Here is a 57,047-nt window from a genome sequence, read left to right on the forward strand (position 1 = left end):
GTCTCGCGCGCCACGTCGTAGACGCGCGCGGTCAGGGTCTTTTTCAGGTAGTCGTGGGAAGCCATGCGGATGGCGCGGTGCGCTGTATGAGACGGGAAAGGGTCAATGATAGCGCCAACGGTGCCCGCTCTGGCCTTTCCGGGCGTTCCGCCCAGGCCGTGCGGCGCGCCTCGTGCGAGCGTTTCGTCCGCCTGCGACCGAAATCAACCCGACCGTCCGGTCGGCAAATAAGCCGCCTGCGAAATACCCGCCGATTCACTCCAAAAACGCCCGAACCCCCGTCGTCATCCCCATTTCCGCCGTCAACGCATGGCGGAATCATGCGGTAGAATTCCGTTTTGGAATAAGGATCGGAAGATGCACTGGCAGCCTCGGAGCGCCCACTTGATGCCCGTCTCGCGCGAATCTCGTCCCGCGGCGGAGCGTCATGTCCGTCACGCACGATCGTGTAGCTGCCTCTGAGCGCCGCGAAGCGACCGACGTGAGTAGACCGCCGGCCGTGCTCGCTCCCCCAGAAGATTTCCAGACATTGCGCCCCACGCGCATCGTCAGCCGGCGCCTCGCGACGAGCGCGCCCGGTTGACCTACCGAGTCGTCCAAAACATGAACGCACCTCAAGTTTTCGATCCGCACGGCGCCGCCGCTGCGGTGGCTGCCGATCCCGAAGCGCGTCTGCGCGAAATTCCCTATAACTACACGTCGTTCTCCGACCGCGAAATCGTCATCCGTCTGCTCGGCAACGACGCGTGGGACGCGCTCGCCGAATTGCGCACCGAGCGCCGCACCGGCCGCTCGGCACGGATGCTGTACGAAGTGCTCGGCGACATCTGGGTCGTGCGCCGCAATCCGTATCTGCAGGACGATCTGCTCGACAATCCGAAGCGCCGCGCGATGCTGATCGAGGCGCTCAATCACCGGCTCGCCGAAATCGAAAAGCGCCGCCGCGCCGATCTGCGCGAACACGGCGACGAAGCCGGCATCGGGCGCGCCGCGCGCGTCGAAAAGCTCGTGCAGGCCGCGCGCCGCGCGATCGACGAATTCGCGAGCGAATTCCAGAAGACCTACGATCTACGCCGTCGCGCGATCCGCGTGCTCGGCAAGGTCACGGAAAAGGACAACATCAAGTTCGACGGTCTGTCGCGTGTCGCGCACGTGACCGACGCGACCGACTGGCGCGTCGAGTATCCGTTCGTCGTGCTGACGCCGGATACCGAGTTCGAGATCGCCGGCCTGATCAAGGCCTGCTTCGAGTTGGGACTCACCGTGATCCCGCGTGGCGGCGGCACCGGCTACACGGGCGGCGCGGTGCCGCTCACGCCGTTCTCGGCCGTCATCAATACCGAGAAGCTCGAACAGCTCGGCGCGGTCGAGATGACCGAACTGCCGGGCGTCGATCGCAAGGTCGCGACGATCTTCTCCGGCGCGGGCGTCGTCACGCGCCGTGTGACCGAGGCGGCCGAGCAGGCTGGCTTCGTGTTCGCGGTCGACCCGACTTCGCTCGACGCGTCCTGCGTCGGCGGCAACATCGCGATGAACGCGGGCGGCAAGAAGGCGGTGCTGTGGGGCACCGCGCTTGACAACCTCGCGTGGTGGCGGATGGTCGACCCGGAAGGGAACTGGCTCGAAGTCACGCGCCTCGACCACAACCTCGGCAAGATTCACGACATCGAAGTCGCGCGCTTCGAGCTCAAGTGGTTCGACGGCAACTACGCGCCGGGCGAGAAGCTGCTGCGCCACGAATCGCTGGACATCAAGGGCCGCGTGTTCCGCAAGGAAGGCCTCGGCAAGGACGTCACCGACAAGTTCCTCGCCGGTCTGCCGGGCGTGCAGAAGGAAGGCTGCGACGGGCTTATCACGTCCGCGCGCTGGGTGCTGCACAAGATGCCCGCGCATACCCGCACCGTGTGTCTGGAATTCTTCGGCCAGGCGCGCGAGGCGATTCCGAGCATCGTCGAAATCAAGGACTACCTGTTCGAAACGTCGCGCCAGGGCGGCGCGATTCTCGCGGGCCTCGAGCATCTGGACGAGCGCTATCTGCGCGCGGTCGGCTACGCGACCAAGAGCAAGCGCAACGCGTTTCCGAAGATGGTGCTGATCGGCGACATCGTCGGTAACGATGCCGACGCGGTCGCGCAGGCCACCTCGGAAGTGGTGCGCATGGCCAACGGCAAGAGCGGCGAAGGCTTCGTCGCGGTCAGCGCCGAGGCGCGCAAGCGCTTCTGGCTCGACCGCAGCCGCACCGCCGCGATCGCGAAGCACACCAACGCGTTCAAGATCAACGAAGACGTCGTGATTCCGCTCGATCGCATGGGCGAGTACACGGACGGCATCGAGCGCATCAACATCGAGCTGTCGATCAAGAACAAGCTGCAACTGGTCGACGCGCTCGAAGCGTTCTTCAAGGCAGGCAAGCTGCCGCTCGGCAAGAGCGACGACGCCAACGAAATCCCGAGCGCCGAACTGCTCGAAGACCGCGTGCAGCAGGCGCTCGATCTGCTCGTGCGCGTGCGCGCGCGCTGGGAATTCCTGCGCGACAGGCTCGACCTGTCGCTGCGCGAGGCGCAGCATTACCTGGTCGGTCTCGGCTACGAATCGCTCGCCGAGAAGTTCGCCGACCGCGTCGACGCGCAGCCGGACGCCACCGTGTTCCATCTCGCGCAGGACCGCACGCTGCGCGTGTCCTGGAAGCAGGAAATCCGCGCCGAATTGCGGCAGATCTTCAACGGCGGCGAATTCAAGCCGATCCTCGACGAAGCCCAGGCGATCCACAAGCAGGTGCTGCGCGGCCGCGTATTCGTCGCGCTGCATATGCACGCGGGCGACGGCAACGTGCACACGAACCTGCCGGTCAACTCCGACAACTACGAGATGCTGCAGGACGCGCACACGGCGGTCGCGCGCATCATGAAGCTCGCGCGTTCGCTCGACGGCGTGATCTCCGGCGAGCACGGCATCGGCATCACGAAGCTCGAATTCCTGACCGACGACGAGATCGGCGAATTCCGCAAGTACAAGCAGCGCGTCGATCCGCACGGCCGCTTCAACGCGGGCAAGCTGCTCGAAGGCGCGGACCTGCGCAATGCGTACACGCCGAGCTTCGGCCTGATGGGCTACGAATCGCTGATCATGCAGCAGTCCGATATCGGCGCGATTTCCGAATCGATCAAGGACTGCCTGCGCTGCGGCAAGTGCAAGCCGGTCTGCGCGACCCACGTGCCGCGCGCGAACCTGCTGTACAGCCCGCGCAACAAGATTCTCGCCACGTCCCTGCTGGTCGAGGCGTTCCTGTACGAGGAACAGACGCGCCGCGGCGTGTCGATCAAGCACTGGGACGAATTCAACGACGTCGCCGATCACTGCACCGTCTGCCACAAGTGCGTGACGCCGTGCCCGGTGAAGATCGACTTCGGCGACGTGACGATGAACATGCGCAACCTGCTGCGCAAGATGGGCAAGAAGAAGTTCAATCCGGGCAACGCGGCCGGCATGTTCTTCCTGAACGCGACCAACCCGCAGACCATCAACCTCGCGCGCACCGCGATGATGGGCGTCGGCTACAAGGCGCAGCGGCTCGGCAACGAGGTGCTGAAGAAGTTCGCGAAGAAGCAGACCGCGCATCCGCCGGCCACCGTCGGCAAGCCGGTGGTCACGCAGCAGGTGATCCACTTCATGAACAAGAAGATGCCGGGCAACCTGCCGAAGAAGACCGCGCGCGCGTTGCTCGACATCGAGGACAACAAGATCGTCCCGATCATCCGCAATCCGAAGACGACCACGTCCGATACGGAAGCGGTGTTCTACTTCCCCGGCTGCGGCTCCGAGCGGCTGTTTTCGCAGGTCGGTCTCGCGACCCAGGCGATGCTGTGGGAAGCGGGCGTGCAGACCGTGCTGCCGCCGGGCTACCTGTGCTGCGGCTATCCGCAGCGCGGCTCGGGCCAGTACGACAAGGCCGAGCAGATCGTCACCGACAACCGGGTGCTGTTCCACCGCGTCGCGAATACGCTGAACTATCTCGACATCAAGACCGTGGTGGTGTCGTGCGGCACCTGCTACGACCAGCTCGCCGGTTATGAATTCGACAAGATCTTCCCCGGTTGCCGGATCATCGACATTCATGAGTACCTGCTCGAGAAGGGCATCAAGCTCGACGGCGTGAACGGCGTGCGCTACATGTACCACGACCCGTGCCATTCGCCGATCAAGACGATCGACCCGGTCAAGCTCGTCAATCAGTTGATGGGCTCGGAACACGACGGCTACAAGATCGAGAAGAACGATCGCTGCTGCGGCGAATCGGGCACGCTCGCGGTTACGCGTCCCGATGTGTCGACGCAGGTGCGCTTCCGCAAGGAAGAGGAAATCCGCAAGGGTGCGGCGAAGCTGCGCGGTATCCCGCTCGTGGCCGAAGCGGGCGCGAACGCGATCAATCCGGCCAATGCATCGGCCGGCGCCGCGGGCGCGCCGAACGGTTCCGTGCTGAAAGCCGGCGACGGTCCGCAGCCGACTCACGCAAACGCGGGCGCGACCGACGTGAAGATCCTGACGAGCTGCCCGTCCTGCCTGCAAGGGCTGTCGCGCTACAACGAGGATGCGAACACCGAGGCGGATTACATCGTCGTCGAGATGGCACGCCACGTGCTGGGTGAGAACTGGATGGCGGACTACGTTCAACGGGCGAACAATGGCGGAATCGAGCGCGTGCTGGTTTAATGGCACGACCGACGATTTTTGCCGAGGACGACGATGGACTGCGTTTTTTGCCGTGAAGACGGCGGCGATGTGCTGTGGCAGGACGACTCCCTGCGGGTCGTCCTCGCCGACGAACACGATTACCCGGGCTTTTGCCGGGTGATCTGGAACGCGCACGTCGCCGAGTTTTCGGATCTCTCCACCGGCGAGCGTGATCGCGTGATGAAGGCCGTGTACGCGGTCGAGCGCGCGATCCGGCGCGTGCTGCAGCCGGCCAAGGTCAACCTGGCGAGCTTGGGCAACCAGGTGCCGCACGTGCATTGGCACGTGATTCCGCGTTATTCGAACGACGCTCATTTTCCCCTGCCGATCTGGGCGCCGCGCCAGCGCACGGTGTCCGAAGCGATGCTGTCGTCGCGCCGCGCGCAGGCAACGCTGCTGCGCGAAGCGGTGCGGCAGGAAATCGGGCAGGCTCTGGGCTGAGGGCCCTGATCTGCCGCTGCGCGCCGGGCTCCCAACGGGGCGAAAATGATGGCGCCCCGGCGTTATCTTATGAGGCCAACATGAGCGGATTGACTCCCGAGACTCCGGTGCCGACCGGCGTGGTCGTGCATTCGAAGTCGCGCGTGCTCGAATTGCAATACGCAAACGGCGAATCGTATCGCCTGCCGTTCGAGTTGCTGCGCGTGTATTCGCCGTCGGCGGAAGTGCAGGGCCACGGGCCCGGCCAGGAAACCTTGCAGACCGGCAAGCGCGACGTGACGATCACGATGATCGAAGGCGTCGGCAATTACGCGCTGCAGCCGACTTTCTCCGACGGGCATTCGACCGGTATCTATTCGTGGGACCTGCTGTACGACATGGCGGTGCGCCAGGATGAGCTCTGGCGCGCGTATCTCGCCAGACTGGCCGCGGCCGGCATCGACCGCGACACGCCGATGGTGCCTGCCGCCGCTGCGCACGGCCACTGTCACTGATACGATTCGCCCCCCGAACGCCGCTCGAGCGGCGCAACCATTCAAGAACACGCGAAAGGAACGAGCGCGATGAGCAAAACCCACTTCGGCTTTCAATCGGTCGACGAACAGGACAAGGCGCAGAAGGTGGCGGGTGTGTTCCACTCGGTGGCCGCCAACTACGACTTGATGAACGACCTGATGTCGGGCGGATTGCACCGGGCGTGGAAGCTGTTCACGATCGCCCAGGCCAACGTGCGGCCGGGCTACAAGGTGCTCGACATCGCGGGCGGCACGGGCGACCTGTCGAAAGCGTTCGCGAAACAGGCGGGCGAGACGGGCGAAGTCTGGCATACCGACATCAACGAATCGATGCTGCGCGTGGGCCGTGACCGGCTGCTCGACAAAGGGATCATCACGCCGACGCTGTTGTGCGACGCCGAGAAAATCCCGTTTCCGGACAACTACTTCGACGTGGTGACGGTCGCTTTCGGCCTGCGCAACATGACGCACAAGGACCTCGCGCTCGCGGAAATGCGCCGCGTGCTGAAGCCGGCCGGCCGCCTGCTCGTGCTGGAATTCTCGAAGGTGTGGGATCCGCTGAAGAAAGTCTACGACCTGTATTCGTTCAAGGTGTTGCCGTGGCTTGGCGAACGCTTCGCAAAAGACGCGGATAGCTACCAGTATCTGGCGGAATCGATCCGCATGCATCCGGATCAGGAAACTTTAAAAACAATGATGGAACAAGCCGGCCTCGACGGCGTCAAATATTACAATTTGTCAGCTGGCGTGGTAGCTTTACATGTGGGGACCAAATACTAGGGACCCTAACCCATCGATTTTTAAAGGAAAGTTCGAAATGTCCGATTCAGGTTTGTTATCTGCTCGTAAGGTTAAAGGGTTGCTGGCGAGAAGAATCGGACTGATCGCAATGGTCGGTCTGCTGATGGCCGGCACGCTTGCTTCTCTCGACGCCGAAGCCCGCCGCATGGGCGGTGGCCGCAGTTTCGGCCGTCAGTCGAATAGCCTGCAGCAGCAACGCCAGGCACCGCCGCCGTCGCAACCGGCGCAGAACAATCAGACGATGCAGCAGCAACGGGCACAGCCGGCGCCCACGCCGGCCGCGCCGGCCACTGCGCCGAACCGCAACCGCTGGCTCGGGCCGATCGCGGGTCTCGCGGCCGGTCTCGGCATCGCTGCATTGTTGTCGCACTTCGGTCTCGGCGAAGCGTTCGCCGGCATGTTCGCCAATGTGATCGTGATCGCGTTGATCGCGATGGTCGTGATCTGGCTGATCCGCCGCTTCACCGGCCGCAAGCGCGATGCGACGCAGCCCGCGTATGCCGGCACGGCGCCGTCGCTGAACACGAACAGCACCGGTTACACGCAGGAGCCGCGCTACAGCGCGCCGCCCACCGGCTCGTACCTCGAACCGCAAGGCAATCCGTTGACCACGCCGTCTGTCGGCGCGGCGCCGTCGGTGCCGGCCGGCTTCGATTCGGAAGCGTTCCTGCGCAACGCGAAGGTGTACTTCGTGCGCCTGCAGGCCGCGTGGGACGTCGGCAACGTCGAGGACATCCGCGAATTCACGACGCCGGAGATGTTCGCCGAAGTGCGCGTCGATCTGGCGTCGCGCGGCACCCAGCCGAACCAGACCGACGTGGTGCAGTTGAACGCCGAGCTGCTCGGGGTCGAGGAGCGCGCGAACGAATACTTCGCGAGCGTGCGCTTCTCCGGCCTGATCCGCGAGGAGCCGGGCGCGGCGGCCGAGCCGTTCGTCGAGGTCTGGAATCTGTCGAAGGCGAACCGTCCGGGCGAAGGCTGGTTGCTCGCCGGTATCCAGCAGGTCGAGCAGCACTGACTTGCTGAAGCGCCGCGCGAGGCTTGTCCCGGAAAGCCCGCGCGACGCTGATTTTGCACATCGCATAGGCCGTTCGGCAGAGGGGGCCGCGAAGCGAACGGACGTTACAATAGGAGCCCGCGCAAGCACCTTGCTCGCGCGGGTTTTTTCTTGCCACTTTCGATGACCCTCGCCGCCAAGCCCTTCGCTGCTGCCGTCAATCATCTGCTCGCCCGCGAATCGTGGGCACGTGAGCGCCTCGCCCCCTATGCGGGCAAGACCGCCCGTCTGTCATGTCCACCGGTTGTCCTCGCGCTGCTCGTGCAGCCGGACGGCTATCTCGGCACGATCGGCGAAGCCGACGCGCATCAGTTCGACGTGACGATTGCGGTGCCGTCCGATGCGCTGCCGGCTTTCATGCAAGGCGGCCAGGCCGTCGTGATGAAGCACGTGAAGATCGAGGGCGACGCCGAGTTCGCGACCGTGATCGCGAAGCTCGCCGAGCATTTGCGCTGGGAGCCGGAGGAAGATCTCGCGAAGCTGATCGGCGACGGGCCCGCCTGGCGCATCGCATCGGTCGTGCGCTCGGTCGGCGAGCACGTGCAGCGCACCGGCCGCAATCTGCTCGACACCGCGGCCGAGTATCTGCTCGATGAGAATCCGCAACTGGTGCGCCGCACCGCGCTCGCGGACTTCAATGCCGAACTGGCCCGTGCGCGTGATTCGCTGGCGCGCGTCGAGAAGCGCATCGAACGTCTTGAACAGAAGGTCGAAGCCCGCGGCGCGCATGCGCCGGGCGGCGCCGCTACGTCGCGCGGCACGCGCTAGTCACCGGGTCCAGTCATGCGTTTTCTGCGTTTTCTCAAGATATTTTTCACGGTCATCCGCTTCGGCCTCGACGAAATGATGCTGAGCCGTATCAACGACCGGCGCGTGCGTCTGCTGTTGCGTATCACCACGCTCGGCCGCAAGTTCGATGCGCCGCCGGGCGTCCGTCTGCGCCTCGCGCTCGAAAGCCTCGGGCCGATCTTCGTCAAGTTCGGCCAGGTATTGTCGACGCGGCGTGATCTGCTGCCGGTCGACATCGCCAACGAACTCGCGAAGCTGCAGGACCAGGTGCCGCCGTTCGATTCGGCGGTCGCGATCGCGCTCGTCGAGAAGTCGCTCGGCGCGCCGGTCGATGTGCTGTTCGACGATTTCGAGCGGGTGCCGGTCGCGAGTGCGTCGATCGCGCAGGTGCACTTCGCGAAGGTGAAGGCCGGTCAGCACGCGGGTAAGGCCGTGGCGGTGAAAGTGTTGCGCCCGAACATGCTGCCGGTGATCGATTCCGACCTCGCGCTGCTGCGCGACATCGCCGTGTGGGCCGAGCGCCTGTGGGCCGACGGCAAGCGCCTGAAGCCGCGCGAGGTGGTCGCCGAATTCGACAAATACCTGCACGACGAACTCGACCTGATGCGCGAGGCCGCCAACGGCAGCCAGTTGCGGCGCAACTTCCAGGGGCTCGATCTGCTGCTCGTGCCGGAGATGTACTGGGAGTTCTGCACGCCCACGGTGCTGGTGATGGAGCGCATGGTCGGCGTGCCGATCAGCCAGGTCGATACGCTGCGCGCGGCCGGCGTCGATATTCCGAAGCTCGCGCGTGAGGGCGTCGAAATTTTCTTCACCCAGGTGTTCCGCGACGGCTTTTTCCACGCCGACATGCATCCGGGCAACATCCAGGTGAGCCTCGATCCGGCGCACTTCGGCCGCTATATCGCGCTCGACTTCGGCATCATCGGCGCGCTGTCAGACTTCGACAAAAACTACCTCGCGCAGAACTTCCTCGCGTTCTTCAAGCGCGACTATCATCGCGTCGCGACGCTGCATCTGGAGTCGGGGTGGGTGCCGCCGACCACGCGCGTCGAGGAGCTCGAAAGCGCGATCCGCGCGGTTTGCGAGCCCTATTTCGACCGCGCGCTGAAGGATATTTCGCTCGGCCAGGTGCTGATGCGCCTGTTCTCGACGTCGCGCCGCTTCAACGTCGAAATCCAGCCGCAGCTCGTGCTGCTGCAAAAGACCATGCTGAACGTGGAAGGTCTCGGCCGTTCGCTCGATCCGGAGCTGGATCTGTGGAAGACCGCGAAGCCTTACCTCGAGCGCTGGATGAACGAGCAGATCGGCCTGCGCGGCTGGTACGAGCGCCTGAAGATCGAGGCGCCGCAGTGGAGCAAGACGCTGCCGCAGTTGCCGCGTCTCATCCATTACGCGCTCGCCGAGCGCCATCATTCGGGCGGCGGCGCGAACGACGATGTGATCCGCCAGATTCTGCTCGAGCAGAAGCGCACCAACCGTCTGCTGCAAGGCCTGCTGCTGTTCGGCGTGGCGGTCGGCGTCGGCGCGGTGCTCGCGCGGGCGTTTCTGGTGCTTGCTTATGGCGGCTGAGTGCCAACCTGTACGAGGCAATCGATGAGCGATCCGACCCAACCCTCCGCGCCCGATTTCGCGACCCGTGACCCCAACTCGCCCGAGTTCTGGGACGAACGCTTCGAGCGTCACTTCATGCCGTGGGATCAGGCGGGTGTACCGGCTGCGTTTCATGCGTTCGCCGAACGACACCGCGGCGCGGCGGTGCTGATTCCGGGCTGCGGCAGCGCATACGAAGCGGTGTGGCTCGCGCGGCAGGGCAATCCGGTCCGCGCGATCGACTTCTCGCCGGCCGCCGTCGCGGCGGCGCGCGAGCAGCTCGGCCCGCAGCACGCGCAACTGGTCGAGCAGGCGGATTTCTTCACGTATGAGCCGCCCTTCACGCCGGCGTGGATTTATGAGCGCGCGTTTTTCTGCGCGCTGCCGCCGGCGCGGCGCGCCGACTATGTGCAACGGATGGCCGAATTGCTGCCGCCCGGCGCGGTGCTCGCGGGCTTCTTTTTTTTCGGCGCGACGCCGAAGGGGCCGCCGTTCGGTATCGAGCGTGGCGAACTCGACGCGCTCCTCACGCCGTACTTCGATCTGATCGAAGACGAAGCGGTGGCCGATTCGATCGCTGTCTTCACCGGGCGTGAGCGCTGGCTCATCTGGCGGCGTCGCGCGTAACGGCGCCGTCATGTCACGGCGCACCGCGCCACGCCGGCCGGCCTTGACAGTTTCATGGGCCGTCCCCATTTGACGCGATGGCGGTCGCGTCGCGCGTCCGCTTCCCCGAAATCCGGGGAACGGCCATCGTTTGCGGCTATAATTCAAGGCTTTGCAAGCGTTTACACGATTTCAGCAGGGAATTTGGAGTAGGGAAAAGATCATGCCGATCTACGCTTATCGTTGCGGGTCATGCGGTTTCGGGAAGGACGTGCTCCAGAAGATGAGCGACCCCCAGTTGACGCAGTGTCCCGCGTGCGGAAAAGACACCTTTAGCAAGCAGGTCACCGCGGCCGGCTTCCAGTTGAAAGGCTCCGGCTGGTACGTGACCGATTTTCGTGGCAACAGCGGCACGAGCGCCCCGGCCACGCCGGAAGCGAAATCCGAGGCGGCTCCGGCCGCGGCGCCAGCGGCTCCGGCCACGCCGGCGGCCACATCCGCCGCCCCGGCCGCCCCGGCGGGTACGAGCGGCTCCGGCAGCGCCTAGTGGGACTGCCGCCCTCGCGGGCGGCGTATCTACCGCGCGTCGGGCTTCGGCCCGCGCGGCTTTCTGGCGGTACACATGACGACGAAAAAAACGACGCTCAAATCGGTGTTCCTGACCGGCCTGCTGGTGCTGGTGCCTCTGGCCATCACACTGTGGGTGCTCGGTCTGATCATCGGCACGATGGACCAGACGCTATTGCTGCTGCCCACCTCTTGGCAGCCGGAACGCGCGATCGGCTATCGCCTGCCCGGTCTCGGCGCGGTGCTCACGCTCGCGTTCATCTTTGTCGTCGGACTGTTGACGCAGAACTTCGTTGGGCAGAAGCTCGTGAAGTGGTGGGAACTGCTGGTCGCGCACATCCCGGTGGTCGGCCCGCTTTACACGAGCGTCAAACAGGTATCCGACACGCTGCTGTCGAGCAGCGGTAACGCATTCCGCAAGGCGCTGCTGATCGAATATCCGCGCCGCGGTTCCTATACGATCGCGTTTCTGACCGGCGTTCCGGGTGGCGACGTGGTCAACCACCTGAAAGAAGACTACGTCAGCGTCTACGTGCCGACGACGCCGAACCCCACGTCCGGCTTCTTCCTGATGGTGCCGAAAAGCGAAGTGATCGAGCTCGACATGACAGTCGACGCTGCGCTCAAGTACATCGTCTCGATGGGCGTCGTGGCGCCGTCCGCGCCACCGCCGGCGCCGGTGCGCCGCACGACCGTCGAGCCTCCGCTGTAATGCCGGCGCGCAACGCTTCATGCAGGATCATCTGCGGCGCGCCGTTCAACCAATGCAAAACGAAAGTCAAACATCATGTCGATGAGATCTGAATACTGCGGTCTGGTGACCGAAGAACTGCTGGGCCAATCCGTCTCGCTGTGCGGCTGGGTAAGCCGCCGCCGCGACCACGGCGGCGTCATCTTCATCGACCTGCGTGATCGCGAAGGGCTCGTTCAGGTCGTCTGCGACCCGGACCGCGCGGAGATGTTCAAGGCCGCCGAAGGCGTGCGCAACGAGTTCTGCCTGCAGATCAAGGGTGTCGTGCGCAACCGCCCGGAAGGCACGACCAATGCCGCGCTGAAGAGCGGCAAGATCGAAGTGCTGTGCCACGAGCTGATCGTGCTGAACGCGTCGATCACGCCGCCGTTCCAGCTCGACGACGACAACCTGTCGGAAACCACGCGCCTCACGCACCGCGTGCTCGACCTGCGCCGCCCGCAGATGCAGCACAACCTGCGTCTGCGCTATCGCGTCGCGATCGAAGTGCGCAAGTATCTCGACGAGCAGGGCTTCATCGACATCGAAACGCCGATGCTCACGAAGAGCACGCCGGAAGGCGCGCGCGACTATCTCGTGCCGTCGCGCACGAACCCGGGTCAGTTCTTCGCGCTGCCGCAGTCGCCGCAGTTGTTCAAGCAACTGCTGATGGTCGCGAACTTCGACCGCTACTACCAGATCGTCAAGTGCTTCCGCGACGAAGACCTGCGCGCTGACCGTCAGCCGGAATTCACCCAGATCGACTGCGAAACCTCGTTCCTGTCGGAGCAGGAAATCCGCGATCTGTTCGAGGCGATGATCCGTCACGTGTTCCGCACGACGATCGGCGTCGAGCTCGACGCGAAATTCCCGGTCATGGAATACGCGGAAGCGATGCGCCGCTTCGGTTCGGACAAGCCGGACCTGCGCGTGAAGCTCGAATTCACCGAGCTCACGGACGCGGTGCGCGACGTTGACTTCAAGGTGTTCAGCACACCGGCCAACACGAAGGACGGCCGTGTCGCGGCGCTGCGCGTGCCGAAGGGCGGTGAGCTGTCGCGCGGCGACATCGACAGCTACACGGAATTCGTGCGCATCTACGGCGCGAAGGGTCTCGCGTGGATCAAGGTCAACGAAGTCGCGAAGGGCCGCGACGGTCTGCAAAGCCCGATCGTGAAGAACCTCCACGACGAGGCGCTGAAGGCGATCATCGAGCGCACCGGCGCGCAAGACGGCGACATCATCTTCTTCGCGGCGGATCGCGCGAAGGTCGTGAACGACAGCCTGGGCGCGCTGCGTCTGAAGATCGGTCATTCGGAATTCGGCAAGGCCAACGGTCTGGTCGAGTCCGGCTGGAAGCCGCTGTGGGTGATCGACTTCCCGATGTTCGAATACGACGAGGAAGACAACCGCTACGTCGCCGCGCATCACCCGTTCACGAGCCCGAAGGACGAGCATCTCGAGCACCTGGAGACGGATCCGGCGCGCTGCCTCGCGAAGGCCTACGACATGGTGCTGAACGGCTGGGAAATCGGCGGCGGCTCGGTGCGTATCCACCGTGAGGAAGTGCAGAGCAAGGTGTTCCGCGCGCTCAAGATCAACGCGGAAGAAGCGCAGGCCAAGTTCGGCTTCCTGCTCGACGCGCTGCAATATGGCGCGCCGCCGCATGGCGGTATCGCGTTCGGTCTGGACCGCATCGTCACGATGATGGCCGGCGCCGACTCGATCCGCGACGTGATCGCGTTCCCGAAGACGCAGCGCGCGCAGTGTCTGCTCACGCAGGCGCCGAGCGAAGTGGACGAGCGCCAGTTGCGCGAGCTGCACATCCGTCTGCGCACGCCGGAACCGAAGGCGTAAAGCCGCGGCCACGAACCCGGCGGCGACAGGACAGTCGCAAAGCGGCCACAAACCGGCCACAGCCGGCCGCAAAAATCCGCGCAAGCGAAGCGAAAAGGCGCTGAGGTGAACTTCACCCCAGCGCCTTTTTCATTTTTTGCGTTACAGTGAAGCCACTGCTTTCCAGACCCTTTCGACCGTCATCCGACATGTACCGCGCGCGCGTCGCGCCCAGTTCTTACGCCATGCCGAAACCGCCGAAAATTCCGCAGTCCGTGCTCGTCGTCATCCACACGCCCGCGCTCGACGTGCTGTTGCTCGAACGCGCCGATCATGCAGGGTTCTGGCAGTCGGTGACGGGCTCGAAAGACCGGCTCGACGAACCGCTCGCCGAAACGGCGATACGCGAAGTCGGCGAGGAAACCGGCATCATGATCGGCGGCGCGCTGGTGCCGCAAAGCGCGCTGTTCGATTGGCAATATTCGATCGAATACGAGATCTACCCGGAATACCGCCATCGCTATGAAGCAGGCGTGATCCACAACACCGAGCACTGGTTCAGCCTGCAGGTGTCCGAGCGGATCGACGTGACGCTCGCGCCGCGCGAGCACACCGCCTATCTATGGCTGCCGTATGAAGAAGCGGCGTCGCGCTGCTTTTCGTCGTCGAATGCCGACGCGATCCTGCAGTTGCCGCGCCGGCTCGGCGCGCGCGCGACCAATCCGTCCCCCGATTTTCAGCCCGATCCACGGACCGGCCGGCAGGCCGGGGAGCGTGGCCAGTGAGCGGAGGTGGCGCGGGTCGTTTCGCGCGGCTGCGGCACACGCTGCTCGGCCGCCGTTACTGGCAGCGCTACCGCTTCACCAGCAACAACGAGGTCAGGCTGCTGCGCTCCGGCAATGAATTTTTCGATGCGCTGATCGGACGTATCGACGCCGCGGGGCACAGCGTCGCTCTCGAAACCTATATCTTCTGCGACGACGAAGCCGGCCAGGCGGTCAGCGACGCGTTGCTGCGCGCGGCCGCGCGCGGCGTCGAGGTGCGCGTGATTACCGACGGCATCGGCACCGCGCGCCTGAAGATGTTCGAGCAATGGCCGCCCGGCGGCATCGAGCACCGAATCTACAACCCGCATCTGTTCGGCCGCTTCGGCTTTTCGCGCACGCACCGCAAGCTTGCGGTGATCGACGATCAGTACGCGTATTGCGGCGGCATCAACATCGTCGACGATTACGAGAACAACGGCGAGAAGCTGCCGTACCGGCGCTGGGACTTCGCGGTCGAGCTGCGCGGACCGGTGGTCGCCGACGTGCGCGACGCGTTCAAGGTGCAGTGGCACCGGATTCGCGTCGGGCATCGGCCGCTCGAATCGATGAAGCCCGACCTCGGGCCGCGCGACGCCGCGTCGCTCGGCAGCCTGCGGCGGCGCCGGCGGCGCCGCAACGAGGAGCTGTGGGCGGGCGGCGAGCCGTGCGTCGCGTTCGTCGCGCGCGACAACATCATCAACCGCCGCGCGATCGAAAAGGCGTATCTGGCCGCGATCGGCCAGGCGCGCCACGAAATCCTGCTCGCCAATCCGTACTTCATGCCGGGGCGCAAGCTTCGCCGAGCGCTGGTGTTCGCGGCGCGGCGCGGGGTGACCGTGAAGCTGATCATCGGGCGCAAGGAGTTCAAGGCGCTCGATTACGCGGTGCCGTTTCTCTATCACGCGCTGCTGCGCGCGGGCGTGCAGATCGCCGAGTACGAGAAGACGCTGTTGCACGGCAAGGTCGCGGTGGTCGATTCGACCTGGGGCACCGTCGGCTCGTCGAATCTTGATGCGCTCAGCCTGATGCTCAACAACGAAGCGAACGTGGTGATCGTGAACGACCCGTCGATTGCCGGGCTGCGCGAGGCGATCCTCGGCGCGTTCGCGGACGCGCGCCCGATCGACGAGGCACACTACGAATCGCGCCCGGCCCGTGTGCGCGCGATCAGCTGGATCGCGTACACGAGCTACCGCGTCGCAATGAAGCTGCTGACGGTGGGCGGCTACGACTAGCTTCCATCAGAGCCCGCGCTTGCTGCATCATGTCGGCCAGCCGCGGCAAGCGGAGACGATCGGCAACCATCGATTCAAGACAAACGCCTCTAAAAATAAGATTGATCTGATTGTCGAAAGCCGCGAAATTGGAAACAGGTTAGAAACCGGTTTCTAATAAAGTCCTTGTTTCGCGGACGGCCGCACTCAATAATAGTACGGCCGTTCGATTTTAATTCTGGCCACATTAGAACGGTAAAACAGCTATGCGAAAAGGCGAACAAACGCGAGCCGCGATTCTCGATGCAGCACTCGATCTGGCAAGCCGTGACGGACTGGAAGGTCTGACCATCGGCCTGCTCGCCGAGCGCATGCAGATGAGCAAAAGCGGCGTGTTCGCGCATTTCGGGTCGCGCGAGGATCTGCAGGTCGAGGTCGTGCGTGAATATCACCGCCGTTTCGAAGACGAGGTGTTCTACCCGAGCCTGCGCGAGCCGCGCGGTCTGCCGCGCTTGCGCGCGATGATTTCCCGCTGGATCGAGAAACGCATCCAGGAAGTCACGACCGGCTGCATCTACATCAGCGGCGCCGTCGAATACGACGACCGCGCGGACAGCCCGGTGCGCGAGCAACTGGTGTCGAGCGTAACGATGTGGCGTGCGGCGCTCACGCGCGCGATTTCGCAGGCGATGGGAGAAGGGCATCTGCGCGCCGATACCGATCCGCAGCTGATGCTGTTCGAACTGTATAGCGTCACGCTCGGCCTGCATCATGACGCGCGCTTCCTGCATCTGCCGGATGCGGTGCGTCTCACGTGGGCCGCGCTGGAAAAACTGATTGATTCGTATCAGAGCGAAAGCCGTTAGCGGCGTCGCCGGCATTCACCGGAAACGCGCGGCGCAGAAAGTCCGTTCACGGACTCAGCCAACGGCCTGGCTTCTAGTCAAACTTGGAGAGAGTCATGGGACAGTACGCCGCGCCGTTGCGCGACATGCAATTCGTGTTGCACGAACTGCTCAACGTCGAAGCCGAACTCCGGCAAATGCCGAAGCACGCGGATCTCGACACCGACACGATCAACGCGGTGCTCGAGGAAGCCGGCAAGTTCTGCTCCGAAGTGCTGTTCCCGCTCAACCACAGCGGCGACCAGGAAGGCTGCACGTACGCCGGCGACGGCGTCGTGACCACGCCGAAGGGCTTCAGGGAAGCCTATAAGCAATACGTCGAAGCCGGCTGGCCGGCGCTCGGCTGCGACCCGGAATACGGCGGCCAGGGGCTGCCCGCGTTCGTCAACAACGCGCTCTATGAAATGCTGAATTCGGCGAATCAGGCATGGACGATGTATCCGGGCCTGTCGCACGGCGCGTACGAATGCCTGCACGCGCACGGCACGCCCGAATTGCAGCAGCGCTATCTGCCGAAGCTGGTCGCGGGCGTCTGGACCGGCACGATGTGCCTGACCGAGCCGCATTGCGGCACCGATCTCGGCATCCTGCGCACCAAGGCCGAGCCGAACGGCGACGGCTCGTACGCGATCAGCGGCACGAAGATCTTCATCTCGAGCGGCGAACACGATCTGGCGGAGAACATCGTTCACCTCGTGCTCGCGCGTCTGCCGGACGCGCCGAAAGGCACCAAGGGCATTTCGCTGTTCATCGTGCCGAAGTTCATCCCGAACGAAGCGGGCGAGCCCGGCGAGCGCAACGGCGTGAAGTGCGGGTCGATCGAACACAAGATGGGCATCCACGGCAACGCGACCTGCGTGATCAATCTCGACAACGCGAAGGGCTGGCTCGTCGGCGAGCCGAACAAGGGTCTCAACGCGATGTTCGTGATGATGAACGCAGCGCGTCTCGGTGTCGGCATGCAGAGCCTGGGCCTCACCGAAGTCGCGTATCAGAACTCGCTGACGTACGCGAAAGAGCGTCTGCAGATGCGTTCGCTGACCGGCCCGAAGGCGCCGGAAAAGGCCGCCGATCCGATCATCGTGCATCCGGACGTGCGCCGCATGCTGCTCACGCAGAAGGCCTACGCCGAAGCCGGCCGCGCATTCTCGTACTGGGCCGCGCTGCATATCGACAAGGAGCTGTCGCACGCGGACGAAGCCGAGCGCAAGGAAGCGGCCGACCTCGTCGCGCTGCTCACGCCGATCCTGAAGGCGTTTCTGTCGGACAACGCATTCGAAGGCACCAATCACGCGATGCAGATTTACGGCGGCCACGGTTTCATCGCCGAATGGGGCATGGAGCAGTACGTGCGCGACGCGCGCATCAACATGATCTACGAAGGCACCAACGGCATTCAGGCGCTCGACCTGCTCGGCCGCAAGGTGCTCGGCGACATGGGCGCGAAGATGAAGAAGTTCGGCAAGCTGGTCGCCGAATTCGTCGAAGCCGAAGGCATCAAGCCGGAAATGCAGGAGTTCGTGAACCCGCTCGCCGACATCGGCGAAAAGGTGCAGAAGCTGACGATGGAAATCGGCATGAAGGCGATGCAGAACCCGGACGAAGTCGGCGCCGCGGCCGTGCCGTATCTGCGCACGGTCGGCCATCTGGTGTTCTCGTACTTCTGGGCGCGCATGGCGCGTATCGCGCTGGACAAGGAGGCCTCGGGCGATCCGTTCTACAAGGCGAAGCTCGCCACCGCGCGCTTCTACTTCGCGAAGCTGCTGCCCGAAACGGCGATGACGATCCGCCAGGCGCGTGCCGGCTCGAAGCCGATGATGGACGTGGAAGAAGCGTTGTTCTGACGCTCGCAGATCGGGCGAGGCGCCCGCGCGCAGCGAATCCGCGCTGTCTCGCTCCAGACCACATACACCGCGCGAAGCACGAACGAAACTTCGCGCCACCGCATAACTCCCCGGAGAAACGACGTGAGCAATCTGATCATTCGCAAGGTAGCCGTGCTCGGCGCCGGCGTGATGGGCGCGCAGATCGCCGCGCACCTGATCAACGCCAAGGTGCCCGTGCTGCTGTTCGACCTGCCCGCAAAGGAAGGCCCGAAAAACGGGATCGCGCTGAAGGCGATCGAGAATCTGAAGAAGCTGTCGCCGGCGCCGTTCGGCGTGAAGGACGACGCGCAATACCTTCAGCCCGCGAATTACGACGACGACATCGCGAAACTCGCCGAATGTGACCTCGTGATCGAAGCGATCGCCGAGCGGATGGACTGGAAGCACGACCTGTACAGCAAGGTCGCGCCGCATATCGCGCCGCACGCGATCTTCGCGACCAACACGTCGGGTCTGTCGATCACCGCGCTGTCCGAAGGTTTCGCGGACGACCTGAAGGCGCGCTTCTGCGGCGTGCACTTTTTCAATCCGCCGCGCTACATGCATCTGGTCGAACTGATTCCGACCGCGGCGACGCGTCCGGAAATTCTCGACCAGCTCGAAACGTTCCTGACGAGCGTGGTCGGCAAGGGCGTCGTGCGCGCGAAAGATACGCCGAACTTCATCGCGAACCGCGTCGGCATTTTCTCGATCCTCGCGGTAATCACCGAAGCCGCGAAGTTCGGTCTGCGTTTCGACGAAGTGGACGATCTGACCGGTTCGCGCCTCAGCCGCGCGAAGTCGGCGACGTTCCGCACCGCCGACGTCGTCGGTCTCGACACGATGGCGCACGTGATCAAGACGATGCAGGACACGTTGCCCGACGATCCGTTTTTCCCGGTCTACGAAACGCCGGCCGTGCTCGCCGAACTGGTGAAGAAGGGCGCGCTCGGCCAGAAGACCGGCGGCGGTTTCTACAGGAAGGAAGGCAAGGCGATCAAGGTGCTCGATCCGAACACGGGCGAGTATGTCGACGGCGGCGCGAAGGCGGACGAAATCGTCGGCCGCATCCTGAAGCGGCCGCCCGCCGAGCGGCTGAAGCTGCTGCGCGAAACGCAGCACCCGCAGGCGCAGTTCCTGTGGGCGATCTTCCGCGACGTCTATCACTACATCGCCGTGCATCTGGAATCGATCGCCGACAACGCGCGCGACGTCGATCTCGCGATCCGCTGGGGCTTCGGCTGGAACGAAGGCCCGTTCGAAGGCTGGCAGACGGCCGGCTGGAAGCAGGTCGCCGAGTGGGTGCGGGAGGATATCGCGGCGGGCAAGGGGCTGGCCGACGTGCCGCTGCCGTCGTGGGTGACGGAAGGCGCGGTCGCCGACAAGGGCGGCGTGCATACCGATGAAGGCTCGTGGTCGCCGGCCACGAAGCGCTTCGTGCCGCGCTCGTCGCTCGACGTGTACCGCAAGCAGGTGTTCCGCGCGCCGCTCGCCGGCGAAACCGGCGCTGATCCGAAGACCTACGGCAAGACGCTATTCGAGACCGACGCGGTGCGCGCGTGGGTCGACGACCGCGCGGGCGAGGACGACGTGCTGATCGTGTCGTTCAAGAGCAAGATGAACACGATCGGACCGGCGGTGATCGACGGTCTGACGCAGGCAATCGAGCTGGCGGAGAAGGACTACAAGGGGCTGGTGGTATGGCAGCCGACCTCGCTGAAGCTCGGTACGCCGGGCGGTCCGTTCTCGGCGGGCGCGAACCTCGAAGAGGCGATGCCGGCGTTCATGATGGGCGGCGCGAAAGGCATCGAGCCGTTCGTGAAGAAGTTCCAGCAAGGCATGCTGCGCGTGAAGTACGCGAACGTGCCGGTAATTTCCGCGGTCTCGGGCATCGCGCTCGGTGGCGGCTGCGAGCTCGCGCTGCATAGCGCGAAGCGCGTCGCGCACGTCGAGAGCTATATGGGTCTCGTCGAAGTCGGCGTGGGTCTCGTGCCGGCGGGCGGCGGCCTCAAGGAGGCGGCGCTGCGCGCGGCGGAAGCCGCGACCCAGGTCGGCGCGACCAGCGATCTGCTGAAGTTCGTGCAGAAGTCGTTCGAAAACGCGGCGATGGCGAAGGTGTCGGCCTCCGCGCTCGATGCGCGCGCGATGGGTTATCTGAAGCCGTCGGACACGATCGTCTTCAACGTGTTCGAACTGCTCGACATCGCGAAGAAGGAAGCGCGCGCGCTCGCGGCTGCGGGTTATCGTCCGCCGCTGCGTGCGGTGCAGGTGCCGGTGGCGGGCCGCTCGGCGATCTCGACGATCAAGGCGTCGCTCGTCAACATGCGCGACGGCCGCTTTATCAGCGAGCACGATTTCCTGATCGCGAGCCGCATCGCGGAAGCGGTGTGCGGCGGCGACGTCGAAGCGGGCAGCCTCGTCGACGAAGAATGGCTGCTGCAACTCGAACGTCGCGCGTTCGTCGAGCTGCTCGGCACGCAGAAGACGCAGGAACGGATCATGGGCATGCTGCAAACCGGCAAGCCGGTACGCAACTAAGCGGCGACTTTAGAGGAACACGAAATGGCAAAGCAATTGCAGGACGCATATATCGTCGCCGCGAGCCGTACGCCGATCGGCAAGGCGCCGCGCGGCATGTTCAGGAACACGCGCCCGGACGAGCTGCTGGTTCACGCGATCAGATCGGCCGTCGCGCAGGTGCCGGGTCTCGACACCAGCGTGATCGAAGACGCGATCGTCGGTTGCGCGATTCCGGAAGCGGAGCAGGGCCTGAACGTCGCGCGCATCGGCGCGCTGCTCGCCGGCCTGCCGAACACGGTCGGCGGCGTCACGGTGAACCGCTTCTGCGCGTCGGGTCTGACCGCGCTCGCGATGGCCGCGGACCGTATCCGCGTCGGCGAATCGGACGCGATGATCGCGGGCGGCTGCGAATCGATGAGCATGGTGCCGATGATGGGCAACAAGCCGTCGCTGTCGCCGCATATCTTCGATCGCAACGAGGACATCGGCATCGCGTACGGCATGGGCCTGACCGCCGAGAAGGTCGCCGAGCGCTGGAAGATCAGCCGCGAAGCGCAGGACGCGTTCTCGGTCGAATCGCACCGCCGCGCGATCGCCGCGCAACAGGCCGGCGAATTCAACGACGAAATCGCCGCGTACACGCTCACCGAGCGCTTCCCCGATCTCGCCACCGGCGAAGTCAGCGTGAAGACGCGCGAGGTGTCGCTCGACGAAGGTCCGCGCGCGGACACGTCGATGGAAGGGCTAGCGAAGCTGCGCGCGGTGTTCGCGAACAAGGGCTCGGTGACGGCCGGCAACAGCTCGCAGACCTCGGACGGCGCGGGCGCGCTGATCGTCGTGTCGGAAAAGATCCTCAAGCAGTTCAATCTGACGCCGCTCGCGCGCTTCGTCAGCTTCGCGGTGCGCGGCGTGCCGCCGGAAATCATGGGCATCGGCCCGAAGGAAGCGATTCCGGCCGCGCTGAAGGCCGCGGGCCTGAAGCAGGACGACCTCGACTGGATCGAGCTGAACGAGGCATTCGCCGCGCAGTCGCTCGCGGTGATCCAGGACCTCGGCCTCGATACCGCGAAGATCAACCCGCTCGGCGGCGCGATCGCGCTCGGCCATCCACTCGGCGCGACCGGCGCGATCCGCGCGGCGACCGTCGTGCACGGGCTGCGCCGCCGCAACTACAGGTACGGGATGGTGACGATGTGCGTCGGCACCGGCATGGGCGCGGCGGGCATCATCGAGCGGCTGTAAGCCGCTGATAGCGATCCACTAAGACCACGCAACGGTTCGCGAGCCGCCCGGCTTGCGAACCGTTTTTACATTCGGCAGGAGCGAAAGGAGATGAACGGGATGACGACGGATATTCTGGTCGAGCGCGCCGACGCGGTGCTGACGATCGCCTTCAACCGGCCCGGCAGGAAGAACGCGATCACGGCCGCGATGTATCAGACGATGGCCGACGCGCTCGTCGACGCGCAGCGCGACACGTCGGTGCGCGCAATCCTGATTCGCGGCAGCGCGGGCATTTTCAGCGCCGGCAACGATCTCGAGGACTTCATGAAGACGCCGCCGGTCGGCGAGAACGCGCCGGTGTTCCAGTTCCTGCGCGCGATCAGCTCGGCGGAGAAGCCGCTCGTGGCGGCAGTCGCGGGCCCGGCGGTGGGCGTCGGCACGACGCTGCTACTGCATTGCGATCTGGTCTATGCGGCCGACACCGCGAGCTTTTCGCTGCCGTTCACGCAGCTCGGGCTGTGCCCGGAAGCGGCGTCGAGCCTGCTGCTGCAGCGCGTGGCCGGCTATCAGGCGGCGGCCGAAAAGCTGCTGCTCGGCGAGGCGTTCGACGCGGCCGAGGCGCACCGGATGGGCTTCGTGAATCGCGTGCTGCCGGCGGGCGAGGTCGATGCGTTCGCGGCTTCGCAGGCCGCGAAGCTGGCGGCATTGCCGGCATCGTCGTTGCGTGTGACGAAGAGTCTGATGAAGCGCGCGAGCCAGCAGGAGCTGCAAACGCAGATAGCCGAGGAAGCCGTGCACTTCGGCAAGATGCTGCTCGCGCCGGAAGCGGCCGAGGCGTTCAAGGCGTTCTTCGAGAAGCGCAAGCCGGATTTCCGCTCCTTCCCGTAGCCGATTACGGGTCGCGGCGCGGCTTCTGCACCGGCTTGCGCTTTTGACGCTGCGGGGCTCTTATCCGCGTTCTTCGATCGAATCGACGCGATCGGTATAGAACGCGAGGTGATCGCGGATCGGCTCGACCGCGGGATGGGGCGATTCGTAAGTCCAGATCGCGTTAGTGGCGCGCTCGCCGCCCGCCGGAATCGAAAAATACGCGGCGTCGCCCTTGTATGGGCAGTACGTCGCATGGTCCGTGCGTTCGAGCTGCGTCATGTCGACGTCCTTTCTCGGGACGTAGAACACGGGCGGATAGTGCGCTTCGCGCAGCGTCAGCGCGTCGCGGGTGTCGGCGACGATGCGGCCCGCGACCGTGACCACGACGCGCGAGGGATTGCGCTCGATCGTGATCGGATGATCGGGACCGGGAATCTTCACGCTTCGCGTCGTGTTCGGGACGTTGCTGGTGGACATGGTGTGGCTCCTTGAATCAAACGGTTTCATTGGCCGACGAGTCGGCGGACTCGTCGGTGTGTGCGTCGTCGTAGGCGCGAAAGTCGATGTATGCGCGCTCGTCGCCGCCCCAGAACGCGTCGCGCCGATACGGCGTGAGCGGCAAGTTGCGGCGCAACCGCTCGGGCAGATCCGGGTTCGACGAAAACCAGCGGCCGAATGCGACCAGATCGGCATCGCCGCGTTGCAGGATCTGTTCGGCGCCCGCGCGGTCGAAACCGCCGGCCGCGATGATCGGTCCGCCGAACACCTGCCGCAGGAACGACGACGCGACGGGCGCCTCGCCTTCGACGAGCGTTTCCGTGCCCATCACGCGCGGTTCGATCACATGCAGATAAGCGAGACCGTATGCATCGAGCCGCTCGGCGAAATAGCCGAAGGTCGCCTTGGGATCGCTGTCGGAGATCGCGCCCCAGCGGCCGCTCGGCGATACGCGCACGCCGACGCGATCCGCGCCCCAGACGGACGCCAACGCGTCCACCAGTTCCAGCGAAAAGCGCGCGCGTTTTTCGATCGTACCGCCATAGGCATCGGTGCGTTTGTTCGTGCCGTCCTGCAGGAACGTGTCCGCGAGATAGCCGTTTGCGTTGTGCAGTTCGACGCCGTCGAATCCGGCGGCTTTGGCGCGTTGCGCGGCGCGCCGGAACGACTCGACGATTGCCGGAATCTCGTCGATCCCGAGCGCGCGATGCGGCGAGTTCGGCACCCAGCCGTTGTGCGTGAATACCGTGGTTTCGTACGGCACGACAGAAGGTGCGACGGGCGCGTTGCCCCCGCTCAGATCGATATGCGACTGACGCCCGTCGTGCGCGATCTGCATGAAAATGCGCGCGCCTTTTGCGTGAACGGCGTCGGTGATCTTCTTCCAGGCTTCGGCATGCGCGTCCGTGTAGATGCCCGGCGCGCCGAGGTAGCCGCGGCTGTCATAGGAAGGATGCGCGCTTTCCGTAATCAGCAGGCCGCCTCGCGATGCGCGCTGGCGGTAATACTCGACCATCATCGCGCTCGGACTGTCATCGGAGTCGGCGCGCAGGCGCGTCATCGGCGCGTGCACGACGCGGTGCGACAGTTGCAGCGGGCCAATCTTCGCTGGCGAGAACAGTTTGAGATTCGTGTCGGTCATCTGGAAGCCTTTGTCGGTTGATACCGGCCGGATGCGGCGCGGCCGTGCGGTGCTCGTCAGCGCTTCGGCCGTCGCTCAGCAATAGCAGGCAGGTATGGCGATGAACTTGCGCGGCCGGTTTGCGCGCCGCGCGATGTGACTGCTGGCAGGTAATCTAGCCGTCGCTTGCGCAAAGAAAAAAGACTTTGTAGGCTTGCTGGCATGCCTTGGAGGCATGGCGCTCCGCCCGTGCGCAAGCGGGCAGGAATGGAGCAAACGGGAGACAGCATGGAGTTACGCCACCTGCGCTATTTCGTTGCCGTCGCGGAAACGGGCAGCCTCACCGTCGCCGCCGGGCAGCGGCTGTACACGTCGCAGCCGTCGCTTAGCAGGCAGATCCGCGATCTCGAGGACGAAGTTCGGGCGGAGCTCTTCACCCGCAGCGCGCGCGGCGTCGAGCTGACGCCGTCCGGCAAGGCATTCCTCGACCACGCGCGGCTGGCGCTCGCCCAGGTCGATGCCGCGATCGAGGCGGCGCGGCGCGCCGCGCGGCCCGCCAAACAGGTCTTCGCGCTCGGCTTCCTGACCGGTCAGGAAATGACGTGGCTGCCGCGCGCCATGCAGGTGCTGCGCGACGAGTTGCCGAATATCGACGTGACGGTGTCGAGCGGCTACTCCCCCGATCTCGCCGACGCCGTGGCGCGAGGCAAGCTCGACCTTGCCTTCGTGCGCACGGAGCCGGGGCTGGATCTCGACTACCGCGTCGTCCATCGCGAGAAACTGATCGTGCTGATGCCGAGCGATCATCGGCTGACGGCAAAAGCGGCGATCCGTCCGTCGGATTTGCAGGGCGAGCCGTTTGTCATGGCGTCGAACAAGGCGCGCGTGCTGCACGATGTGATCGCGCAATATCTGCACGAGAACGGGCTCGATCTGAAGCCCGAGCATGGCGTCGACAACCTTGCGATGGCGATGTCGCTCGTCGCTTCGACGCGCGGGCTGTCGCTGATGCCGGAGTACGCGAACAACCTGCTGCCGTGGTCGGTGGTGAGCCGGCCCCTCGAAGGCGAGGCGCCGACCGTCGATCTCGCGATCGGCTATAGCCGTTCGAATGCGTCGCCGGTGCTGAAGCTGTTTCTGTCGAGAACGGATGAACTCGTTGCCGCGAGTTGAACTGACACGTGCCGGCGCAATGGGTATTTATGTGTTTTTAGCGCCGTCGCTTGATGGATTGCGCGATGCCGTCGCTCAGGACCGCGGCTGCCACGTGTCGTAATCCACGTAGCTCGATTCGCGGCAGAAGCTCACGAGCCGCACGCCCGCCTCGCGCGCAATCGCAATCGCGAGCGACGACGGCGCCGAGATCGTCGCGACCATCGGCACGTCGACACGCGCGGCCTTGCGCACCAGCTCGTAGCTCGCGCGGCTCGACAGAAACACGAAACCGTCGCGCGTATCGGCGCGAGCGAGCACGAGCTGGCCGATCAGCTTGTCGAGCGCGTTGTGGCGGCCGACATCCTCGAACGCATAGCGGATCGCGCCTGCCGCATCGCACCATGCGGCCGCGTGCAGCCCGCCCGTGAGCCGCGTGAGCGCCTGATGTTCGGGCAGCGCGCGCGCGGCGCGCGCGATCGCATCGGGCGCGAGACGTTGCAGAAAACCGGTGTCGGGCACCCGTTGCGGCTTCAGATCGAGCAGATCGATGCTTTCGATTCCGCACACGCCGCAGCCGGTGCGCCCGGCGAGCGCGCGGCGTTTCTCCTTCAACGCGGCGAACGCCTGCTGCACGACCTGCAGATGCACTTCGGCATGCGGCAGCTCGCCGTGGTCGTGCGATTCGACCTCGATATCCTGGATGTCGCTGCCGCGCTCGACGATACCCTCCGAAATCGCGAAGCCGACCGCGAACGCTTCGAGATCGCGCGGCGTGCACATCATCACCGCGTGCGAAATGCCGTTGAAGACGAGCGCGACCGGCCACTCCTGGCCGACGTGATCCGTGACGGTTTCGACCGTCGCGCCGCGATGGCGGCGCACCTCGCGCGGCACCGCGCCGGGTTGTTCGCCGGTGTCGCGGGCGACGGCGAGGGGGTTCGTCCGGGCCGCCGCCTCTTTACCGCCGCGCCCGTTTTCCTGTCCGTTCAAGCTGTTTCACTCCTGTACATACAAGCGCGTATAAGCGCCCGCGCGCGCCTGCGGCGCGCGAATAAGGTTCTAAAATACCTCAAGCGACGTCCACACGCTGTCCGTTACCGGGAAGGAGCACTGTCATGGGACTCAGCGAAGCACCGCTTCTGTTCGACTTCGAAGTCGCGTCTTCGGAGAATTTCACCTATATCCCGATGGCGGTGCGCTTCAATCTCGACCGTTTCGGCCTGCGTATTTCACTCGACCAATGGCAGCAACTGCCGCTCGAAGACCGCAAGCTGCTCGCACGTTTCCCGGTCGACGAAGACAGGCAGATCGAGCCGAATTTCGATCACGCGCTGTTCGAAATGCTGCGCACTCACGCGAACGTCGAGCCGGAGTGGTTCACGCCGGAGGAGGCGCCCGCCTGGCGCCGCACCGACAGTGTGCCCGAAGGTGTCGCGCATCAGGCGGGACTCGCGGGTCTCGCCGCGCCGAGCGTCGCGCGCTGGGCCGCGCTCGATCCTTTCAGGCGCTACGTGCTCGCCAAGCTGTCGCGCAAGCCGGAAGCAAACCACGACTTCGTCCCGGCGATGAAGGAGTTTGGCGCGGCCGGCTAGGTGCGGCCGGCCAGGCGCGGCCGGCCTGGCGCGGCCATTTCACCCTTTCCCCAATTTTTTTCATCCGTACCCTCAACCCGTTTCCGAACGCTGCCGATATCCAAAGGTTGGCGCGCAAAAAGATTCGTATCGATGCGGCCCGACGCACCGACAGTGAGCGCGCGCTCCCGTCCTCGGCCCGATTGACGTTCGGAACCCATGATCCCTTTCTTATCGAAGCGGCTGCTGATCAACATCGCGGTCGTCGTCGTCGCGGTCGGTGCAAACGCGTTCGTCGGGTACACGCAGATTCGCGGACAACGCGACGCCGATGCACGCCTGCAGCGCTCGACGAGCGTGCGCCAAAACCTCGATGCGTATCGCGCCGCGCTGCGCGCCGGGGAAAACCACGCGCTGGAGACCTCGCTCGCGGCGTCGGCGAGCGACAGCGAGCGCGCGACGTTCGTGCTGATCGTGACGATGCTCGCCGGCGGCACGCTGCTCGTCATGACGTTCGGCGCGCGCGAGAACAGCGCGCGCGAAAAACTGCGCAGCGCCCGCGCGCTGGTGCGTAACGAGGAGCGCTTTCGCAGCCTGTTCGACGATCATTCGGTGCCGATGTACATCTACGATCGCGAGACGCTGCGCTTTCTCGCCGTCAACGCGGCCGCGATCCAGCAATACGGCTACACGGAAAGCGAGTTTCTGAACATGACGATCCGCGCGATCCGGCCGAGTGCCGAAATCGCGCGCCTCGAAACGCATCTGCGCCGCGGCGACGCGCTCCGCCAGGGGCACACGATGGCGGGCATCTGGCGTCACCGGCGCAAGGACGGCTCGATCATCAGTGTCGACGTGTCGTATCACGCGCTCAACTTCATGGGACGCGACGCGCTCTTCGTGCTCGCGGACGATGTGACCGATCAGATCAACGCCGAAGCCGAAGCGCAGCGCTCGAACCAGATGCTCGAAGCGGTGATCGACAGCATTCCGCAGCGCATCTTCTGGAAGGATCTGGACTCGCGCTATCTCGGCTGCAACATGGCGTTCGCGCTCGATGCCGGGCTCGCGTACCCCGAGCAGGTGGTCGGCAAGAGCGATGCGGACCTGCCGTGGGCCCAGTTCGCCGGCGTGCTGACCGGGCACGATCGCGAAGTCGTGAGTACCGGCGTGCCGAAGATGAATTTCGAGGTCGAGCTCGTGATCGACGGCGAGTACCGCACGCGGGTCACGAACAAGCAGCCGTTCACCGACGGCGACGGCCGCGTGATCGGCGTGCTCGGTTCATACACGGACGTGACCGAGCGCAAGCGCGCCGATCTCGCGCTGCGTCTGCAAAGCCGCGCGCTCGACGCGAGCGTCAACGCGATCCTGATCACCGCGCCGTCGCCGTCGGGCAATCTGATCGAGTACGTGAATCCGGCGTTCATGCGCATCACCGGCTACGCTCCGGCCGAGGTGATCGGCCACGACTGCCGCGTGCTGCAACGCGACGACCGCGACCAGGAGGGCGTCGCGCTGATTCGCGAGGCGCTCGCGGCGAACCGCGAGGTGAGCGCGGTAATGCGCAACTATCGCAAGGACGGCGCGCTGTTCTGGAATCAACTGTTCATCGCGCCGGTGCCGAATGCCGACGGCGTGATCACGCATCATATCGGCGTGATCAACGACGTGACCGAGCTGATCCGCTATCAGGAGCAACTCGAATATCAGGCCAACTACGACGGCCTCACGCGCCTGCCGAACCGCAACCTGCTGCGCGACCGGCTCGAACATGCGCTCGTCGTCGCGCGGCGCCATCACAACGGTGTCGCGGTCGTGTTCCTCGATCTCGACGGTTTCAAGAACGTCAACGACAGCCTGGGGCACAGCGTCGGCGACCGGCTGCTCGGCGTGGTCGCGGAACGTCTGACGCGCTGCTCGCGCACCAGCGACACGGTCGCGCGGCACGGCGGCGACGAGTTCGTGATCGTGATGACCGACACCGTCGACGAAAAATCGCTGATCGCGTGGATGGAGCGCGTGCGAGTGTCGATCGCCGAGCCGGTCTGGCTCGACGGCCATGAGCTGTACGTCGGCTGCAGCATGGGCGCGAGCCTGTTCCCGCAGGACGGCGACGACGCCGAAACGCTGATGAAGAAGGCCGACGTCGCGATGTATCGCGCGAAGGACATGGGCCGCAACACGTTCCAGTTCTATCAGCCGGAGATGAACGCGAGCGCCGGCGCGCGCCTGAACCTCGAGCGGCGCCTGCGCCGCGCGCTGCGCGACGACGAGTTCCTGCTGCACTATCAGCCGCAGATCGATATCGGCAGCGGCCAGATCGTCGGTGTCGAGGCGCTGGTGCGCTGGCACGATCCGGAGGTCGGGCTCGTGCCGCCGTCGTCGTTCATTCCGCTCGCCGAGGAGAGCGGGCTGATCGGCCCGCTGTCGGAGTGGGTGCTGCGCGAGGCGTGCCGGCAGAACAAGGCGTGGCAGGACGACGGGCTGCCGCCGGCGCGGGTGTCGGTGAATCTGTCGGCGCGCGTGTTCCAGCAGCGCGATATCGCCGGGCTGGTCAAACAGGTGTTCGCCGAGACCGGGCTCGAGCCGAAGTACCTCGAACTCGAATTGACCGAAAGCACGATCATGCGCAACGCCGAAGAGGCGGTGTCGATGCTCAACGAACTGCACGCGCTCGGCATCGGTCTCGCGATCGACGACTTCGGCACCGGCTATTCGAGCCTCAGCTATCTGAAACGCTTCCCGGTGGACCGGCTCAAGATCGACCGCTCGTTCGTGTCGGATATCGGCGTGTCGCTCGACGGCGAAACGATCACGTCGGCGATCATCGCGCTCGCGCATTCGCTGAAGCTGCAGGTGATCGCCGAGGGGGTGGAGACGTCGGCACAACTCGATTTTCTGAAAAAGCGCGAGTGCGACGAGATGCAGGGGTTCTACTTCGCGAAGCCGCTGTCGACGGAGGCGATTTCCGGGCTGCTGCACGGCGGGTGGGTGTGGGAGCTGGAGACGGCGTAGGCGCGAGTCGCGAAACCTCATCGCAAATCAGGGCGCCGCGCGGCGCCCTGATTTGCATTAAACATCAAGACGGACCATCATTCCGCCGGCGTGTCCAGGAACACCGGCAGGCTCTCCGCGAGCGTGGAAAACTTCTCCAATTGCGGATGATCCGCCTTGCCGACCAGCTCCGGCAGCATCATGTGCGTGAAATTCCACGCGACCGCCACCGCAACGAGCGCCGCGTCGAACTGCTCCTGTTTGTCAGGCAGCGGCGCGGCGGCCAGTTCGCGTTCGAGTTCGGCGTAAGCGGCGAGCAGTTGCGCGCGCACGCGGTCGACCCACGGCTCATGCTGCCTGTCGGCCGGCCGCAGATTGCGTTCGTAGACGATCTGCACGCTCTTTTCACTCGCGGACAGCGCGAGGCCGGTCAGGCGCGCCGCGCGCAGCGCCTTGTCGGGCTGCGTCGGGAACAGCGGGTTCGGACCGGCGAGCGTCGCCAGATATTGAAGGATCACCGTCGAGTCCATCAGCACCGTACCGTTGTCGGCGATCAGCGTGGGTGCCTTGACGACCGGGTTGATCTTCGCGAACTGGTCATAGGTGCGGAAAACCGAAATCGACTCGTGTTCGAAGTCGAGTCCGAGCAGCTTCATGCAGATGGCGACACGCCGCACGTAGGGCGAGTCGAGCATTCCGATCAGTTTCATCTCATTCCCTTTAGAAGATCGACAATCGGGCGCCCGTGCCTCGTTGCCCCTGGCTTAAGCATCCTTGCGAGGGAACGGAAGCATAGGCGCGGGCGGTGCATGGAATCGGGTCCGGCGGGGTCAGTCCAGCGCGGGCAGCGCGCGCGGACGGCGGTTGCTGTCGGTGGCGACGTAGGTCAGGATCGCCTCCGTGACCTTGACGACTTCCTGCGGGAGATTCAAGCGCTGCGCGTACACCTCGACCGACACCGTCACCGACGTATTGCCGGTCTTGACGATATCCGCGTAAAAGCTCAGCAGATCGCCGACGAACACCGGCTGCTTGAACAGGAACGAGTTGACCGCGATGGTCGCCACCCGCCCGTTCGCGCGGCTGCTTGCCGGAATCGAGCCGGCGATGTCGACCTGCGCCATGATCCAGCCGCCGAATACGTCGCCGTGGATGTTCGCATCCGATGGCTGGGGCATCACGCGCAGTGCGCAGGGCTTGGACGGAAGTTGAAGAAGATCGGTCATCGGGACATCCTTGGAAAACGTAGTCACGCGTATTTGCGCGTATTTGCAGTATTGGCTGGACCGTGCAGCAACGTGCGGGCGCCGGCCGCACAGCCCATGAAAAGCGGCGCCAGCCGGCTTCTGCGACAATAGAACGATCAGGAATTGTACGGGAAAGCGCCCAGCGAAGCGCGTGACCCTCGCGCCGCTGCGAACTCCGGCAATTTCACCTTCCCCCCACGATCCATGCGCCGCACGCCTTCGTCCGAACCCTCGCCGATTTCCACCCAGCCCCGCAACGACTGGCAGACGATCCTGTCGCTGCTGCCGTATCTCGCCACTTATAAATGGCGGGTCGGCTTCGCGCTCAGTTGCCTGATCGGCGCGAAGGTCGCCAACCTCGGCGTGCCGATCGTGATGAAGCACATCGTCGACAGCCTCGCGTCGGTCCGGCATCTGAGCGCGCTCGGCCGCGCGCACGACGCGCCCGGCATCGTGCTGCTCGGCGGCGTCGGCTTGCTGGTGGTCGCGTACGCGGTGGTGAGGCTGTCCACGTCGTTCTTCACCGAGCTGCGCGAGATCCTGTTTGCGAAAGTGACCGAAAGCGCGGTGCGCCAGCTCGCGCTGAAGGTGTTCCGGCATCTGCACGGCCTGTCGCTGCGTTTTCATCTGGAGCGGCAGACGGGCGGCATGTCGCGCGACATCGAACGCGGCACGCGCGGCATTACGCAACTGATTTCGTATTCGCTGTACAGCATCCTGCCGACGCTCGTCGAAGTCGGCCTCGTGCTCGGCTTTTTCGTCGTCAAATACGAGGCCTACTACGCGATCGTCACGTTCGTCGCGCTCGCGGCGTATATCGTCTTCACGGTGAAAGTGACCGAGTGGCGCACGCACTTTCGCCGCACGATGAACGATCTCGATTCGAAGGCGAATTCGCGCGCAATCGATTCGCTGCTCAACTACGAAACCGTCAAGTACTTCGGCAACGAGGAGTGGGAAGCGAGCCGTTACGACGAGAACCTCAAGCGCTATCGCGCGGCGGCGATCAAGTCGCAGCGTTCGCTGTCGGCGCTGAACTTCGGGCAGCAGGCGATCATCGGCACCGGGCTCGTATTCATCCTGTGGCGCGCGACGCAGGGCGTGATGGCCGGGCACCTTACGCTCGGCGATCTGGTGCTGATCAACACGTTCATGTTGCAGCTCTATATTCCGCTGAATTTTCTCGGCGTCGTCTATCGCGAGCTGAAGCAGAGCCTGACCGACATGGACCGCATGTTCTCGCTGCTCGGCGCGCCGCAGGAAGTGCCCGACGCGCCCGATGCGCCAGCATTGCAGGTGCGCGGCGCGCAGGTGCGCTTCGAGCACGTGAGCTTCGCGTACGAACCCGCGCGGCCGATCCTGCACGACGTGAGCTTCACGATCGCGGCCGGCACGACGACCGCGGTGGTCGGCCATAGCGGCTCGGGCAAGTCGACGCTCGCGCGGCTACTGTTCCGCTTCTACGATCTGGACCGCGCGGCGGGTGGCGCGATCGTGATCGACGGGCAGGACATTCGCGACGTCACGCAGGGTTCGCTGCGCGCGTCGATCGGCATCGTGCCGCAGGACACGGTGCTGTTCAACGACTCGATCTACTACAACATCGCGTACGGCCGGCCGTCGGCGACGCGCGACGAAGTGATCGCGGCGGCGCGCGCCGCGCATATCCACGAGTTCATCGAAAGCTTGCCGAAGGGGTATGACACGCCGGTCGGCGAGCGCGGTCTCAAGCTCTCGGGCGGTGAAAAGCAGCGCGTCGCGATCGCGCGGACGATTCTGAAGAATCCGCCGATCCTGCTGTTCGACGAAGCGACGTCCGCGCTCGATTCGCGTTCCGAGCGCGCGATCCAGCACGAACTCGACCAGATCGCGCGCGAACGCACGACGCTGATCATCGCGCACCGGCTTTCGACGGTCGTGCACGCGCAGCAGATCATCGTGATGGACAAGGGACGTATCGTGGAGCGCGGCACGCATGCCGAACTGCTGCGCGCGAACGGCCTGTTCGCGCAGATGTGGGCGTTGCAGCAGCGCGCGGGGCGGACGCCGGAGGTGGCGGAAGCGGTGAGCGGCGAAGTCGGGGTGGAGACGGATGTGCCGTGATGGGGCGGAAGGTTCCGGCCGCCACAGCCAGCCGCTATAAACGACCTTGTTTGCCTTCAGCGCGCGCGCAACAGCCGGTCCAGCGCTTCCAACTGCGCCTGCGTACCGACGTTCTCCCACACACCCTCATATAGCTCGCCGCTCGCCAGCCCGCGCGCGATCGTCTCGCGGTAATACGGCGTCAGCGCGCGCCGCGTGCCGCGCGGCAGTTCGCGGAACATGCGCGTGTCGTACAGCCCGAAGCTGCCGAACGTGAGGCGCGGCTGCGTGTCGAGCGACAGCACGCCATTGACGAGGCCAAAGTCGCCGTTCGGGTGAAACGCCGGGTTCGGCACCATCACCAGATGCATGCCGGGCTCGGGCAATGCCTTCAACTGAGTGGCGCGCGCGTGCAGCGTCGCGTAATCGAAATCGGTGTACACGTCGCCGGCCACCGCGACGAACACGTCGTCTTCGCCGTTGCCGGTCAACAAAGGCAGCGCCTGTGCGATGCCGCCCGCGGTCTCCAGCGCCTCATGCTCGGGCGAATAGCGCAGTTCGACCTGCCAGCGCGAACCATCGCCGAGCGCGGCTTCGATCTGCTCGCCGAGCCATGCGTGATTGATCACGATGCCGCGGATGCCGGCCCGCGCGAGCCGTTCGATCTGCCACACGATCAGCGGCTTGCCGCCCACTTCGAGCAAGGGCTTCGGGCACGCGTCGGTCAGCGGACGCATGCGCTCGCCGCGGCCCGCGGCGAAAATCATCGCTTTCTTTACAGACATCGTTATTGGTCAGAAGGTATAGCCGACTTCCCGCGCGCGGCCTTCGAGGTCGTCGAGCAGCTTCGCGAACCCGCGCAAGGGCGCGTAACGTTCCGCGACCTTGCGCGCATAGCCGATGAAGCGCGGCAGGTCGTTCATGTAATGCGCCTTGCCGTCGCGATAGTGGATCCGGCAGAACAGGCCCAGCACCTTGATGTGCCGCTGCAGCCCCATCCATTCGAGCTGGCGATAGAACTCGCCGAAATCGGCGTCGACCGGCAGGCCGGCTTTTTTCGCGCGTTCCCAGTAGTACGCGAAGCAGTCGAGCTCGAACTCCTCGTCCCAACTGAGGAACGCGTCGCGCAGCAGCGACACGACGTCGTACGTGATCGGCCCGTACACCGCGTCCTGGAAGTCGAGCACGCCGGGGTTCGGCTCGGCGATCATCAGATTGCGCGGCATGAAATCGCGCAGCATGAAGCTCTGCGGCTGCGCGCGCGCGCTCGCGATCAGCAGCGCGAACGTGCGATCGAGCAGCGCGCGCGTATCGGCATCGACGTCGCGGCCGAGATGCCGGCCGATGAACCACTCGGGCATCAGTTCCATCTCGCGGCGCAGGAACGCTTCGTCGAACGGCGGCAGCACGTTCTCGCGCGAGCTCGACTGCCAGCGGATCAGCGCGTCGAGCGCGTCGCGCATCAGCGCGCGGGAGCGGCGCGCGTTGCCGGCGGCTTGCGCTTCGGTGAGCGCGCCGAGATACGACGCGGTGCCGAGATCGGTGACGAGCATGAAGCCGGCGTCGAAGTCGACTTCGAGCACGCGCGGCACGTGCACGCCGGCATCGGCGAGCAACTGGGCGATTTGCGCGAATTCACGGCATTTTTCGGGCGGCGGCGCGTCGACGGCGATCAGCGTGGCCGTGCCGTTGCCTTGCGGTGTCTTACCGGCGAGCCGGAAATAGCGGCGGAAACTCGCGTCGGACGAGGCCGGAACGAGCGTGCCGGGCTCGAGCGCATGGCGCGCCGCGTGGCTTTGCAGCCAGGCCTTGAGCAGGGAGAGACGGGTGTCGGTAAGGTCTTGGGTGGGAGGCAGCGTCATGAAAACCGGCGGCAAATTCAGAGGGGCAACGTCTTGCCATATAATACCCCACGACTTTTTTGACGCGACTCACACGCCAGCTCTCGCGTGTTCCGTTCTACCGCCCGCCTTATCGTTCGGCAAATGGTGAATCCTTGATGTACAGCCGACTGTCACGGTCGCGGTGTGCAGGCGGTGGATCGTGACGACGGAAGCTCGCGCACGGGCCGATTCGCCAAACGATACATGCCGCCTAGACAGCTTTCCGATACCCCTTCCTCCTGTGCAGTAGCGCCGCGCAAAAGGCGGCTCGTCGCGGCGCTGGTCGCCGTTCCGGGCCTGATGCCCACGCTTGCGCACGCCCAGTTGGCGGGGGAAGCTGCGCAGCCCCAACCGGTCGACGCGCCCTGGGGCATGCGGCTTGCTCCCCAGCTCGAAGAACATCCGTTGCAAAGCGGCCAGCGGCCGGCCACCTTCGTGCTTGGCGACGGCGCGAGCGGCACGATCGACCAGGATCTCGCGGTCAAGGGCTCGGCCGAGTTGCGTCACAACACGTCCGTGATCAAGGCCGACGCGCTGCACTACGATCAGGACACGGACATGGCCGATGCATACGGCAATGTCCACGTCACCAACACCGGCAATACCTTCGTCGGCCCCGAAGCGCATCTGCGCGTCGATTCGACCGAAGGTTTCATGACCGCGCCGAAGTACCACTTCAACGTGACGGGCGGCTCGGGCAGCGCGGAACGCGTCGACCTGCTCGACGCCGAGCGCTCGGTGTTCACGAAAGGCACCTACACGGCGTGCGCGTGCGCGGACAATCCGGCCTGGTACATCAAGGGCAGCGAGTTCGATTTCGACACCGGCGCGGACGAAGGCGTCGCCTACAACAGCGTGCTGTTCTTCCAGGGCGTGCCAGTGTTCGCGTCGCCGTGGCTGTCGTTCCCGCTCTCGGGTGACCGGCGCAGTGGCCTGTTGCCGCCCACGTTCTCGCTGAGTTCGTCGAACGGCTTCGAGCTGTCGGTGCCGTATTACTTCAACATCGCGCCGAACCGCGATCTGACCGTGACGCCGCGTCTGATCTCGAAGCGCGGTGTGCAGTTGCAGAGCACGTTCCGCTATCTGTCGCCGACGTACTCCGGCTCGATCACCGGCGAGTTCCTGCCGGACGATCACCTGACGAAGACCAATCGTTACGCGATATACATCCAGCACAACCAGAACTTCGGCAACGGGTTCGGTGGCTATATCTATTACAACAGGGTTTCGGACAATACCTATCCGGAAGACCTGTCGTCGTCGGTCAACCAGTTCATGAACGGCACCCAGCTCCTGTACCAGCAGGAAGCCGGGTTGACCTACAACAACGGGCCGTGGTCCGTGCTCGCGCGCGAGCAGCACTGGCAGACGCTGCAGCCGTCGGTCGCGCCGTACGGCCGCGAGCCGCAGTTGAACGTGAAGTACGCGAAGTACAACGTCGGCGGCTTCGACTTCGGCGCCGAGGCCGACTACACGAACTTCCGCATCACCACCGCGGACGTGACCGAAGGCCAGCGGGTGCTATTCAACCCGTACGTGTCGTACTCGGTGGTGGGGCCGGGCTACTTCGTCACGCCGAAGGTGCAATGGCACTTCGCGTCGTACAACCTGAACAACATCGGCACCGATCTGAGCGGGGTGCCGGGGGCGGCGAAGAATTTCACCGAGTCGATCCCGACCTTCACGTTCGATTCGGGGCTCATTTTCGAGCGCTCGGTGCGGTTGTTCGGACAGGACTATATCCAGACCCTCGAGCCGCGCCTGTACTACGTGTACACGCCGTACCGCAACCAGAACAACGCGCCGCTCTTCGATACCGCCGATTCCGACTTCGGTCTGGCGGAAATCTTCACGCCGAACACCTTCGTCGGCAACGACCGGATCGCCGACGAGAATCGCCTGACCGCCGGCATCACGACGCGCTTCATCAACCCGGCGACGGGCGACGAGCGGGCCCGTTTCGTTATCGCGCAGCAGTACTATTTCCAGGACCAGCGCGTCACGCTGCTGCCGACCCAGACCAGCACGCAGGCCACGCATTCGGACCTGATCGCGGGCGCGTCATTCAAGCTGGGCGCTGGTTTCGCTTCGGAAGCGGCGTTCCAATATAATGCCGACAACAACCAGCTCGTGAAGACGAGCGTCGGCTTCGGCTTCAGTCCCGAGACCGGCAAGGTGCTCAACGTCGGCTACCGCTACACGCGCGCGAACACCACGCTGGACAACCAGCCGATCAATCAGGTCGTGATTTCGGGCCAATGGCCGCTGTCGCACCGGGTGTTCGGTGTCGGCCGGTTCAATTACGACCTGGGCGGCCACCGGATCGTCGACGGTCTGGTCGGCCTGCAATACGACGCGGACTGCTGGACGCTCGGCGCCGGCATCCAGCGCTATGCGAACGGCTTGAACACGTCGGGGCAGAATCAGTCGAGCACGCGGTTTCTGGCGCAGTTGACGTTCAAGGGCCTGTCGAGCGTCGACAACGGACTGATTACCGCGTTCCGCAGCAGCGTGGCCGGCTATACGCCGTTGCCGCCGCCGCCACCGCCGGAGTCGCGGTTCACCAACTACGAATGACGGTCGCCCGGTCATTCATGGCATGCGAAAAGACGGGCGAAGCGCCCGACATCACTGGAGTATCTGTGGCAATCATGAAAAAGCTTCGCTTCGCAACGCTCGCGGCGAGTCTCGCCGCCGCGGCGTCTTTCTTTCCGGTTGCGTCGGTACAGGCGCAGGCATTGAGCGGCAGTAACGGCCAGACGGTCGACACCATCGCCGCGGTGGTCAACAACGGTGTCATTACGCAGCGCGAACTTGACGAGCGCGTCGGCCTGATCGCGCACCGGCTGAACCAGCAGAACGCACCGGTCCCGCCGATGGACCAGTTGCGCCAGCAGGTGCTCACGCAGATGGTGCTCGAGCGCATCCAGTTGCAGAAGGCGAAGGAAGACGGCATCACCGTCGACGACGCGGCCGTGCAGCGCACGCTCGAGCGTCTCGCGCAGGCGAACAACATGCCGCTCGAGATGTACCGCGCGCGCATCGAGGCGGCGGGCGTGCCCTGGAGCACCTTCACGAGCGACGCGCGCACGGAGCTGACGCTGTCGCGTCTGCGTGAAAAGGAAGTGGACAGCAAGATCACGGTGACGGACGCCGAGGTCGCGAACTACATCGCCAGCCAGCGCGGCCCGAACGCCGGCCAGACGAACGATCTGCACATCCAGCACATTTTCCTGAAGGCGCCGCTTAACGCGCCGGAGACCGACATCGAGGCGGCGCAGAAGAAGGCCGAGGCGCTGCTGGCCGAAGCGAAGGGCGGCGCGAATTTCGAAAAGCTCGCGAAGGCGAATTCGCAGGCACCCGATGCGGCGAAGAACGGCGGCGACCTCGGTTTCCTCGCGCCGTCGAAGCTGCCGCCCGAGTTCGTCACGGCCGCGTCGACGCTGCGCCCGGGCGAGGTCGACCCGCAACTGATCCGCACCAACGACGGTTTCGAGATCGTCCGTCTCGTCGAGCGCCGCGCCGGTCAGGGCAGCACCGGCGACGCGCCGAAGCTCGTGCAGACGCACGTGCGCCACATTCTGCTGCGCGTCGGCGATGGCCTCTCCGAGCAGCAGGCACGCCAGAAACTGCTCGACATCAAGAACCAGATCGCCGCGGGCGGCGACTTCGCGAAGTTCGCGCGCACCTACTCGCAGGACGGCTCGGCGTCGCAGGGCGGGGATCTCGGCTGGATCAGCCCGGGCGAAACGGTGCCGGAATTCGAGCGCGCGATGAACTCGCTGCAGGACGGCCAGATCAGCGACCCGGTCCGCAGCGAATACGGCTACCACCTGATCCAGGTGCTCGGCCGCCGCGACGCGGAAGGCTCGGTCGCGCAGCAGATGGATCTCGCGCGTCAGGCGATCGGCCAGCGCAAGGCGGAACAGGCTTACGCCGACTGGCTGCGCGAATTGCGCGACACCGCGTACGTCGAAGTGAAATCCGCGCCGCCGAGCGTGCAGTAAGGTTCATGTCATGACCAGCGCCGCCCAGTCCGCAAGCCGTCCGCTGCAGATCGCGATCACGACCGGCGAGCCCGCCGGCGTCGGTCCCGAGCTGACCGCGCAGGCGCTGGCCGGGGCGGCGGCGCACTGGCCCGGCGCGCAGTTCACCGTGCTCGGCGACGCGCAACTGCTCGCCGATCGCGCGCGCGCGGTGGGCGTCGACTGGGCCGCGCTGATCGCCGACGGCAAGCGTGTGCGCATCCAGCATCACGCGCTCGGCGCGCCGTCACGGGCGGGCCGGCTCGACGCCGCGAACGGCCGCTATGTGCTCGACCTGCTCGATGCGGCGATCGACGGCGCGGTGGCCGGCACGTTCGACGCGATCGTCACCGCGCCGCTGCAAAAAAGCACGATCAACGATGCCGGTGTGCCGTTCACCGGCCACACCGAATATCTCGCCGAGCGCACCCATACGCCGCGCGTCGTCATGATGCTCGCGGGCATCGGCAAGCGGCCGCTGCGCGTCGCGCTCGCCACCACGCATCTGCCGCTGAAAGACGTGGCGGCGGCGTTGACGATCGGGAGTCTGGTCGAGACGCTGCGCATCATCGACCAGGACTTGCGCCAGCACTTCGGCTTACCCGCGCCGCGCATTCTCGTGACGGGGCTGAACCCGCACGCGGGCGAAAACGGCTATCTGGGCCGCGAGGAAATCGACGTCATCACGCCGGCACTGAGGCAGGCGAACGGCGCGGGCATCGACGCGCGCGGCCCCTATCCGGCCGACACGCTGTTCCAGCCGCGCTATCTCGAAGAGGCCGACTGTGTGCTCGCGATGTTCCACGACCAGGGCCTGCCGGTGCTCAAGTACGCGACGTTCGGCGAAGGCATCAACGTCACGCTCGGCTTGCCGATCATCCGCACGTCGGTCGACCACGGCACCGCGCTCGATCTGGCCGGCACCGGCCGCGCCGACGCGGGCAGCCTGATGGCCGCGATCGACACGGCGGTGTCGATGGCGCAACACCGTCGCGCGGGCTGAGCACTGCCGTTGCTATTGCGTTAGCGGCTTGCACGCAGAGGCGTATTTCTTTTCCCAGGCAGTTTTCTTTCCAGCGTTTCTCCGATGTCCACCAGCAGACAGCAAGGCCGGCACCAGGGCCATCTCGCGCGCAAGCGTTTCGGTCAGAACTTTCTGATCGACATGGGCGTGATCGATTCGATCGTCGACGTGATCCGGCCGCGGCGCGGCGAGCGCATGGTCGAGATCGGGCCAGGACTCGGCGCGCTCACCGAACCGCTGATCGAGCGCCTTGCGACGCCCGAGGCGCCGCTGCACGCGGTCGAGCTGGACCGCGATCTGATCGCCCGTCTGAAGACGAAATTCGGCGACCTGCTCGAACTGCACGCGGGCGACGCGCTCGCGTTCGACTTCGGCTCGCTCGCGGCTCCCGGCGAGAAGGCATCGTTGCGCATCGTCGGCAATCTGCCGTACAACATTTCGAGCCCGCTGCTGTTTCATCTGGCGACGTTCGCGGATCGCGTGATCGATCAGCACTTCATGCTGCAGAACGAGGTGGTCGAGCGGATGGTCGCGGAGCCCGGCACGAAGGCGTTCAGCCGCCTGTCGGTGATGCTGCAATATCGCTATGTGATCGACAAGCAGCTCGACGTGCCGCCCGAGGCGTTCCAGCCGCCGCCGAAGGTCGATTCGGCGATCGTGCGGATGATTCCGTACGAACGGCACGAAATGCCGGTGGTCGACGAAACCGTGCTCGGCGACGTGGTGACGGCGGCGTTCTCGCAACGCCGCAAGATGCTGCGCAACACGCTCGCCGCGCTGCGCGACAGTGTGGATTTCGACGCGCTCGGCTTCGACCTGCAACGCCGCGCGGAAGACGTGCCGGTCGCCGAATACGTGAGCGTCGCGCAGGCGGTGGCGGCGCGACGCGCAGCCGCATCGGAATAAGCGTGACGCCGCGGTGGGCCACTGCGCGTTACGCGGCGCTCCGCCTGGCCGGTGCGTTGACGAGCGCGATGCCGGTCAGCACGAGCAGCGCGGCGGTGAGGAAGCGCCCGCTGAACGATTCGCCGAGCAGCAGCACGCCGAAGGTCACGCCAAACAGCGGCGTCAGAAACGAAAACACCGATAGACGCGACGCGATATAGCGCGTGAGCAGCCAGAACCACAGCAGATAGCTGACGAACGCGACGATCACCGCCTGATACGCGAGGCTCGCGAGCGCGAGCGGCGTCACGGTCTCCACGCGCGCCTGACCGAGCACGAGCGCCAGTGCGAGCAACACCACCGCCGACACGATCAACTGATAGAGCAGCGTCTTGCTCGCGCTCGTATGCGCGAGCCGCGAACCACGCACGACCACGGTAGTCGCGGCCCATGCGATGCCGGCGAGCACGCCGAGCGCGTCGCCGGCGGCGCCCGCGAGCGTCGAGCCGTGAGCCGCGCCTGTGCCCGCATGCAGGAAGCCGTCCGCGAACGCGAGCGCCATCCCCGCGAACGCGATGATGATGCCGAGCCACTGAATGCGGCGCATCCGTTCGCCATCGACGAACCAGTGCAGGCCGAGCGCCGTGAAGCACGGTGCCGTGTACAGGAAGACCGCCATGCGCGACGCGCTCGTCAGCGTCAGGCCGAGAAAGATGCAGATGAACTCGGCCGCGAACAGCACGCCCGCGAGCAGGCCGGCGCCGAGCGTGCCGTCGTCGCAAAAGAGCGGCGTGCCGCGCGAGCGCGCCCATGCCCACACGAGCACCGACGCGATCGCCGAGCGCAGTCCCGCCTGAAAGACCGGCGGCAGCGCCACATTGGTGGTCTTGATCGCGACCTGCTGGAGTCCCCAGATCGCGCAGAGGCCGACCATCAGCAGGATCGCGAAGCTATCCGGGGCGCGGCGTGTGGGCAGGGCAGTGGTCGTGCTCATGGGCGATGATGGGGTGGCGAGATCGGAGAAGGGTGGCGATGCCGGCCGGGGGATGGCGGAGGCCATACGATAGCAAAGCGACCCGGCGGCGAGCGAAGCCCCTATCTTCTACGCGAGCTTGCCGGGGATCGCAAGCTTTCTCTTTGCTTGCCCGTGACGGCCCGCACCGCACGTCGTGCTGCCTGCAGCGCCGCCCGATTCCGGGTAAATTGACGATCTCGTTATCAAGCTACAAGGGAGTGCGCGATGCGCCTGCTTCATACCATGATCCGGGTCGGCGACCTCGATCGTTCGATCGCTTTCTACACCGAACTGCTCGGCATGAAACTGCTGCGCCGCAATGACTATCCGGATGGCAAATTCACGCTGGCGTTCGTCGGCTACACCGACGAGCGCGACGGCACGGTCATCGAACTGACGCACAACTGGGACACACCGTCGTACGATCTCGGCACCGGTTTCGGCCACCTCGCGGTCGAAGTGGAAGACGCCTATGCCGCGTGCGAGAAGATCAAGGCGCGGGGCGGCACCGTCGTGCGCGAAGCGGGTCCGATGAAGCACGGCACGACCGTGATCGCATTCGTCACCGATCCGGACGGCTACAAGATCGAATTCATTCAGCGGAAAAAGTGATGTGAATCGCGGATGAGGCCGCGCTCCACGCGTCAAAGCGTCGGCAGCAATTCCGGCGGATGCGACTTCAGCGTTTGCCGCGCCTCGCGAAATTCCGGAAAAATCGATTCGACGGTCTGCCAGAAGCGCGGGCTGTGATTCATCTCGCGCAGATGCGAGAGCTCGTGTGCGACGACGTAATCGATGATCGACAGCGGGAAATGAATCAGTCGCCAGTTCAGGCGGATCTTGCCGTCGCTCGAACAACTGCCCCAGCGCGTCGCCGCCGCCGACAGCGCATACGCGCGATAGTCGACGCCGAGCTTCTGCGCGTAAATCGCGAGACGTTCGCCGAACACGCGCTTCGCTTCGCCTTGCAGCCAGCCCTGCACGCGGTCCTTGATCTGCTGCGGATCGGCCTGCAACGGCAGCGGCAATTGCAGCGCGGCATTCTCGGCACAGAACGCGAGCGTGCCTTGCGGCGCGCCGAGCGTCACGCGCACCGGCTGGCCGAGATAGGGCACTTCGGCGCCGTCTTTCCAGTCGATCTTCGGCAATGCGCGCTGTTCGACGCGCGTTTGCCATTCGATCAGCTTTCTGAAAATCCAGCGCTGTTTTTCGGTGATCGCGGTTTCGATATCAGCGAGCGTGACCCAGCGCGGCGCGGTGATCGTGAGTCCGGTGCTGTCGATCGCAAAGCCGATCGAGCGGCGCGCCGAACGCTTGAGCACGTAGTGCAGCGTGCGCGAACCGATGGTCAGGCTGCGCAGCTTGCTGCCGTCCGGCGCGAGGGGCACGGCGGGTGGCAACGCCGGCGATGGACTCGATGAGCTTGGGGAACCTGGTAAAGAACCCGGCGCGGAAGGTGAAGGGGTCGGTGAAGGAGACGACGACGTCGACCCCGGCTCGGCGAAGAGCGGGAGATCGAGCTGCCGGTTTTCGAGCGCCGCAGCGGGCTGCGGCGTAGGAGACTTCTGCATCGGCTTCGCTTCGCGCAATACGCCGCGTGGGCGTGGCGCGTCAGATGGGAGCGGCGGCGGAATCGTCTGCCGCCGCGCGGTATGCAGTGGGATCGATGCGGCGCATTTCGGCTTCGATCCACTGTTCGACGCGCGTGTTCACTTCGTCGGGCGTGAGCCCCGTCGTGTCGATCGGCTTACCGATCGACACCGTGACTATACCCGGATATTTCGTAAACGAGTTGCGCGGCCACACGCGCCCCGCGTTGTGCGCGATCGGCACGACCGGCGCGCCGGTCGCGATCGCGAAGCGCGCGCCGCCGGTCTTGTACTTGCCCTGCTTGCCGGTCGGCGTGCGCGTGCCTTCCGGAAACATGATGACCCACGCGCCTTCGGCCATGCGCACCTTGCCCTGATTCGTGACCGATTCGAACGCGTATTTGCCGGCCTTGCGGTCGATGTGAACCATCTTCAGCATGCCGAGCGCCCAGCCGAAGAACGGCACGTACAGCAGCTCGCGCTTGAACACGTAGCACAGCGGCCGCGGCATGATCGCCGGAAACGCGAGCGTTTCCCATGCCGACTGGTGCTTCGACAGCAGCACGGCCGGACCGTTGGGCAGGTTCTCCAGGCCTTCGATGCGGTAGCGGATACCGTTCAGGTAGCGCACCGCCCACAGCGTGAGGCGGCACCAGCCGGTCGCCATCCAGTAGCGGTTTTCCGCGCGCATGAACGGAAACGCGATGAAGCACGCGGTCGCGTACGGCACCGTGGCCAGCACGAAATAGATCAGCAGCAGCAGGGAGCGGAAAAAGCGCATCGGCGTGGTCGGTGAGGGTTGGGAACGCGCGGCGTGCGCGTCGCGCCTGGCGTTACTCGTGGACGTCGGCGAGAAAGTCGAGCGCGAACGCGCGCAGGTCGTCGTGCACGATCGTGCCTTCGGGCAGGCCGCCCGCTTCGAGCGTCTTGCGGCCCTTGCCGCTCAACACCAGATGCAGCGGATGACCGAGCACCGCGCCCGCCTGCAGATCGCGCAGCGAGTCGCCGACGACCGGCGTATGCGCCGGATCGATTTCGAAACGCTCGGTGATCATCTTCAGCATGCCGGGCTTCGGCTTGCGGCATTCGCAGTGGTCTTCCGCCGTGTGCGGGCAGAAGAACACCGCGTCGATGCGCGCGCCGACGGCCGCCGCCAGCCGGTGCATCTTCAGATGCATGGCGTTCAACGCGTCCATGTCGAACAGACCGCGGCCGATACCCGACTGGTTGGTCGCGATCGCGACGCGATAGCCCGCCTGGTTCAGACGCGCGATCGCCTCCAGTGCGCCGGGCAGCGCGACCCATTCGTCGGGCGACTTGATGAACGCGTCGGAATCGACGTTGATCACGCCGTCGCGGTCGAGAATGACTACTTTCTTGGTCGGCATGACGCGGGGCTCACGCAGCGAGTCGGGAAATGTCGGCCACGCAGTTCATCTGCTGATGCAGCGCGCCGAGCAAGGCCAGACGGTTGGCGCGCAACGCCGGGTCTTCGGCGTTGACCATCACGTCGTTGAAGAACGTGTCGACCGGTTCGCGCAACGCGGCGAGCGCGGTGAGCGCGCCGGTGTAGTCGCGCGCGGCCAGTTGCGACTGCACGCGCGGCGTCACCTGCTCGAGCTGCGCGTTGAGCGCCTTTTCGGCTGCTTCGGTGAAGAGCGCGGACTGCACGGCGCCGTTCGTCGCGCCGTCCGACTTCTTCAGGATGTTGGAGATGCGCTTGTTGGCCGCCGCGAGCGATGCCGCCTCGGCGAGCGACGCGAATTCGCGCACTGCGTCGAGACGCGCGACGATGTCATCCAGCCGCGTCGGATTCAGCGCCAGCACCGCGTCGATTTCGCCGGCGGCGTAGCCGCGCTCGCGCAGCAGGCCGCGCAGACGGTCCATGCTGAATTCGTAGATCGCATCGGTCGAATCGGCGACGTTCGGCACACCCGCGAATTGCGCGTACGCGGCGCGCAGCAGTTCGACGAAGTCGACCGGCAATTGCTTCTCGATCAGAATGCGCAGCACGCCGAGCGCATGACGGCGCAGCGCGAACGGGTCTTTTTCGCCGGTGGGCTGCAGGCCGATGCCCCAGATGCCGACCAGCGTTTCGAGCTTGTCGGCGAGCGCGACGACGGTGCCGGTCGCGGTCGTGGGCAGCGCATCGCCGGAGAAACGCGGCTGATAGTGCTCCGAGCACGCGAGCGCGACTTCTTCCGGCTCGCCGTCGTGGCGCGCGTAGTACGTGCCCATCGTGCCCTGCAGCTCGGGGAATTCGCCGACCATGTCGGTGATCAGGTCGGCCTTCGCGAGGCGCGCGGCGCGCTTCGCGAGCGCGACATCGGCGCCGGTCAGTCCGGCGATCGCGCCGGCCAGTCCCTCGAGCCGCTCCACGCGTTGCAGCGCCGAGCCGAGCTTGTTGTGATAGACGACGTTCGCGAGCAGCGGCACACGCTCGGCGAGCGGCTTCTTCTTGTCCTGCGTGAAGAAGAACTTCGCATCGGCCAGACGCGGACGCACCACGCGTTCATTGCCTTCGACGATTTCGTCCGGCGTTTCCGTCTCGATGTTCGACACGATCAGGAAGCGCGAGCGCAGCTTGCCGTTCGCATCGGTCAGCGCGAAATACTTCTGGTTCGTCTGCATCGTGAGGATCAGGCATTCCTGCGGCACCTGCAGGAATTCGTCCTCGAAGCGGCAGGCGTAGACGACCGGCCATTCGACCAGCGACGTCACTTCGTCGAGCAGCGCTTCGGGCATCACGACCTTGTCTTCACCGGCTTGCGCGAGCAGTTGCGAGCGGATCGCTTCCTTGCGCTCGGCGAAGCTCGCGATCACGCGGCCGCGGTGATTCAGCGTTTCCGCATACGACTGCGCGTGCTGGATCTGCACGAAGCCTTCGGACAGGAAGCGATGGCCGAGCGTGGTGTCGTCGGCGTCGATGCCGAGCGCGCTGACCGGTACGATTTCTTCGCCATGCAGTACGGTCAGCCGATGCACCGGACGCACGAACTGCACGCTCGAGCCGTCCGGGCGCTGATAGGTCATCACCTTCGGAATCGGCAGCTTCGCGAGCGTTTCGTCGAGCGCGCCTTGCAGGCCGTCGGCGAGTGTCGCGCCCGGCGCCGCGTAGCGCAGGAAGAAGGCCTCGGCCTTGCCGTCCTGCGCGCGTTCGAGATCGTTCACCGGGAAATCGGGGAAGCCGAGCGCGGCGAGCTTCTTCGCGAGCGGCGCGGTGGGCTGGCCGTCCTTATCGAGCGCGACGGAAACCGGCAGCACTTTTTCGCGCACGTGTTTTTCCGGCGCGATCGCGCGCACGTTGTGGATGGTGACCGCGAGGCGGCGCGGCGTCGCATAGCGTTCGAACGACGGCTCGCCGTCGATCAGGTCGCGCGCCGCGAGGCGCTGCGCAATGCCTTCGGCGAAGGCGTCGCCGAGACGCGCGAGCGCCTTCGGCGGCAGTTCTTCGGTCAGCAGCTCGACGAGCAGGGTAGCGTGTTGAGATTGAGTCATTGGTTGATGTTCTCGTCAGTCCTGGTCGATCTTGCGCTCGACTTTCAGCGGCGGCGCCCACGCGGGCATCGCGGCTTCCTGCTCGTCGGTGGTGAGGCCGGGCACGCCGTGCACCGGATTGCCGAGCATCGGGAAGCCGAGCTTTTCGCGCGAGTCGTAATAGGCCTGCGCGACCAGACGCGACAGCGCGCGAATCCGGCCGATATACGCCGCGCGTTCCGTGACCGAAATCGCGCCGCGCGCGTCGAGCAGGTTGAACGTGTGGCCGGCCTTCAGCACGAGCTCATAGGCGGGCAGCGCGAGCCGCGCTTCGATCATGCGCTTCGCTTCCGCTTCGTAGCTGTTGAAGAACGTGAACAGCAGATCGACGTTCGCCTGTTCGAAGTTGTACGTGGACTGCTCGACTTCATTCTGGTGATAGACGTCGCCGTAGGTCAGGCGGCGGATTTCCGGACCGTTCGGGCCTTGTTCTTCCCACTCGGTCCACACGAGGTCGTAGACGTTCTCGACCTTCTGCAGATACATCGCGAGGCGCTCGAGCCCGTAGGTGATTTCGCCGAGCACCGGCTTGCAGTCGATGCCGCCGACCTGCTGGAAATACGTGAACTGGGTCACTTCCATGCCGTTCAGCCACACTTCCCAGCCGAGGCCCCACGCGCCGAGCGTCGGGTTTTCCCAGTCGTCCTCGACGAAGCGCACGTCGTTCTGCTTCAGGTCGAAGCCGAGCGCTTCGAGCGAGCCGAGGTACAGGTCGAGGATGTTCTCCGGCGCCGGCTTCAGCACGACCTGGTACTGGTAGTAATGCTGCAGACGGTTCGGGTTCTCGCCGTAGCGGCCGTCTTTCGGGCGGCGCGACGGTTGCACATAGGCGGCGCGCCACGGCTCGGGACCGATTGCACGCAGGAACGTGTGGACGTGGGACGTGCCCGCGCCGACTTCCATGTCGATCGGCTGGAGCAACGCGCAGCCCTGCTTGTCCCAGTAGGACTGCAAGGTCAGGATGATTTGCTGAAACGTGAGCATGAAGTGCCTTTCGGGCATGGGGGCCGTGCCGCGTGCGCCGGAGCGCGCGAGGCGGCCGTGGAAGCGAAGTGCTAAAACCCGAGATTTTAGCGGAAAGGGACGGGGGCGGCCTGTTTTGCGGGGGTGGGCGGGCCGCGATGCGGTTTTTGGACGACTGAAGGGACGGGAACGGGCGCGTTGCCGCTCAGGTCGCCGCCAGCTCCGCCTTCGGTGAAAACGAATCGCTTTGCGCGATCGGCCAGTACTTCTCGAACAGCGTATAGCGATAGTTGCCTTCGAGCAGATCATTCGGTTGCAGATACTTCAGCAACTCCGACATCAGCCGCACCTCATGCGAGGACACCCGCCGCACGATGTGATGCGCGCGCAACTCCGCCGGATGCCGCAGCCCCGCCGCCTGGATGATTTCCTGCAACGCGTGCAGCGTGTTGTGATGGAAGCTGAACACGCGGTCGGCCTTGTCCGGCACCACCAGCGCGCGTTGGCGCACCGGGTCCTGGGTCGCGACGCCGGTCGGGCAGCGGCCCGTGTGGCAGGTCTGTGCCTGGATGCAGCCGACCGCGAACATGAAGCCGCGCGCCGCGTTGACCCAGTCCGCGCCGATCGCGAGCGTCCTCGCGATATCGAACGCGGTGATCATCTTGCCGCTCGCGCCGATCCGGATGCGCTGCCGCAGACCGATGCCGACCAGCGTGTTGTGCACGAGCAGCAGCCCTTCCTGCAACGGCACGCCGACGTGATCGGTGAACTCGAGCGGCGCCGCGCCGGTGCCGCCCTCGGCGCCGTCGACGACGATGAAGTCCGGCAGGATGCCGGTTTCCAGCATCGCCTTCGCGATGCCGAAGAATTCCCACGGATGCCCGATGCACAGCTTGAAGCCGGTCGGCTTGCCGCCCGACAGCGTGCGCAGCCGCTCGACGAATTCGAGCAGGCCGCGCGGCGTCGAGAACTCGGAGTGCGTCGCCGGCGAAATGCAGTCGCGGCCCATCGGCACGCCTCGTGTTTCGGCGATTTCCGGTGTGATCTTCGCGGCCGGCAGCACGCCGCCGTGGCCCGGCTTCGCGCCTTGCGACAGCTTCACCTCGATCATCTTCACCTGCGGCTCGGCGGCCTGCTTCGCGAATTTCTCCGGATTGAAGGTGCCGTCGTCGTTACGGCAGCCGAAGTAGCCCGACGCGATTTCCCAGATGATGTCGCCGCCATGTTCGCGGTGATACTTCGACATCGAGCCTTCGCCGGTGTCGTGCGCGAAGTTGCCTTTCTTCGCGCCGAGGTTCAGCGCCATGATCGCGTTCGCCGACAGCGAACCGAAGCTCATCGCCGACACGTTGAAGATCGACATCGAATAGGGCTGCGCGCGATCCGGGCCGACGACGATCCGGAAGTCGTGACCGTCGAGTCTGGTCGGCGCGAGCGAGTGGCTGATCCATTCATGCGCGGTCGCTTTCACGTCGAGCTCGGTGCCGTATGGACGGCTGTCGACGTCGTTTTTCGCGCGCTGGTAGACGATGCTGCGTTGCGCGCGCGAGAACGGCTTTTCGTCGGTGTCGTCTTCGACGAAGTACTGACGGATCTCCGGGCGGATGAATTCGAAGATGAAGCGCAGATGTCCCCACAGCGGGTAATTGCGCAGGATCGCGTGGCGCTGTTGCGTCAGGTCGAATACGCCGAGCGCGACGAGCGCGGCCGGCACGAGAATCCAGAACCACGACAGATGATGCGTCGCGGTGAGCGCGGCGCACACCGCGAACAGCGCGATTGCGCACCACATGGCCAGATAGCGTCGAGAAAACATGGGGACTCCAGTGCAGTGAGGATCGTTGCGGCGGGATCGTCCGTGCCGGTGGCGCGGGCGGCATCCATCGCGAAGGAAAACTGGCGGCCGCGGGTCGGCGTGATGCCGGGGTCAGCCTGAATTTCAGCCTCGGCCGTCCTTGCGCGCCGGCGCGTGCGCGAAGCGAGGTTCGCACGCGAAGGTGAAGCATGTGTGAACGGCTTTGGCGGAGAGGGTCGGCGGAGTGGGTTGAACGGCCCGAGCATGGCGAGCGTGCCGCAACCGCACGACTCGCCGCGCTTGCCGTTATGCATCGATCAGCGCGCGCCCAGCAGCGCCGCTTTCTGCCGCGAGGTTTGCGGCTGGCCTGGCGATTGATCTTGCGGCTGCTTTGGCGTTTGCTTCCGGGCCTCGTTTTGCGCCTGTTTGCGCCGCTGACTCCGCGTCTGTTTCTGCGGCTGGTCCGGCGGCAGTTCCGCCGGCTGCCCGGTCATCGCATGCTCGATGATGCCGCCGCCGAGGCACACGTCGCCGTCATACAGCACCGCCGACTGTCCCGGCGTGACGGCCCACTGCGCGGCGTCGAAGGTCAGCTCGAAGAGGCCCGCGCCGTCCGCCGCCGCACTGAACCTGCACGCCGCGTCCGCCTGCCGGTAGCGGGTCTTCGCGCTGCACGCGAAGCCTTCGGCCGGCGGCTCGCCCGCGACCCAGCTCGTGTTGCCCGCCGACAGCGTATGGCACAGCAGCCACGGATGGTCATGCCCCTGCGCGACGTACAGCGTGTTCGAAGGAATGTCCTTGCCGGCCACGAACCACGGGTCGCCGCTGCCGTCCTTGCTGCCGCCGAGGCCGATGCCCTTGCGCTGGCCGAACGTGTAGAACGCGAGGCCGATGTGTTCGCCGACCGTCTTGCCGTCGGTGGTTTTCATCGGGCCTGGCCTGGTCGGCAGATAGCGGTTCAGGAAGTCGCGAAACGGCCGCTCGCCGATGAAGCAGATGCCGGTCGAATCCTTCTTCTTCGCGTTCGGCAAACCGATCTGCCCGGCGATTTCGCGCACCTTCGTCTTCGGAATCTCGCCGAGCGGGAACAGCGTCTTCGACAGTTGCGCCTGGTTCAGCCGGTGCAGGAAGTACGACTGGTCTTTCGTGTGGTCGAGCGCCTTCAGCAGCTCGAAGCGGCCGTCGCGCGCGTGGTTCTGGCGCACGCGCGCATAGTGGCCGGTCGCGATGGTTTGCGCGCCGAGCGACATCGCGTGATCGAGAAAGGCCTTGAACTTGATTTCGGCGTTGCACAGCACGTCCGGATTCGGCGTGCGGCCGGCCGAGTATTCGCGCAGAAATTCGGCGAACACGCGGTCCTTGTATTCGGCCGCGAAATTGACCGCCTCGACGTCGATGCCGATCAGGTCCGCCACCGATACCACGTCGATCCAGTCCTGCCGTGTCGAGCAGTATTCGCTGTCGTCGTCGTCTTCCCAGTTCTTCATGAACAGGCCGACCACGTCGTAGCCCTGTTCCTTCAGCAGCCACGCGGTGACCGACGAATCGACGCCGCCCGACATGCCTACTACGACTTTGCGCTTGCTCATAGGGTGCTCACTGGGTGCTGCATGACTGCATGAATCGTGGGGTGGCCGTTCGTGGCGGCCGGACCGTGATGGCTCTCGCGAGGTTGGTCTAGCGCCTCGGCCCGACCGAATGCGTGTGCACGAAGCCGAGCGGGAAACGCCGGCCGGCCAGGTAATCGTCGACGCATTGCATGACGAGCGGCGTGCGATGCCGCTCGGGGCAGGCGCGCAGTTCATCGGCGCTCATCCACAGCGTGCGGACGATGTCGGCGTCGAGCGCCTGTGCCGGCTCCGGTTCGCCCCCTGCGCCGCAATAGGTGAAGCGTAAATACGTGACGCCCTCGCGGCCGGCCCGCTCGAAGTGGGTCATATACATCCCGACGAGTGCTTCGGGCACGAACGGATGCGCGGTTTCCTCGAGCGTTTCGCGGACCACCGCTTCCAGCAGCGTTTCGCCCGCCTCCAGATGACCGGCGGGCTGATTCAGGCGCAAGCCGGCGGCGGTGTGCTCCTCGACCAGCAGGAAGCGCCCGTCACGCTCGACGATCGCCGCGACGGTGACGTGCGGCAGCCAGGTTTCCGGTTTCATGGCTGCGCATTTTACCGGTTCTGGGCGCGGGCTGCCGGGCAGCGGGCAGGCGGCGAGGCCCGGCACTGGGCAAGCCGTGCGGCGATGGGTGGACGGAACAAGGCATCGGCCAAAGCCTACCGGCAAGGGGCCGGCGACACGTCGGACCTCCCGCACGGCCCGCGATTCAGCCGGCATGCGCGGCGTTGCCGTGCCCCCGCATTGCCCCCAATTTCGATGCGGCGGCGGTTTCGGTTAAAGTGAGGCCCGTTAGCCGTTGCATTTGCAAGCCGGCGTGCCTCGTCGGCCGATCTGTCGTCAAACAGGAAGTCGAGGAGGAACAACGATGCACATCGGAGTGCCAGCCGAGACGCGCGCGCATGAAACCCGCGTTGCCGCGACGCCCGAAACGGTGAAGAAGTACGTGGCTCAAGGCCATCGGGTCACGCTCCAGAACGGCGCCGGCGCCGGTGCGAGCTTTCCCGACGAAGCCTATACGGCCGTGGGCGCGGAAATCGTCGATGCCGCCACCGCGTTCGGCGCCGATCTCGTCCTCAAAGTCCAGTCCCCCACCGATCCCGAACTGCCGCTCCTGAAACGCGGCGCGACGCTCGTCGGCATGCTCGATCCGTTCAACGCCGACAACGCTGCCAAACTCGCCACCGCCGGCGTGACCGCGTTCGCGCTGGAGGCCGCGCCGCGCACGACGCGCGCGCAGAGCCTCGACGTGCTGTCGTCGCAGGCGAACATCGCCGGCTACAAGGCGGTGCTGCTCGCGGCGACGCTCTATCCGCGCTTCATGCCGATGCTGATGACCGCGGCCGGCACCGTGAAGGCCGCGCGCGTGCTGGTGCTCGGCGCGGGTGTCGCCGGCCTGCAGGCGATCGCGACCGCGAAGCGTCTCGGCGCGGTGCTCGAAGCGTCCGACGTGCGCCCAGCCGTGAAAGAGCAGATCGAATCGCTCGGCGCCAAATTTCTCGACGTTCCCTACGAAACCGACGAAGAGCGCGAGGCCGCGCAAGGCGTCGGCGGCTATGCACGGCCGATGCCGCCGTCGTGGCTCGCGCGTCAGTCGGCGCTCGTGCACGAGCGCGCGAAGCAGGCCGACGTCGTGATTTCGACCGCGCTGATTCCGGGCCGCCCCGCGCCGACGCTGATTTCGGTGGAAACCGTGCAGGCGATGAAGCCGGGCTCGGTGATCGTCGATCTCGCCGCCGGACGCGGCCAGGGAGTGGATGGAAGCGACGGCCGGCGCGGCGGCAACTGTCCGTTGACCGAAACGGACCAAGTGGTGGTGCGCCATGGCGTGCAGATCGTCGGCTATACGAATCTCGCCGCGATGGTGCCCGCCGACGCGTCGTCGCTGTATGCGCGCAATCTGCTCGACTTCCTGAAGCTGATCGTCACGAAGGAAGGCACGCTGAACATCGATCTCGCGGACGATATCGTCGCGGCCACGCTGCTGGCTCGCGATGGTCAGGTCACGCGTAAGTAACGGGAGCATGGCGATGGAAGTCATCAATCACACCGTGATCAATCTGATCATCTTCGTGCTGGCGATCTACGTCGGCTATCACGTGGTCTGGAACGTCACGCCCGCGCTGCACACACCGCTGATGGCCGTGACCAATGCGATCTCGGCGATCGTGATCGTCGGCGCGATGCTCGCGGCGGGGCTCACGGTCGGCGGCGCGGGCAAGTTCTTCGGCACGATCGCGGTCGCGCTCGCCGCCGTCAACGTGTTCGGCGGATTTCTCGTCACGCGGCGAATGCTGGAGATGTTCAAGAAGAAGGAACCGAAGAAACTTCCGGCAGCCGGTAAGGAGGGCGCGTAATGAGCCTGAACGTCGTCACGCTGCTATATCTGGTCGCGTCGGTCTGCTTCATCCAGGCGCTCAAGGGGCTGTCGAATCCGAAGACCGCGCGCGTCGGCAATACCTTCGGCATGGTCGGGATGGCGATCGCGATCCTCACGACCCTCGCGCTGATCTCGAAGCAGGCCGCCGCGCTCGGCTCCAATCTCGGTCTCGGGCTCGGCCTGCTGCTGTTCGGGCTGGTGGTCGGCGGCGCGGTGGGCGCGTTCGTCGCCGCGCGCGTCGAGATGACGAAGATGCCCGAACTCGTCGCGGCGATGCACTCGCTGATCGGTCTCGCGGCCGTGTGCATCGCGTATGCGGTCGTGTCGGAGCCGGCCGCGTTCGGCCTCGTCGATCCCGACAATCCGGTTCCGGGCTTCCTGCCGTACGGCAACCGCATCGAGCTGTTCATCGGCACGTTCGTCGGCGCGATCACGTTCTCCGGCTCGGTGATCGCGTTCGGCAAGCTGTCCGGCAAGTACAAGTTCCGGCTGTTTCAGGGCGCGCCGGTCGTGTATGGCGGCCAGCATCTGCTCAACCTGATGCTCGCGATCGCGATGATCGGCTTCGGCATCCTCTTCTTCCTCACGCAGTCGTGGTTGCCGTTCATCATCATGACGATCATCGCGTTCGTGCTCGGCGTGCTGATCATCATTCCGATCGGCGGCGCGGACATGCCGGTGGTCGTGTCGATGCTGAATTCGTACTCGGGCTGGGCGGCGGCGGGCATCGGCTTCTCGCTGAACAATCCGATGCTGATCATCGCGGGCTCGCTGGTGGGCTCGTCGGGCGCGATCCTGTCGTACATCATGTGTCGCGCGATGAACCGCTCGTTCTTCAACGTGATTCTCGGCGGCTTCGGCAACGAGCCGGGTGCGGCCGTGGCCGGCGCGGCCGAGCAGCGTCCGGTGAAATCGGGTTCGGCCGATGATGCGTCGTTCATGCTCGGCAACGCCGAAACCGTCGTGATCGTGCCGGGCTACGGCCTCGCGGTCGCGCGCGCGCAGCATGCGCTGAAGGAATTGACCGACAAGCTCGTCGAGAAGGGCATCGAGGTGAAGTACGCGATTCACCCGGTGGCCGGACGGATGCCGGGCCATATGAACGTGCTGCTCGCCGAAGCCGAAGTGCCGTACGACATGGTGTACGAGATGGAGGACATCAACGGCGAGTTCGGTCAGGTCGACGTGGTGCTCGTGCTCGGTGCGAACGACGTCGTGAATCCGGCCGCGAAGAACGATCCGAAGTCGCCGATCGCTGGGATGCCGATCATCGAGGCGTACAAGGCGCGCACGGTGATCGTCAACAAGCGCTCGATGGCGGCGGGCTACGCCGGGCTCGACAACGACCTGTTCTATATGGACAAGACGATGATGGTGTTCGGCGATGCGAAGAAGGTGATCGAGGATATGGTCAAGGCGGTGGAGTGAGTTTGCCGGCGGCGGGGGCGCGGCGCCGCCGCTTCCCGCGGTTTTTCCGCGCCCTATCTCGGCTTCGCGTTCACGTGCCGCAGCAGGTCCGCGAGCCGCCTGCCTTCCTGATCCGGATAAGTTTCGAGTACTTCGAGATCGCGGATTTTCTCGAGCCCGAAATTGCGGAAGTCGCCGCGCAATTCGCACCATGCGCCGAGCGTCCAGCGCGCGCCCCAGTACGCGAGCGCGAGCGGCCAGACGCGCCGCTCGGTCCCGGCGCCGTTCGCATCGGTGTAGGCGAAGCGCACCACCTGACGTGCGTCGATCGCGCGATGCAGCGTGTCGAGCTGCGCCGAGAAATCCCCCTTGATGTGAAACGACGGCGCGAAGATCGCGAGCCGTTCGAGCGTCGCGCGCTTGTCGGCCGGCATCGCCGAGGCGATCTTCGCGAGCGCCCCGCGCGCGCCGCTTGCGAAGCCCGCGCCGCCCCACGATTCGAGCATGCGCGCGCCGGCCGCGAGCGCGGCGAGTTCGTCGGCGGTGAAGGTGAGCGGCGGCAGGCTCGCCGAGCGGGACAGCCGGTAGCCGATGCCCGCTTCGCCTTCGATCGGCACCCCCGACAGTTGCAGATCGCGCACGTCGCGATAGACCGTGCGCAACGACACGTTGAGCCATTCGGCCAGTTGCTGCGCGGTGGTCAGACGCCGGCCGCGCAGCAGTTCGGCGATCTGGAACAGGCGGTCGGCGCGGCGCGTCATCGTGGGCGTCGGGTAGAGGAGGAGGGGAGCGGTCCCGCGATGATAGCGCCGCATGCCCATCCGCTGCTCAGCCGTCCCGGCTGCCGTCAATCGCCATCAACCATTGGTCCGCGAATGCAGGCCGAGGCGGTTGCCTTCGGTATCGGTGAAGAACGCGATGTAGCCGATATCCTGCGGCAGCTTGATGACCGGTCCATTGGTCTTGCCGCCGGCCTCTTCGATGCGCGCAAGGGCCGCGTCGACGGTGGGCTGTGCGTTCAGGTAGACGATCACGCCGTCGTCGGCGGGTGTCATCGACGGGCTATGGACGATCGCGCCGCCGGTGGCCGGCTCCTCGTAGCCGAACACGGCGATCGGCTGGCCGCCGAATTCCTGGCGGTTCAGTTTAGTGTCGAGCGCGGCTTCGTAAAAGCGCACCGCGCGGTCGAA

The 57,047-nt window shown here is 65.3% G+C and carries 49 protein-coding genes (1 of these 49 running past the window's edge); 30 read left to right on the forward strand and 19 right to left on the reverse strand.

Annotation, left to right across the window (positions count from 1 at the left end; genetic code table 11):
* The first annotated feature begins 603 nt into the window (after nt 1–603).
* The 18 genes from QM685_RS32715 (at nt 604) to QM685_RS32800 (ending at nt 23,088) form a co-directional block, all read left to right on the forward strand.
* Nucleotides 604–4,710 (forward strand): DUF3683 domain-containing protein, encoded by a 4,107-nt coding sequence (locus QM685_RS32715; protein WP_415123318.1) that lies wholly within the window; start codon nt 604–606, stop codon nt 4,708–4,710.
* Between the two features lie 33 nt (nt 4,711–4,743).
* Nucleotides 4,744–5,172 (forward strand): HIT family protein, encoded by a 429-nt coding sequence (locus QM685_RS32720; RefSeq protein ID WP_415123320.1) that lies wholly within the window; start codon nt 4,744–4,746, stop codon nt 5,170–5,172.
* 80 nt (nt 5,173–5,252) lie between these two features.
* The gene (locus QM685_RS32725; protein WP_415123322.1) at nt 5,253–5,666 is read left to right on the forward strand and encodes a gamma-butyrobetaine hydroxylase-like domain-containing protein; all 414 of its coding nucleotides are present in this window, start codon (nt 5,253–5,255) and stop codon (nt 5,664–5,666) included.
* 69 nt (nt 5,667–5,735) lie between these two features.
* Entirely contained in the window at nt 5,736–6,467 is a 732-nt protein-coding gene (ubiE, locus tag QM685_RS32730; protein WP_415123324.1) for a bifunctional demethylmenaquinone methyltransferase/2-methoxy-6-polyprenyl-1,4-benzoquinol methylase UbiE, read from the forward strand.
* Between the two features lie 37 nt (nt 6,468–6,504).
* Nucleotides 6,505–7,506 (forward strand): Tim44 domain-containing protein, encoded by a 1,002-nt coding sequence (locus QM685_RS32735; RefSeq protein ID WP_415123326.1) that lies wholly within the window; start codon nt 6,505–6,507, stop codon nt 7,504–7,506.
* Between the two features lie 162 nt (nt 7,507–7,668).
* A complete protein-coding gene (locus QM685_RS32740; RefSeq protein ID WP_415123328.1) occupies nt 7,669–8,313 on the forward strand; it encodes an SCP2 domain-containing protein in 645 nt (214 codons plus the stop codon).
* Nucleotides 8,314–8,328: 15 nt separating this feature from the next.
* Nucleotides 8,329–9,906: a ubiquinone biosynthesis regulatory protein kinase UbiB gene (gene ubiB / locus QM685_RS32745; protein ID WP_415123330.1), complete on the forward strand. Its 1,578-nt coding sequence runs from the start codon at nt 8,329–8,331 to the stop codon at nt 9,904–9,906.
* Between the two features lie 24 nt (nt 9,907–9,930).
* Complete coding sequence (locus QM685_RS32750) at nt 9,931–10,554, forward strand: methyltransferase domain-containing protein (protein WP_415123332.1); 624 nt, start codon at nt 9,931–9,933, stop codon at nt 10,552–10,554.
* A gap of 202 nt (nt 10,555–10,756) precedes the next feature.
* A complete protein-coding gene (locus tag QM685_RS32755) occupies nt 10,757–11,080 on the forward strand; it encodes an FmdB family zinc ribbon protein (RefSeq protein ID WP_415123334.1) in 324 nt (107 codons plus the stop codon).
* 75 nt (nt 11,081–11,155) lie between these two features.
* Nucleotides 11,156–11,812, forward strand: coding sequence for a DUF502 domain-containing protein (locus tag QM685_RS32760; protein ID WP_415123336.1), 657 nt, complete (start codon nt 11,156–11,158; stop codon nt 11,810–11,812).
* Between the two features lie 75 nt (nt 11,813–11,887).
* Complete coding sequence (gene aspS, locus QM685_RS32765) at nt 11,888–13,687, forward strand: aspartate--tRNA ligase (protein WP_415123338.1); 1,800 nt, start codon at nt 11,888–11,890, stop codon at nt 13,685–13,687.
* A 224-nt stretch (nt 13,688–13,911) separates the two neighbouring features.
* Nucleotides 13,912–14,451, forward strand: coding sequence for a dihydroneopterin triphosphate diphosphatase (nudB, locus tag QM685_RS32770; protein WP_415123340.1), 540 nt, complete (start codon nt 13,912–13,914; stop codon nt 14,449–14,451).
* The gene (gene clsB / locus QM685_RS32775) at nt 14,448–15,707 is read left to right on the forward strand and encodes a cardiolipin synthase ClsB (RefSeq protein ID WP_415123342.1); all 1,260 of its coding nucleotides are present in this window, start codon (nt 14,448–14,450) and stop codon (nt 15,705–15,707) included. The genes nudB and clsB overlap by 4 nt, the downstream gene beginning before the upstream one ends.
* A gap of 245 nt (nt 15,708–15,952) precedes the next feature.
* The gene (locus QM685_RS32780) at nt 15,953–16,552 is read left to right on the forward strand and encodes a TetR/AcrR family transcriptional regulator (RefSeq protein ID WP_415123345.1); all 600 of its coding nucleotides are present in this window, start codon (nt 15,953–15,955) and stop codon (nt 16,550–16,552) included.
* A 95-nt stretch (nt 16,553–16,647) separates the two neighbouring features.
* Entirely contained in the window at nt 16,648–18,435 is a 1,788-nt protein-coding gene (locus tag QM685_RS32785) for an acyl-CoA dehydrogenase C-terminal domain-containing protein (RefSeq protein ID WP_415123347.1), read from the forward strand.
* 123 nt (nt 18,436–18,558) lie between these two features.
* A complete protein-coding gene (locus QM685_RS32790) occupies nt 18,559–20,994 on the forward strand; it encodes a 3-hydroxyacyl-CoA dehydrogenase/enoyl-CoA hydratase family protein (RefSeq protein WP_415123349.1) in 2,436 nt (811 codons plus the stop codon).
* A 24-nt stretch (nt 20,995–21,018) separates the two neighbouring features.
* The gene (locus tag QM685_RS32795) at nt 21,019–22,218 is read left to right on the forward strand and encodes an acetyl-CoA C-acyltransferase (protein WP_415123351.1); all 1,200 of its coding nucleotides are present in this window, start codon (nt 21,019–21,021) and stop codon (nt 22,216–22,218) included.
* Between the two features lie 99 nt (nt 22,219–22,317).
* Nucleotides 22,318–23,088, forward strand: coding sequence for an enoyl-CoA hydratase (locus QM685_RS32800; RefSeq protein WP_415123353.1), 771 nt, complete (start codon nt 22,318–22,320; stop codon nt 23,086–23,088).
* Nucleotides 23,089–23,148: 60 nt separating this feature from the next.
* On the opposite strand, the gene QM685_RS32805 is transcribed toward QM685_RS32800, so the two are convergent.
* Nucleotides 23,149–23,547, reverse strand: coding sequence for a DUF427 domain-containing protein (locus QM685_RS32805; RefSeq protein WP_415123355.1), 399 nt, complete (start codon nt 23,545–23,547; stop codon nt 23,149–23,151).
* 16 nt (nt 23,548–23,563) lie between these two features.
* Nucleotides 23,564–24,709, reverse strand: coding sequence for an alkene reductase (locus QM685_RS32810; protein ID WP_415123357.1), 1,146 nt, complete (start codon nt 24,707–24,709; stop codon nt 23,564–23,566).
* 267 nt (nt 24,710–24,976) lie between these two features.
* On the opposite strand from QM685_RS32810, the gene QM685_RS32815 reads away from it, so the two are divergent.
* The gene (locus tag QM685_RS32815) at nt 24,977–25,861 is read left to right on the forward strand and encodes a LysR family transcriptional regulator (RefSeq protein WP_415123359.1); all 885 of its coding nucleotides are present in this window, start codon (nt 24,977–24,979) and stop codon (nt 25,859–25,861) included.
* Nucleotides 25,862–25,936: 75 nt separating this feature from the next.
* Here QM685_RS32815 and fdhD read toward each other — a convergent pair whose 3' ends face one another.
* On the reverse strand, nt 25,937–26,833 hold the full coding sequence (fdhD, locus tag QM685_RS32820; protein WP_415123361.1) for a formate dehydrogenase accessory sulfurtransferase FdhD: 897 nt from the start codon (nt 26,831–26,833) through the stop codon (nt 25,937–25,939).
* Nucleotides 26,834–26,958: 125 nt separating this feature from the next.
* Here fdhD and QM685_RS32825 point away from each other — a divergent pair, with 125 nt between their 5' ends.
* Nucleotides 26,959–27,435, forward strand: coding sequence for a nitrate reductase associated protein (locus tag QM685_RS32825; protein WP_415123363.1), 477 nt, complete (start codon nt 26,959–26,961; stop codon nt 27,433–27,435).
* Here the strand turns inward: QM685_RS32825 and QM685_RS32830 are convergent.
* Nucleotides 27,432–27,635 carry a hypothetical protein gene (locus QM685_RS32830; RefSeq protein ID WP_415123365.1) on the reverse strand — a complete coding sequence of 68 codons (204 nt, stop codon included), beginning with the start codon at nt 27,633–27,635 and terminating at the stop codon, nt 27,432–27,434. The two genes, QM685_RS32825 and QM685_RS32830, sit on opposite strands and share 4 nt — an antisense overlap.
* Between QM685_RS32830 and QM685_RS32835 the strand changes: the two genes are divergently transcribed.
* Nucleotides 27,634–30,432 (forward strand): EAL and GGDEF domain-containing protein, encoded by a 2,799-nt coding sequence (locus QM685_RS32835; protein WP_415123367.1) that lies wholly within the window; start codon nt 27,634–27,636, stop codon nt 30,430–30,432. The two genes, QM685_RS32830 and QM685_RS32835, sit on opposite strands and share 2 nt — an antisense overlap.
* Nucleotides 30,433–30,509: 77 nt before the next feature.
* Here QM685_RS32835 and QM685_RS32840 read toward each other — a convergent pair whose 3' ends face one another.
* Complete coding sequence (locus tag QM685_RS32840) at nt 30,510–31,121, reverse strand: glutathione S-transferase family protein (protein WP_415123369.1); 612 nt, start codon at nt 31,119–31,121, stop codon at nt 30,510–30,512.
* 120 nt (nt 31,122–31,241) lie between these two features.
* Nucleotides 31,242–31,637 (reverse strand): acyl-CoA thioesterase, encoded by a 396-nt coding sequence (locus tag QM685_RS32845; protein ID WP_415123371.1) that lies wholly within the window; start codon nt 31,635–31,637, stop codon nt 31,242–31,244.
* A gap of 225 nt (nt 31,638–31,862) precedes the next feature.
* On the opposite strand from QM685_RS32845, the gene QM685_RS32850 reads away from it, so the two are divergent.
* Nucleotides 31,863–33,761: an ABCB family ABC transporter ATP-binding protein/permease gene (locus QM685_RS32850; RefSeq protein ID WP_415123373.1), complete on the forward strand. Its 1,899-nt coding sequence runs from the start codon at nt 31,863–31,865 to the stop codon at nt 33,759–33,761.
* A 56-nt stretch (nt 33,762–33,817) separates the two neighbouring features.
* Here the strand turns inward: QM685_RS32850 and murU are convergent, their stop codons facing one another.
* Nucleotides 33,818–34,531 carry an N-acetylmuramate alpha-1-phosphate uridylyltransferase MurU gene (gene murU, locus QM685_RS32855; protein ID WP_415123441.1) on the reverse strand — a complete coding sequence of 238 codons (714 nt, stop codon included), beginning with the start codon at nt 34,529–34,531 and terminating at the stop codon, nt 33,818–33,820.
* 3 nt (nt 34,532–34,534) lie between these two features.
* Complete coding sequence (locus QM685_RS32860) at nt 34,535–35,602, reverse strand: aminoglycoside phosphotransferase family protein (protein ID WP_415123375.1); 1,068 nt, start codon at nt 35,600–35,602, stop codon at nt 34,535–34,537.
* Nucleotides 35,603–35,827: 225 nt separating this feature from the next.
* On the opposite strand from QM685_RS32860, the gene QM685_RS32865 reads away from it, so the two are divergent.
* From QM685_RS32865 to rsmA, 4 genes are all read left to right on the forward strand, one after another.
* Nucleotides 35,828–38,200: an LPS-assembly protein LptD gene (locus tag QM685_RS32865; RefSeq protein WP_415123377.1), complete on the forward strand. Its 2,373-nt coding sequence runs from the start codon at nt 35,828–35,830 to the stop codon at nt 38,198–38,200.
* A 65-nt stretch (nt 38,201–38,265) separates the two neighbouring features.
* Nucleotides 38,266–39,630 carry a peptidylprolyl isomerase gene (locus QM685_RS32870; protein ID WP_415123379.1) on the forward strand — a complete coding sequence of 455 codons (1,365 nt, stop codon included), beginning with the start codon at nt 38,266–38,268 and terminating at the stop codon, nt 39,628–39,630.
* A 10-nt stretch (nt 39,631–39,640) separates the two neighbouring features.
* Nucleotides 39,641–40,651, forward strand: coding sequence for a 4-hydroxythreonine-4-phosphate dehydrogenase PdxA (gene pdxA, locus QM685_RS32875; protein ID WP_415123381.1), 1,011 nt, complete (start codon nt 39,641–39,643; stop codon nt 40,649–40,651).
* Nucleotides 40,652–40,735: 84 nt separating this feature from the next.
* On the forward strand, nt 40,736–41,578 hold the full coding sequence (gene rsmA, locus QM685_RS32880; protein ID WP_415123383.1) for a 16S rRNA (adenine(1518)-N(6)/adenine(1519)-N(6))-dimethyltransferase RsmA: 843 nt from the start codon (nt 40,736–40,738) through the stop codon (nt 41,576–41,578).
* Between the two features lie 28 nt (nt 41,579–41,606).
* Here rsmA and QM685_RS32885 read toward each other — a convergent pair whose 3' ends face one another.
* Nucleotides 41,607–42,551 (reverse strand): DMT family transporter, encoded by a 945-nt coding sequence (locus QM685_RS32885; protein WP_415123385.1) that lies wholly within the window; start codon nt 42,549–42,551, stop codon nt 41,607–41,609.
* 246 nt (nt 42,552–42,797) lie between these two features.
* Between QM685_RS32885 and gloA the strand changes: the two genes are divergently transcribed.
* Nucleotides 42,798–43,184, forward strand: coding sequence for a lactoylglutathione lyase (gene gloA / locus QM685_RS32890; protein ID WP_415123387.1), 387 nt, complete (start codon nt 42,798–42,800; stop codon nt 43,182–43,184).
* Between the two features lie 32 nt (nt 43,185–43,216).
* Here the strand turns inward: gloA and QM685_RS32895 are convergent, their stop codons facing one another.
* The 8 genes from QM685_RS32895 to QM685_RS32930 all read right to left on the reverse strand — a co-directional run bounded on the left by QM685_RS32895 (nt 43,217) and on the right by QM685_RS32930 (nt 52,613).
* Nucleotides 43,217–44,143 carry a M48 family metallopeptidase gene (locus QM685_RS32895; RefSeq protein ID WP_415123389.1) on the reverse strand — a complete coding sequence of 309 codons (927 nt, stop codon included), beginning with the start codon at nt 44,141–44,143 and terminating at the stop codon, nt 43,217–43,219.
* A gap of 40 nt (nt 44,144–44,183) precedes the next feature.
* Nucleotides 44,184–44,942, reverse strand: coding sequence for a lysophospholipid acyltransferase family protein (locus QM685_RS32900; RefSeq protein ID WP_415123391.1), 759 nt, complete (start codon nt 44,940–44,942; stop codon nt 44,184–44,186).
* 52 nt (nt 44,943–44,994) lie between these two features.
* Entirely contained in the window at nt 44,995–45,549 is a 555-nt protein-coding gene (gene gmhB / locus QM685_RS32905) for a D-glycero-beta-D-manno-heptose 1,7-bisphosphate 7-phosphatase (RefSeq protein WP_415123393.1), read from the reverse strand.
* A 10-nt stretch (nt 45,550–45,559) separates the two neighbouring features.
* Nucleotides 45,560–47,659 (reverse strand): glycine--tRNA ligase subunit beta, encoded by a 2,100-nt coding sequence (glyS, locus tag QM685_RS32910; RefSeq protein ID WP_415123395.1) that lies wholly within the window; start codon nt 47,657–47,659, stop codon nt 45,560–45,562.
* Between the two features lie 15 nt (nt 47,660–47,674).
* On the reverse strand, nt 47,675–48,682 hold the full coding sequence (glyQ, locus tag QM685_RS32915) for a glycine--tRNA ligase subunit alpha (RefSeq protein ID WP_415123397.1): 1,008 nt from the start codon (nt 48,680–48,682) through the stop codon (nt 47,675–47,677).
* A 184-nt stretch (nt 48,683–48,866) separates the two neighbouring features.
* Nucleotides 48,867–50,477 (reverse strand): FMN-binding glutamate synthase family protein, encoded by a 1,611-nt coding sequence (locus tag QM685_RS32920; protein WP_415123399.1) that lies wholly within the window; start codon nt 50,475–50,477, stop codon nt 48,867–48,869.
* A gap of 296 nt (nt 50,478–50,773) precedes the next feature.
* Nucleotides 50,774–52,045, reverse strand: coding sequence for a tRNA 2-thiouridine(34) synthase MnmA (gene mnmA, locus QM685_RS32925; protein ID WP_415123401.1), 1,272 nt, complete (start codon nt 52,043–52,045; stop codon nt 50,774–50,776).
* A gap of 88 nt (nt 52,046–52,133) precedes the next feature.
* Entirely contained in the window at nt 52,134–52,613 is a 480-nt protein-coding gene (locus QM685_RS32930) for an NUDIX hydrolase (protein ID WP_415123403.1), read from the reverse strand.
* A gap of 325 nt (nt 52,614–52,938) precedes the next feature.
* Between QM685_RS32930 and QM685_RS32935 the strand changes: the two genes are divergently transcribed.
* From QM685_RS32935 to QM685_RS32945, 3 genes are read left to right on the forward strand one after another with little or no spacing between them, the layout of a single operon-like run.
* Nucleotides 52,939–54,087 carry a Re/Si-specific NAD(P)(+) transhydrogenase subunit alpha gene (locus QM685_RS32935; protein ID WP_415123405.1) on the forward strand — a complete coding sequence of 383 codons (1,149 nt, stop codon included), beginning with the start codon at nt 52,939–52,941 and terminating at the stop codon, nt 54,085–54,087.
* Nucleotides 54,088–54,100: 13 nt separating this feature from the next.
* A complete protein-coding gene (locus QM685_RS32940) occupies nt 54,101–54,427 on the forward strand; it encodes an NAD(P) transhydrogenase subunit alpha (protein ID WP_415123407.1) in 327 nt (108 codons plus the stop codon).
* Nucleotides 54,427–55,878, forward strand: coding sequence for an NAD(P)(+) transhydrogenase (Re/Si-specific) subunit beta (locus QM685_RS32945; protein WP_415123409.1), 1,452 nt, complete (start codon nt 54,427–54,429; stop codon nt 55,876–55,878). Before QM685_RS32940 ends, QM685_RS32945 begins: the two co-directional genes overlap by 1 nt.
* A gap of 53 nt (nt 55,879–55,931) precedes the next feature.
* Here QM685_RS32945 and QM685_RS32950 read toward each other — a convergent pair whose 3' ends face one another.
* Together QM685_RS32950 and QM685_RS32955 are read right to left on the reverse strand one after the other, a co-directional pair.
* Nucleotides 55,932–56,672, reverse strand: coding sequence for a helix-turn-helix transcriptional regulator (locus tag QM685_RS32950; protein ID WP_415123411.1), 741 nt, complete (start codon nt 56,670–56,672; stop codon nt 55,932–55,934).
* A 42-nt stretch (nt 56,673–56,714) separates the two neighbouring features.
* Nucleotides 56,715–57,047: the 3' portion of a VOC family protein gene (locus QM685_RS32955; RefSeq protein ID WP_415123413.1), read on the reverse strand. It continues 51 nt past the right edge of the window; only the last 333 of its 384 coding nucleotides appear in the window; the start codon falls outside the window, past its right edge — the gene reads right to left on this strand; it ends in the stop codon at nt 56,715–56,717.

Origin of the sequence: Paraburkholderia sp. (genome assembly GCF_047605525.1) — a bacterium.
Classification (GTDB): Bacteria; Pseudomonadota; Gammaproteobacteria; order Burkholderiales; family Burkholderiaceae; genus Paraburkholderia.

What these genes read in the sequence shown, in the direction of transcription:
- QM685_RS32715 (WP_415123318.1), top strand. Translation starts at nt 604, where the DNA reads ATGAACGCACCTCAAGTTTTCGATCCGCACGGCGCCGCCGCTGCGGTG.
- QM685_RS32720 (WP_415123320.1), top strand. Translation starts at nt 4,744, where the DNA reads ATGGACTGCGTTTTTTGCCGTGAAGACGGCGGCGATGTGCTGTGGCAG.
- QM685_RS32725 (WP_415123322.1), top strand. Translation starts at nt 5,253, where the DNA reads ATGAGCGGATTGACTCCCGAGACTCCGGTGCCGACCGGCGTGGTCGTG.
- ubiE (WP_415123324.1), top strand. Translation starts at nt 5,736, where the DNA reads ATGAGCAAAACCCACTTCGGCTTTCAATCGGTCGACGAACAGGACAAG.
- QM685_RS32735 (WP_415123326.1), top strand. Translation starts at nt 6,505, where the DNA reads ATGTCCGATTCAGGTTTGTTATCTGCTCGTAAGGTTAAAGGGTTGCTG.
- QM685_RS32740 (WP_415123328.1), top strand. Translation starts at nt 7,669, where the DNA reads ATGACCCTCGCCGCCAAGCCCTTCGCTGCTGCCGTCAATCATCTGCTC.
- ubiB (WP_415123330.1), top strand. Translation starts at nt 8,329, where the DNA reads ATGCGTTTTCTGCGTTTTCTCAAGATATTTTTCACGGTCATCCGCTTC.
- QM685_RS32750 (WP_415123332.1), top strand. Translation starts at nt 9,931, where the DNA reads ATGAGCGATCCGACCCAACCCTCCGCGCCCGATTTCGCGACCCGTGAC.
- QM685_RS32755 (WP_415123334.1), top strand. Translation starts at nt 10,757, where the DNA reads ATGCCGATCTACGCTTATCGTTGCGGGTCATGCGGTTTCGGGAAGGAC.
- QM685_RS32760 (WP_415123336.1), top strand. Translation starts at nt 11,156, where the DNA reads ATGACGACGAAAAAAACGACGCTCAAATCGGTGTTCCTGACCGGCCTG.
- aspS (WP_415123338.1), top strand. Translation starts at nt 11,888, where the DNA reads ATGTCGATGAGATCTGAATACTGCGGTCTGGTGACCGAAGAACTGCTG.
- nudB (WP_415123340.1), top strand. Translation starts at nt 13,912, where the DNA reads ATGCCGAAACCGCCGAAAATTCCGCAGTCCGTGCTCGTCGTCATCCAC.
- QM685_RS32780 (WP_415123345.1), top strand. Translation starts at nt 15,953, where the DNA reads ATGCGAAAAGGCGAACAAACGCGAGCCGCGATTCTCGATGCAGCACTC.
- QM685_RS32785 (WP_415123347.1), top strand. Translation starts at nt 16,648, where the DNA reads ATGGGACAGTACGCCGCGCCGTTGCGCGACATGCAATTCGTGTTGCAC.
- QM685_RS32795 (WP_415123351.1), top strand. Translation starts at nt 21,019, where the DNA reads ATGGCAAAGCAATTGCAGGACGCATATATCGTCGCCGCGAGCCGTACG.
- QM685_RS32800 (WP_415123353.1), top strand. Translation starts at nt 22,318, where the DNA reads ATGACGACGGATATTCTGGTCGAGCGCGCCGACGCGGTGCTGACGATC.
- QM685_RS32805 (WP_415123355.1), bottom strand. Translation starts at nt 23,547, where the DNA reads ATGTCCACCAGCAACGTCCCGAACACGACGCGAAGCGTGAAGATTCCC.
- QM685_RS32810 (WP_415123357.1), bottom strand. Translation starts at nt 24,709, where the DNA reads ATGACCGACACGAATCTCAAACTGTTCTCGCCAGCGAAGATTGGCCCG.
- QM685_RS32815 (WP_415123359.1), top strand. Translation starts at nt 24,977, where the DNA reads ATGGAGTTACGCCACCTGCGCTATTTCGTTGCCGTCGCGGAAACGGGC.
- QM685_RS32825 (WP_415123363.1), top strand. Translation starts at nt 26,959, where the DNA reads ATGGGACTCAGCGAAGCACCGCTTCTGTTCGACTTCGAAGTCGCGTCT.
- QM685_RS32835 (WP_415123367.1), top strand. Translation starts at nt 27,634, where the DNA reads ATGATCCCTTTCTTATCGAAGCGGCTGCTGATCAACATCGCGGTCGTC.
- QM685_RS32830 (WP_415123365.1), bottom strand. Translation starts at nt 27,635, where the DNA reads ATGGGTTCCGAACGTCAATCGGGCCGAGGACGGGAGCGCGCGCTCACT.
- QM685_RS32840 (WP_415123369.1), bottom strand. Translation starts at nt 31,121, where the DNA reads ATGAAACTGATCGGAATGCTCGACTCGCCCTACGTGCGGCGTGTCGCC.
- QM685_RS32845 (WP_415123371.1), bottom strand. Translation starts at nt 31,637, where the DNA reads ATGACCGATCTTCTTCAACTTCCGTCCAAGCCCTGCGCACTGCGCGTG.
- QM685_RS32850 (WP_415123373.1), top strand. Translation starts at nt 31,863, where the DNA reads ATGCGCCGCACGCCTTCGTCCGAACCCTCGCCGATTTCCACCCAGCCC.
- QM685_RS32860 (WP_415123375.1), bottom strand. Translation starts at nt 35,602, where the DNA reads ATGACGCTGCCTCCCACCCAAGACCTTACCGACACCCGTCTCTCCCTG.
- QM685_RS32865 (WP_415123377.1), top strand. Translation starts at nt 35,828, where the DNA reads ATGCCGCCTAGACAGCTTTCCGATACCCCTTCCTCCTGTGCAGTAGCG.
- pdxA (WP_415123381.1), top strand. Translation starts at nt 39,641, where the DNA reads ATGACCAGCGCCGCCCAGTCCGCAAGCCGTCCGCTGCAGATCGCGATC.
- rsmA (WP_415123383.1), top strand. Translation starts at nt 40,736, where the DNA reads ATGTCCACCAGCAGACAGCAAGGCCGGCACCAGGGCCATCTCGCGCGC.
- QM685_RS32885 (WP_415123385.1), bottom strand. Translation starts at nt 42,551, where the DNA reads ATGAGCACGACCACTGCCCTGCCCACACGCCGCGCCCCGGATAGCTTC.
- gloA (WP_415123387.1), top strand. Translation starts at nt 42,798, where the DNA reads ATGCGCCTGCTTCATACCATGATCCGGGTCGGCGACCTCGATCGTTCG.
- QM685_RS32895 (WP_415123389.1), bottom strand. Translation starts at nt 44,143, where the DNA reads ATGCAGAAGTCTCCTACGCCGCAGCCCGCTGCGGCGCTCGAAAACCGG.
- QM685_RS32900 (WP_415123391.1), bottom strand. Translation starts at nt 44,942, where the DNA reads ATGCGCTTTTTCCGCTCCCTGCTGCTGCTGATCTATTTCGTGCTGGCC.
- gmhB (WP_415123393.1), bottom strand. Translation starts at nt 45,549, where the DNA reads ATGCCGACCAAGAAAGTAGTCATTCTCGACCGCGACGGCGTGATCAAC.
- glyS (WP_415123395.1), bottom strand. Translation starts at nt 47,659, where the DNA reads ATGACTCAATCTCAACACGCTACCCTGCTCGTCGAGCTGCTGACCGAA.
- glyQ (WP_415123397.1), bottom strand. Translation starts at nt 48,682, where the DNA reads ATGCTCACGTTTCAGCAAATCATCCTGACCTTGCAGTCCTACTGGGAC.
- QM685_RS32920 (WP_415123399.1), bottom strand. Translation starts at nt 50,477, where the DNA reads ATGTTTTCTCGACGCTATCTGGCCATGTGGTGCGCAATCGCGCTGTTC.
- mnmA (WP_415123401.1), bottom strand. Translation starts at nt 52,045, where the DNA reads ATGAGCAAGCGCAAAGTCGTAGTAGGCATGTCGGGCGGCGTCGATTCG.
- QM685_RS32930 (WP_415123403.1), bottom strand. Translation starts at nt 52,613, where the DNA reads ATGAAACCGGAAACCTGGCTGCCGCACGTCACCGTCGCGGCGATCGTC.
- QM685_RS32935 (WP_415123405.1), top strand. Translation starts at nt 52,939, where the DNA reads ATGCACATCGGAGTGCCAGCCGAGACGCGCGCGCATGAAACCCGCGTT.
- QM685_RS32940 (WP_415123407.1), top strand. Translation starts at nt 54,101, where the DNA reads ATGGAAGTCATCAATCACACCGTGATCAATCTGATCATCTTCGTGCTG.
- QM685_RS32945 (WP_415123409.1), top strand. Translation starts at nt 54,427, where the DNA reads ATGAGCCTGAACGTCGTCACGCTGCTATATCTGGTCGCGTCGGTCTGC.
- QM685_RS32950 (WP_415123411.1), bottom strand. Translation starts at nt 56,672, where the DNA reads ATGCGGCGCTATCATCGCGGGACCGCTCCCCTCCTCCTCTACCCGACG.